Annotated in this window: 54 protein-coding genes and 2 pseudogenes (1 of these 56 only partly in view); 36 read left to right on the plus strand and 20 right to left on the minus strand. The window is 60.5% G+C overall.

The annotated features are described in order from the left end of the window. Window positions 1–180 precede the first annotated feature (180 nt). From ABLV52_RS17580 to ABLV52_RS17590, 3 genes are read left to right on the plus strand one after another with little or no spacing between them, the layout of a single operon-like run. A complete protein-coding gene (locus ABLV52_RS17580) occupies window positions 181–1275 on the plus strand; it encodes an LLM class flavin-dependent oxidoreductase (protein WP_014907086.1) in 1095 nt (364 codons plus the stop codon). Window positions 1276–1295: 20 nt separating this feature from the next. Next, the gene (locus tag ABLV52_RS17585) at window positions 1296–1919 is read left to right on the plus strand and encodes an NADPH-dependent FMN reductase (protein ID WP_048298064.1); all 624 of its coding nucleotides are present in this window, start codon (window positions 1296–1298) and stop codon (window positions 1917–1919) included. Beyond that, entirely contained in the window at window positions 1894–4338 is a 2445-nt protein-coding gene (locus tag ABLV52_RS17590) for a glycoside hydrolase family 3 C-terminal domain-containing protein (RefSeq protein WP_348890682.1), read from the plus strand. Before ABLV52_RS17585 ends, ABLV52_RS17590 begins: the two co-directional genes overlap by 26 nt. A gap of 136 nt (window positions 4339–4474) precedes the next feature. Here the strand turns inward: ABLV52_RS17590 and ABLV52_RS17595 are convergent, their stop codons facing one another. The 8 genes from ABLV52_RS17595 to ABLV52_RS17630 form a co-directional block, all read right to left on the minus strand. Next, a complete protein-coding gene (locus tag ABLV52_RS17595; protein ID WP_043521376.1) occupies window positions 4475–5785 on the minus strand; it encodes a carbohydrate porin in 1311 nt (436 codons plus the stop codon). A 197-nt stretch (window positions 5786–5982) separates the two neighbouring features. Beyond that, window positions 5983–7185, minus strand: coding sequence for an MFS transporter (locus tag ABLV52_RS17600; protein ID WP_348890683.1), 1203 nt, complete (start codon window positions 7183–7185; stop codon window positions 5983–5985). A 229-nt stretch (window positions 7186–7414) separates the two neighbouring features. Continuing rightward, window positions 7415–8206 (minus strand): cyclase family protein, encoded by a 792-nt coding sequence (locus ABLV52_RS17605; RefSeq protein WP_049013842.1) that lies wholly within the window; start codon window positions 8204–8206, stop codon window positions 7415–7417. A gap of 3 nt (window positions 8207–8209) precedes the next feature. Continuing rightward, complete coding sequence (locus ABLV52_RS17610) at window positions 8210–9193, minus strand: fumarylacetoacetate hydrolase family protein (RefSeq protein ID WP_348890684.1); 984 nt, start codon at window positions 9191–9193, stop codon at window positions 8210–8212. Beyond that, complete coding sequence (locus ABLV52_RS17615) at window positions 9171–9530, minus strand: Rieske 2Fe-2S domain-containing protein (protein WP_023290717.1); 360 nt, start codon at window positions 9528–9530, stop codon at window positions 9171–9173. The genes ABLV52_RS17610 and ABLV52_RS17615 overlap by 23 nt, the downstream gene beginning before the upstream one ends. Continuing rightward, on the minus strand, window positions 9530–10450 hold the full coding sequence (locus tag ABLV52_RS17620; protein WP_348890686.1) for a VOC family protein: 921 nt from the start codon (window positions 10448–10450) through the stop codon (window positions 9530–9532). The genes ABLV52_RS17615 and ABLV52_RS17620 overlap by 1 nt, the downstream gene beginning before the upstream one ends. Window positions 10451–10472: 22 nt before the next feature. Continuing rightward, the gene (locus ABLV52_RS17625) at window positions 10473–11630 is read right to left on the minus strand and encodes a prolyl oligopeptidase family serine peptidase (protein ID WP_023290719.1); all 1158 of its coding nucleotides are present in this window, start codon (window positions 11628–11630) and stop codon (window positions 10473–10475) included. 120 nt (window positions 11631–11750) lie between these two features. Further along, window positions 11751–12650: a LysR family transcriptional regulator gene (locus tag ABLV52_RS17630; RefSeq protein ID WP_023290720.1), complete on the minus strand. Its 900-nt coding sequence runs from the start codon at window positions 12648–12650 to the stop codon at window positions 11751–11753. Between the two features lie 185 nt (window positions 12651–12835). On the opposite strand from ABLV52_RS17630, the gene ABLV52_RS17635 reads away from it, so the two are divergent. Beyond that, on the plus strand, window positions 12836–13957 hold the full coding sequence (locus ABLV52_RS17635) for an FAD-dependent oxidoreductase (RefSeq protein ID WP_243817326.1): 1122 nt from the start codon (window positions 12836–12838) through the stop codon (window positions 13955–13957). Window positions 13958–14160: 203 nt separating this feature from the next. Next, window positions 14161–14784, plus strand: a complete 624-nt coding sequence (locus ABLV52_RS17640; RefSeq protein ID WP_023290722.1) for a hypothetical protein — start codon at window positions 14161–14163, stop codon at window positions 14782–14784. 194 nt (window positions 14785–14978) lie between these two features. Here ABLV52_RS17640 and ABLV52_RS17645 read toward each other — a convergent pair whose 3' ends face one another. Next, window positions 14979–15890: a LysR family transcriptional regulator gene (locus ABLV52_RS17645; RefSeq protein ID WP_002914199.1), complete on the minus strand. Its 912-nt coding sequence runs from the start codon at window positions 15888–15890 to the stop codon at window positions 14979–14981. A gap of 115 nt (window positions 15891–16005) precedes the next feature. Here ABLV52_RS17645 and speB point away from each other — a divergent pair, with 115 nt between their 5' ends. The 9 genes from speB (at window position 16006) to ABLV52_RS17690 (ending at window position 24567) form a co-directional block, all read left to right on the plus strand. Continuing rightward, window positions 16006–16956: an agmatinase gene (gene speB, locus ABLV52_RS17650; RefSeq protein WP_004145693.1), complete on the plus strand. Its 951-nt coding sequence runs from the start codon at window positions 16006–16008 to the stop codon at window positions 16954–16956. A 10-nt stretch (window positions 16957–16966) separates the two neighbouring features. Beyond that, window positions 16967–17830: a TIM barrel protein gene (locus ABLV52_RS17655; RefSeq protein ID WP_049013838.1), complete on the plus strand. Its 864-nt coding sequence runs from the start codon at window positions 16967–16969 to the stop codon at window positions 17828–17830. After that, window positions 17827–18894, plus strand: a complete 1068-nt coding sequence (locus ABLV52_RS17660) for a 2-oxoglutarate and iron-dependent oxygenase domain-containing protein (RefSeq protein WP_023290725.1) — start codon at window positions 17827–17829, stop codon at window positions 18892–18894. The genes ABLV52_RS17655 and ABLV52_RS17660 overlap by 4 nt, the downstream gene beginning before the upstream one ends. Window positions 18895–18913: 19 nt before the next feature. After that, window positions 18914–19717 (plus strand): ABC transporter substrate-binding protein, encoded by an 804-nt coding sequence (locus ABLV52_RS17665; protein ID WP_023290726.1) that lies wholly within the window; start codon window positions 18914–18916, stop codon window positions 19715–19717. Window positions 19718–19747: 30 nt separating this feature from the next. Then, complete coding sequence (locus tag ABLV52_RS17670) at window positions 19748–21268, plus strand: amino acid ABC transporter permease/ATP-binding protein (protein WP_072422365.1); 1521 nt, start codon at window positions 19748–19750, stop codon at window positions 21266–21268. Then, window positions 21269–21997 (plus strand): class II aldolase/adducin family protein, encoded by a 729-nt coding sequence (locus ABLV52_RS17675; protein ID WP_348890688.1) that lies wholly within the window; start codon window positions 21269–21271, stop codon window positions 21995–21997. A gap of 5 nt (window positions 21998–22002) precedes the next feature. Continuing rightward, window positions 22003–22935, plus strand: a complete 933-nt coding sequence (locus ABLV52_RS17680) for a glyoxylate/hydroxypyruvate reductase A (RefSeq protein WP_044524446.1) — start codon at window positions 22003–22005, stop codon at window positions 22933–22935. 60 nt (window positions 22936–22995) lie between these two features. Then, window positions 22996–23790, plus strand: a complete 795-nt coding sequence (locus tag ABLV52_RS17685; protein ID WP_048335058.1) for an SDR family NAD(P)-dependent oxidoreductase — start codon at window positions 22996–22998, stop codon at window positions 23788–23790. Between the two features lie 156 nt (window positions 23791–23946). Further along, entirely contained in the window at window positions 23947–24567 is a 621-nt protein-coding gene (locus ABLV52_RS17690; RefSeq protein WP_023290731.1) for a hypothetical protein, read from the plus strand. Between the two features lie 55 nt (window positions 24568–24622). Here ABLV52_RS17690 and ABLV52_RS17695 read toward each other — a convergent pair. Next, window positions 24623–25475: pseudogene (locus tag ABLV52_RS17695) on the minus strand (transporter substrate-binding domain-containing protein). A 464-nt stretch (window positions 25476–25939) separates the two neighbouring features. On the opposite strand from ABLV52_RS17695, the gene ABLV52_RS17700 reads away from it, so the two are divergent. Both ABLV52_RS17700 and ABLV52_RS17705 read left to right on the plus strand, forming a co-directional pair. Further along, window positions 25940–26491, plus strand: coding sequence for a fimbrial protein (locus ABLV52_RS17700; RefSeq protein ID WP_348890690.1), 552 nt, complete (start codon window positions 25940–25942; stop codon window positions 26489–26491). Between the two features lie 36 nt (window positions 26492–26527). Continuing rightward, the gene (locus tag ABLV52_RS17705; protein ID WP_023290734.1) at window positions 26528–27217 is read left to right on the plus strand and encodes a molecular chaperone; all 690 of its coding nucleotides are present in this window, start codon (window positions 26528–26530) and stop codon (window positions 27215–27217) included. Here the strand turns inward: ABLV52_RS17705 and ABLV52_RS17710 are convergent. The 5 genes from ABLV52_RS17710 to ABLV52_RS17730 form a co-directional block, all read right to left on the minus strand. Then, entirely contained in the window at window positions 27214–28308 is a 1095-nt protein-coding gene (locus ABLV52_RS17710; RefSeq protein WP_348890691.1) for a fimbrial protein, read from the minus strand. The genes ABLV52_RS17705 and ABLV52_RS17710 overlap by 4 nt on opposite strands. Before the next feature lie 7 nt (window positions 28309–28315). Then, window positions 28316–30871, minus strand: coding sequence for a fimbria/pilus outer membrane usher protein (locus tag ABLV52_RS17715; RefSeq protein ID WP_064155080.1), 2556 nt, complete (start codon window positions 30869–30871; stop codon window positions 28316–28318). 36 nt (window positions 30872–30907) lie between these two features. Further along, window positions 30908–31570: a molecular chaperone gene (locus ABLV52_RS17720; RefSeq protein ID WP_023290737.1), complete on the minus strand. Its 663-nt coding sequence runs from the start codon at window positions 31568–31570 to the stop codon at window positions 30908–30910. A gap of 194 nt (window positions 31571–31764) precedes the next feature. Continuing rightward, on the minus strand, window positions 31765–32346 hold the full coding sequence (locus tag ABLV52_RS17725; protein ID WP_023290738.1) for a fimbrial protein: 582 nt from the start codon (window positions 32344–32346) through the stop codon (window positions 31765–31767). A gap of 699 nt (window positions 32347–33045) precedes the next feature. Further along, entirely contained in the window at window positions 33046–34566 is a 1521-nt protein-coding gene (locus ABLV52_RS17730; protein WP_062913729.1) for an aldehyde dehydrogenase family protein, read from the minus strand. A 263-nt stretch (window positions 34567–34829) separates the two neighbouring features. On the opposite strand from ABLV52_RS17730, the gene ABLV52_RS17735 reads away from it, so the two are divergent. Continuing rightward, window positions 34830–36617, plus strand: coding sequence for a sigma-54-dependent Fis family transcriptional regulator (locus tag ABLV52_RS17735; RefSeq protein WP_348890692.1), 1788 nt, complete (start codon window positions 34830–34832; stop codon window positions 36615–36617). Window positions 36618–36649: 32 nt separating this feature from the next. On the opposite strand, the gene ABLV52_RS17740 is transcribed toward ABLV52_RS17735, so the two are convergent. Then, the gene (locus tag ABLV52_RS17740) at window positions 36650–37546 is read right to left on the minus strand and encodes a LysR substrate-binding domain-containing protein (protein ID WP_348890693.1); all 897 of its coding nucleotides are present in this window, start codon (window positions 37544–37546) and stop codon (window positions 36650–36652) included. A 103-nt stretch (window positions 37547–37649) separates the two neighbouring features. On the opposite strand from ABLV52_RS17740, the gene ABLV52_RS17745 reads away from it, so the two are divergent. The 3 genes and pseudogenes from ABLV52_RS17745 (at window position 37650) to ABLV52_RS17755 (ending at window position 39185) form a co-directional block, all read left to right on the plus strand. Then, window positions 37650–38255, plus strand: a complete 606-nt coding sequence (locus tag ABLV52_RS17745; RefSeq protein ID WP_348890694.1) for an NAD(P)H-dependent oxidoreductase — start codon at window positions 37650–37652, stop codon at window positions 38253–38255. A 76-nt stretch (window positions 38256–38331) separates the two neighbouring features. Beyond that, the gene (locus ABLV52_RS17750) at window positions 38332–38631 is read left to right on the plus strand and encodes a metalloregulator ArsR/SmtB family transcription factor (RefSeq protein WP_348890695.1); all 300 of its coding nucleotides are present in this window, start codon (window positions 38332–38334) and stop codon (window positions 38629–38631) included. Between the two features lie 7 nt (window positions 38632–38638). Continuing rightward, window positions 38639–39185: pseudogene (locus ABLV52_RS17755) on the plus strand (rhodanese family protein). Here ABLV52_RS17755 and lpxO read toward each other — a convergent pair. Next, the gene (gene lpxO / locus ABLV52_RS17760) at window positions 39166–40068 is read right to left on the minus strand and encodes a lipid A hydroxylase LpxO (RefSeq protein ID WP_348890696.1); all 903 of its coding nucleotides are present in this window, start codon (window positions 40066–40068) and stop codon (window positions 39166–39168) included. The pseudogene ABLV52_RS17755 and the gene lpxO sit on opposite strands and share 20 nt — an antisense overlap. A 204-nt stretch (window positions 40069–40272) precedes the next feature. Here lpxO and ABLV52_RS17765 point away from each other — a divergent pair, with 204 nt between their 5' ends. Then, window positions 40273–40452, plus strand: a complete 180-nt coding sequence (locus ABLV52_RS17765; protein ID WP_023290745.1) for a hypothetical protein — start codon at window positions 40273–40275, stop codon at window positions 40450–40452. A gap of 75 nt (window positions 40453–40527) precedes the next feature. On the opposite strand, the gene stpA is transcribed toward ABLV52_RS17765, so the two are convergent. Then, window positions 40528–40929 carry a DNA-binding protein StpA gene (gene stpA, locus ABLV52_RS17770; RefSeq protein WP_023290746.1) on the minus strand — a complete coding sequence of 134 codons (402 nt, stop codon included), beginning with the start codon at window positions 40927–40929 and terminating at the stop codon, window positions 40528–40530. A 727-nt stretch (window positions 40930–41656) separates the two neighbouring features. Between stpA and alaE the strand changes: the two genes are divergently transcribed. Then, window positions 41657–42106 carry an L-alanine exporter AlaE gene (alaE, locus tag ABLV52_RS17775; protein WP_004205719.1) on the plus strand — a complete coding sequence of 150 codons (450 nt, stop codon included), beginning with the start codon at window positions 41657–41659 and terminating at the stop codon, window positions 42104–42106. Between the two features lie 78 nt (window positions 42107–42184). Here the strand turns inward: alaE and ABLV52_RS17780 are convergent, their stop codons facing one another. After that, the gene (locus ABLV52_RS17780) at window positions 42185–42547 is read right to left on the minus strand and encodes a DUF2002 family protein (protein WP_002914291.1); all 363 of its coding nucleotides are present in this window, start codon (window positions 42545–42547) and stop codon (window positions 42185–42187) included. Between the two features lie 149 nt (window positions 42548–42696). Between ABLV52_RS17780 and ABLV52_RS17785 the strand changes: the two genes are divergently transcribed. Next, window positions 42697–43044 carry a DUF883 family protein gene (locus ABLV52_RS17785; protein WP_032432206.1) on the plus strand — a complete coding sequence of 116 codons (348 nt, stop codon included), beginning with the start codon at window positions 42697–42699 and terminating at the stop codon, window positions 43042–43044. Window positions 43045–43163: 119 nt separating this feature from the next. Here ABLV52_RS17785 and ABLV52_RS17790 read toward each other — a convergent pair whose 3' ends face one another. After that, on the minus strand, window positions 43164–44534 hold the full coding sequence (locus ABLV52_RS17790) for a PLP-dependent aminotransferase family protein (RefSeq protein ID WP_348890697.1): 1371 nt from the start codon (window positions 44532–44534) through the stop codon (window positions 43164–43166). Between the two features lie 88 nt (window positions 44535–44622). On the opposite strand from ABLV52_RS17790, the gene ABLV52_RS17795 reads away from it, so the two are divergent. The 13 genes from ABLV52_RS17795 to emrB all read left to right on the plus strand — a co-directional run. Next, window positions 44623–45054, plus strand: coding sequence for a carboxymuconolactone decarboxylase family protein (locus ABLV52_RS17795; RefSeq protein WP_023290749.1), 432 nt, complete (start codon window positions 44623–44625; stop codon window positions 45052–45054). 183 nt (window positions 45055–45237) lie between these two features. Further along, window positions 45238–45483, plus strand: coding sequence for a glutaredoxin-like protein NrdH (gene nrdH / locus ABLV52_RS17800; protein WP_048298086.1), 246 nt, complete (start codon window positions 45238–45240; stop codon window positions 45481–45483). After that, on the plus strand, window positions 45480–45890 hold the full coding sequence (nrdI, locus tag ABLV52_RS17805) for a class Ib ribonucleoside-diphosphate reductase assembly flavoprotein NrdI (protein ID WP_023290751.1): 411 nt from the start codon (window positions 45480–45482) through the stop codon (window positions 45888–45890). Before nrdH ends, nrdI begins: the two co-directional genes overlap by 4 nt. Beyond that, a complete protein-coding gene (gene nrdE, locus ABLV52_RS17810; protein ID WP_049013828.1) occupies window positions 45863–48004 on the plus strand; it encodes a class 1b ribonucleoside-diphosphate reductase subunit alpha in 2142 nt (713 codons plus the stop codon). Before nrdI ends, nrdE begins: the two co-directional genes overlap by 28 nt. A gap of 10 nt (window positions 48005–48014) precedes the next feature. After that, entirely contained in the window at window positions 48015–48977 is a 963-nt protein-coding gene (gene nrdF, locus ABLV52_RS17815; protein WP_048298088.1) for a class 1b ribonucleoside-diphosphate reductase subunit beta, read from the plus strand. Between the two features lie 356 nt (window positions 48978–49333). Then, complete coding sequence (proV, locus tag ABLV52_RS17820) at window positions 49334–50536, plus strand: glycine betaine/L-proline ABC transporter ATP-binding protein ProV (protein WP_002914328.1); 1203 nt, start codon at window positions 49334–49336, stop codon at window positions 50534–50536. After that, window positions 50529–51596: a glycine betaine/L-proline ABC transporter permease ProW gene (gene proW, locus ABLV52_RS17825; RefSeq protein ID WP_348890699.1), complete on the plus strand. Its 1068-nt coding sequence runs from the start codon at window positions 50529–50531 to the stop codon at window positions 51594–51596. Before proV ends, proW begins: the two co-directional genes overlap by 8 nt. A gap of 78 nt (window positions 51597–51674) precedes the next feature. Beyond that, window positions 51675–52673 carry a glycine betaine/L-proline ABC transporter substrate-binding protein ProX gene (gene proX / locus ABLV52_RS17830; RefSeq protein WP_348890700.1) on the plus strand — a complete coding sequence of 333 codons (999 nt, stop codon included), beginning with the start codon at window positions 51675–51677 and terminating at the stop codon, window positions 52671–52673. A 180-nt stretch (window positions 52674–52853) separates the two neighbouring features. Then, window positions 52854–53600, plus strand: a complete 747-nt coding sequence (locus ABLV52_RS17835; protein WP_348890701.1) for an AzlC family ABC transporter permease — start codon at window positions 52854–52856, stop codon at window positions 53598–53600. Then, entirely contained in the window at window positions 53590–53925 is a 336-nt protein-coding gene (ygaH, locus tag ABLV52_RS17840; protein ID WP_004205699.1) for an L-valine transporter subunit YgaH, read from the plus strand. The genes ABLV52_RS17835 and ygaH overlap by 11 nt, the downstream gene beginning before the upstream one ends. Before the next feature lie 90 nt (window positions 53926–54015). After that, window positions 54016–54546: a transcriptional repressor MprA gene (mprA, locus tag ABLV52_RS17845; RefSeq protein WP_002914337.1), complete on the plus strand. Its 531-nt coding sequence runs from the start codon at window positions 54016–54018 to the stop codon at window positions 54544–54546. Window positions 54547–54671: 125 nt separating this feature from the next. Next, window positions 54672–55844, plus strand: a complete 1173-nt coding sequence (gene emrA / locus ABLV52_RS17850) for a multidrug efflux MFS transporter periplasmic adaptor subunit EmrA (protein WP_004205697.1) — start codon at window positions 54672–54674, stop codon at window positions 55842–55844. A 15-nt stretch (window positions 55845–55859) separates the two neighbouring features. Further along, window positions 55860–56568 carry the beginning of a multidrug efflux MFS transporter permease subunit EmrB gene (gene emrB / locus ABLV52_RS17855; RefSeq protein ID WP_002914342.1) on the plus strand. It continues 830 nt past the right edge of the window, so 709 of the gene's 1539 nt are visible here — the first part of the coding sequence; the start codon lies at window positions 55860–55862; the stop codon falls past the right edge of the window.

Raw genomic sequence — 56568 nt, forward strand, 5'->3', positions numbered from 1 at the left:
ATAGAAAACCCCCGCAGTGTATTGCAGTTAGCGACCACGCTGCAAATTGCCCACCCGACTCCCCCGTCGGCGATGTGGCAAAAGTGTGATGGCGGTCATTTTCATTCTTTGATAAACAACTAGAATCATAATTCTAGTTCTATTTAATAATAACAACCACCACACAACCCAGGAGTTGCTATGCGTTTCTCTGTTTTCCTCGTCGGCCGTTCCACCGCCCCCGAGCAGGATCGTTTTGTCATGCAGTCGCTGATCGATCATGCGCGCCAGGCCGAAGATCGCGGCTTCGATGCGGTCTTTATGCCAGACCATCACTTCACCGGCTATGCGCCGATGTCCAGCGATCCGTTTGTCTTCGCCGCTTACCTGGCCGGCCAGCTGAAAAAGATCCACTTCGGCATGTCGGTGACCACCGTCCCGCTGCACCACCCGGTGCGCTTCGCCGAGCGCGTTAACCTGCTGGATCAACTCACCGAAGGCCGCCTGCTGGTGGGCATCGGCAGCGGCACCACGCCGGAAGAGATGATCGGCTTTGGCGTGAACTACAAGGACGCCTCCAGCCTGCTGCAGGAGAACCTCGATCTGGTCCAGCGGCTGTGGGAGAAAAATATTGAAGACGATCCGATCATTTTCGAAACCGGCCACTATAAGGGCGCGGTAGTCCAGCGCATCGTTCCTGCCCCCTGGCAAAAACCGTTCAACCGCATTATGCCGGTGGCGCTGCGTGAAACCAGTATGCAGCGCGCCGCCGATAACGGCTGGCCGGCCTTTATTCCCGCGTTTACTCCGCCGATCCCGGCCAGCAACGATCCGTTTGGCCAGCTGACCCACTATTTCACCCGCTACCGCGATGCCCTGCTCAACGCCGGCCATAGCGACGAGGTGGTGAACCACTGCCTCTCGTGGACCACCCACACCTGGCAGTGCGTCCATATCGCCCCCACCGACGAGCAGGCCCGCGAAGAGATGCTGCAGATCATGGGCTGGTACCAGCAGGCCATCGACCGGGAATATGAGTACAACAAGCGGGCGGAAGAGTTCAGCGGCGTTACGCTGCACCGCCATCCGGACTGTTTCAGCGAAGAGTGGATCAAAACCTGGTGCCTGTACGGCAGCCCGGAGACCGTCGCCGAGGAGCTGGAACGCCATCAGCAGCTGGGCATCGGCAACGTGCTGCTCGGCTTCACCAACGGCCCGCTGACCGAGGAGCGCCTGCGCCTGAGCCAGCAGTCGATCTCGTTGTTTGCGGACCAGATCCTGCCGCGCTTTCGCTAATCCCACCGGGAGATCCTGCTATGAATAAACCTGCTTTCTCACGCCCGCCGCTGCTGATCGGCATCGGCGGCACCACCCGCCCGGGCTCCAGCACCGAGCGCGCCCTCGCCGCCGCGCTGGCCCACGCCCGCACGCTCGGCGCGCAGACCCAACTGTTCGGCGGCGCTGAACTGGCGGCCCTGCCGCCGTTTAACCCGGAAGTCACCACCCGCACGCCGCAGGAAACGGCGTTTGTCGACGCCGTGCGCCAGGCCGACGGCATTCTGCTGGCCTCGCCGGGCTACCACGGCGGGGTGTCTGGTCTCGTGAAGAACGCCATCGACCTGCTGGAAGATTTGCGCGGCGACAGCCGGGTCTATCTTGATGGCCGGGCGGTGGGCTGCATCGTCACCGCCGCCGGCTGGCAGGGTTGCAACACTACCCTCGGCGCCATGCGCGGGATCGTTCACGCCCTGCGCGGCTGGCCGACTCCGCTGGGGGTGACCCTCAACACCGCCGGCGTGTCGCTGTTCGACAGCGAGGGACGCTGCACCGACGACGCGGTCCAGCGCGCGCTGGCCACCGTAGCCGAACAGGCGCTGGCCTTCGCCCCCGCCGCCCCCTTACGGAGACATGCCGATGCCTGCGCTCAGTCTGTCGCTTAGCGTTGCCGAAAAAGCGCGGCTCACCGCCGGGATGGGGATGTGGTCCACCCACCCTATCCCCCACTCCACGCTGGGTTCAGTCACCCTGTCCGACGGCCCGATGGGGATCACCGGCGGCCGGGTTGACGAGCGGGATATTGCCCTGCTCAGCCCCTGCGGACTGGCGCTTGGCGCCAGCTGGGACCGCCAGCTGGTCAGCCGGGTTGGCGGCGTCATCGGCGAGGAGGCGCTGCGCACCGGAACGCAGGCGCTGCTGGCGCCTAACCTGAACCTGTTGCGCAGCCCCCTTGCCGGCCGCGCGTTTGAGCTTTTCGGCGAAGACCCGCGGCATATCGCCGAGCTCGGCGCGGCGTGGATCGACGGCGTCCAGCGTCAGGGGGTGGGCTGCATCGTCAAGCATATGGTCTGCAATGATTCGGAAACCGATCGGCGGACCATGAACGTGGTTGTCGATGAAGCCACCCTGCGCGAAGTCTATTTCTGGCCGTTCGAAGTGGCGGCCAGCCGCGGCGTCTGGGGCATGCTGACCGCCTATAACCGGGTGAACGGGATCTATTGCGCCGAGCAGCATCAGGCCATCAGCCAGTGGCTGAAGCGCGATCTCGGCTGGGACGGTCTGGTGATGTCCGACTGGTTCGGCACCCAGAACGGCCCGGCCAGCTTCCGCGCCGGGCTGGATCTGGAGATGCCGGGCCCGGCCCGCCATATGGGCGAGCGCCTGCTGCCCGCGCTGATGGACACCGACAGCGACGCCCGGCGACTGGACGATGCCGCCGTCCGGCTGGCGCGGCTGGCCGAACGGGTCAGCCATCCCCTGCCCTGGGATGGCTCTGCCGCCGCCGAGGCGCAGCGGCGTCACACCCTCGAAGAGGCGGCGGCGGCAGGGTTTGTCCTGCTGCACAATCGCCAGCGGCTGCTGCCCCTCGCCGCGCAGGCGGGACAGCGGCTGGCGGTGATTGGCCCCAACGCCACGACGCCCTGCTTCCAGGGCGGGACCTTTGCCAGAGTGGCGCTGATGCCGGGGCTGATCTCTCCTCTGGAGGCCATTCGCCAGCGCTTTTCCGCCGCCGGGGTCGAAATAAGCTATGCCCAGGGGGTGGAGAGCGATTACCGCATCCCGCCTCTGCATCATCTGCCGCTGCGCACCGCCGCCGGCGAGCGCGGCCTGGACGTTGCCTACGCCACCGCCGACGGGGGCGTGGTTCATCAGGAGGTGCGCGACGCCTCCTCGCTGATCTGGTTCCGCGATATGCCGGGCGTCGGCGACATGCTGCGCCTGACCGAACGCGCCACCGTGACGGTAAGCTGCCAGTTCACCGCGCCGGTGAGCGGCCGCTACGGCTTCTGGATCGGCGGCACCGGGGAGATCGCCCTGCAGCTGAACGGCGAGCGTATGGCGACCTTTAACGGCGAGGCGCTGGAGGGGGATATCATGGGCAAGCTGATGCAAGCCCCACATACCCGTCTCGACTTCCCGCTGCAGGCGGGGGAAACCCTGACCTTCCGGGCCGAGATGGCGCTGGGCAGCAGTATCGCCCACGGCATCTGGTTCGGCTGCCAGCCCCCGCAAACCATCGATCTGCTGCAGCAGGCGGTCGACCATGCCCGGGCGGCCGACAGCGTGGTGCTGGTGATCGGCGAAACGGCCGATGCCGGTCTGGAGAGCATCGACCGGGACGCTACCGCGCTGCCGGCGCATCAGGTCGCCCTGATCCGCGCCGTCTGCGCGGCGAATCCGCGGACGGTGGTGGTGCTGAACGTCGCCCATCCGGTGGATACCGGGTGTCTCGCCGACGCGGCGGCGGTCATGGTCGTCTGGTATCCGGGCCAGGAGTTTGGCCCGGCGCTGGCCTCGGTGCTGGCCGGGGATCGTGAGCCTGGCGGTCGCCTGCCGGTGACCTTCGCCCAGCGTCTGGACGACTATCCGGTGCGCAGCCTGACGCCGGACGCCGCAGGGGACCTCTGGTACCACGAGCGCCAGCAGGTGGGCTATCGCTGGTTTAACGCCCGCGAACGCCCCGCCGCCTGGGCCTTTGGTCACGGTCTGGGGTATGCCGATATCACCCTGAGCGCCGCCGCGCTGACAGGCGACGAGGTGGACGCTCTGCAGCTGCGCTGCCGGTTGGAAAACCGCGCCGCCCGCGCCGGGAAAGCAGTGGTCCAGCTCTACCTGCGGGGGCCGGAGACGGCCTGGTCGGCGCTGGCGGAGTTTGCGGCAGTCAGCGTCCCGGCGCACGACGAGGCCGCCCTGACCCTTGTCCTGCCGCGTCACGCGCTGCAGCGCTGGCAGGTGCCTGCCCAGGAATGGCACCTGGCCAGCGGCCCCTGGCAGCTGGCGGTGGGTTTCGCCAGCGACGATATCCGGGCAACCTTTGACTTCGTGCTAACTCCCGACGGGAAAATCAGCCACCGGGGCTAAGCCCGGACCGATGGCAAAGAGGGTCGGCAACGTGCCGGCCCTCTTTTTTTGTTCCTGCGCCAGCCGGTTCGCGATAAAAAAACCGCCCGGCGGCAGCGTACCGACGGGCGGGATTAAAATCCTCGGGCGGTCTGTGTCAGAAGTTCCAGTACATCGAGGACTGCCAGAGGACCGCCGACTCATGCTTCGGCACCAGCGTCGGGTTATCCTGCCAGGTGATACCGTTGATCCAGTAAATACCTTTCGTCACGCGCAGGGCGTGCGACAGGGAGATGGCGTTGATGCTCTGCGGCGCCTCCATTCCCGCCTCGCCGACATAATCGCGGAACTTCTTACTGATAAAGGAGCGGGTGTAGCCCAGCGAGGTCATATCCTGCTCTCGGCCGGGAAACAGGCCGATATCAAAGAAGGTCACCTGGAAGTCGCTGGTGTAAGCATTGCGATCGTCCGGGGCATAGTCCGCTTTCACATCGAGATACAGCCCCAGCGGAAGCCCCTTTTTCGGCTGGGTCAGCTGCATGGTGTTGGCGACGTAGAACGCATAGTTACTGCTGCTGTCGCCGGGCTGGTCAAAATACTGGTAGTGCGAGGTGTTATAGATAGCCCCGGCGCGGAACCACAGCGAGCGCTGCGACTCGCCCGCCGCCTGCTTAAAGCCAAACTCGTTTACCAGGATCGGGTTGGCGCCATCGACGTGCCATTTCAGCCCCGAGGGGTTCTGCTCCACGTCGTCGAGGTGTCCGGCAGGCGACATACTGCGGCTGACGGCAAAGTTGTTATAGAATTTCTTATCGCTGTCGCGGACGATGGCGGTGAAGGTCGGCGTCGGTGCATTGAGGCTGATCCCCACCTGCACCGGTATCACACTGGTCGGCCCCAGCGCGGCTGAGGAGGAGTTGCCCCCCAGCACCATGCCGTAAAACTGACGAATTAACGGATAAAAACCATACTGCAGCTCCAGCTGGCCGTTTAATAAGGGCTGGTTCACCGCCAGCACCGCAATATTATGCAGTTCCGGATAGCTATCATGATAATTCGAGGTCGCCCACTGGGGAGAAAAGGTAAATTGCGCGTCTTTGCTAAAACCAATTCGACTTAAATCATAGGTGACGTTCAGCGACATATTTTGTGACCAGGTAAAATTCTGCCCGGCATATTGTTGCGGGTCGGCGGACTGGCCTTTCAGATCGTACATCACCATCGGGTTCCAGCTTAACTGGACACCCCAGCCACGGTCGGCCAGCGCGCTGCGAAAGCCACCAATATCGCCGATGAGCGATTCGCAGGTCGACGGAGGGCTGACGACCTGCGCTGAGCGGGTATTCAGTTTATCCAGTTGCTCACAGGTCCAGGTATCGGCCAGCGCGGTGCTGGAGAATATCGCCAGCGTCAGCGCCGAAAGTGGAAAAACTATTTTCTTACTTACGTCGGTACAGCAGAGACTCATAATAAACCCTCATTTTTATTTTTTGCAGGTAAGATGCGCCATATCGTGAAAAATAAATTGGTCACAATATGTTTATTAACAGGGATTAATTAGGCTGAAAGTTAACGCTAAATAAGGTGTACGCTTTTTCTAAATAATGGCCTCCCCTTCCCGCCGGGAGACCGGCGGGCGTGTGGTAATTATGTTGTCAGGTGAAATTAACGAGCCAGCGCGCGGCGGCCCCCCATCCGGGCGCTGGCGATACCCGCCGCGCCGGCGATAGCCAGCGTCAGCAGCGCAAACAGCAGCAGGCTGTCCTGCATGCTGCCGGTCATGCCGTTCAGCAAGGTCATCAGAACCGGGCTGATGAACATGCCGAGGAAAAAGAAGGTGTGCCAGATGCCGATCCCCGTCGCCCGGTGCGGCGCCGGCAGGGCTTCCAACATCCAGGCCAGCATCAGAGGGATCAGCATTCCGTTACCAACCTGCGCGACGAATGCTGCCGCCACGCCGGCCAGCGGATTGTGGGCCACGGCGATAAACAGCAGACCGAGGCCAAAAATGGCGTAAAAAAGGAAAAACTGCCTGTCGACACGCTGCCTGGCGCTGCGGCCATACAGCCAGGCGCCCAGCGGCACGCCAATGCCCGCAACGGCGGTGGCGATGCCGATCTGGCTGCTGGAGGTCAGCCCGAGCTGACTGAACACCTGGCTTATCTGCAGCGGCTCGAGAAAGTAGAGGATCGCGCTGGCGAGGGTAATCAGGCCGATCGTCGCCATTTTGCGCCGTGGAAAAGCGACAGGCTCCTCGTCAGCGACGCTGTCCGCGCGACGGCGGGTCGCCGGCTCAGCGGTGAACAGGCACAGGCCGATAAAGACCGGGATCGCCAGCGCATACAGGTAGATCGGGCCATACCAGCCCAGGGTGCCCAGCAGGCCAGCGCCCAGCACGATCAGCGTCGACAGTATCGAACCGATGCCGCTCTGCACCGCCAGCCATTTGCTGCGCGCCTCGCCGGCAAAGTAGTCGCCAATCAGCGCATTGGCGGTGGTAAGAATAAAGGCGTCGGCGATGCCCATCACCAGCCGCGCCAGCAGAATGGCATACAGATCGTCGAGCATCACCGGCAGCAGGCCAAACCCCGCGTACAGAGCGGTGGCGGCAATCAGCAGGCGACGACGGCTCAGGCGATCGCCCATCCTCCCCGCCAGCGGAGCCAGCAGCGCCATGCTCACCGCCGGAATGGTGATGATCATCGGCACCAGCAGCTGGGCGTGCGGCTGCGCGGCAAAATGGCCGAACAGGAGCGGCATCACCGGCAGCATGGTCAAGGTCCCCATGATCGGCAACAGGGCCGCCAACATCAGTAAAATCGCCTGTACGGCCCCCGCCTCGCGCGGGGTTGCTGAAACCTTGTGCATCACCATCTTCCGCTCTCCGTCACTGCTTTTTATTTAGAATGTGAATTACAGTTCTATTTTTTATCGATAAAGAAAGGCGCTCTGTCGCCCCGGTATCCTGGCTGAACACGCCGCAGCGAACTCAGCACACATACCGTTCTACCCTACCGGATGCAGGTGGCATGGACTGCGATTGCTATCACAATTAATACAATGCATTCACATTAAATTAACATAACCATCGACTCCCTCAGGCGTCGACAATCGCCACCGCGCGGATAAAACCGGCCGAGCCGCGGCGGATCTTGTAGGGAAAACAGCTCACCCAGAAGCCGTGGTCGGGAAGCTGTTCCAGGTTGCTCAACTTCTCCATTTGCCCATAGGCGATCTCCCTGCCGGCTTTATGCCCTTCCCAGATCAGCCCGGCGTCGCCGCTGGCCTGAAAGCGTTCGCGGGTAAAGTGGAAGGGCGCATCCCAGCTCCAGGCATCGGTGCCGACCACCCGTACCCCCTGCTCCAGCAGCCACAGCGTTGCCGCCCGGCCAATGCCGCAGCCGCGCTGCAGATAATCCGGCTGGCCGTAGCGGGCGCCGGCGGCGGTATTGATTAACACGATATCCAGCGGCGACAGGCGATAATCGATCCGCGCCAGCTCGCGCTGCAGATCCTCCGGCTGCAGGATCGCCCCGTCGGCGACATGGCGAAAATCCAGCCGGACGCCGGGGCGCAGGCACCACTCCAGCGGCAGCTCATCGATGCCAAACGCCGGTTCGCCGCCGTTGGTGGTTGAGCTATAGTGCCATGGAGCATCCATATGGGTGCCATTGTGCGGCGTCACGGTCAGGCGCTCCGAGGCCCAGGCCTCCTCTCCCGGCATCTGCGCTTTTTCCAGTCCCGGAAACATCGCCGCCATTTCCGGCCATCCCTGCTGATGATCCTGATATTCAATATTCGGCAGCAGCGGCGGCGGGTCGGTCCAGGGATTGTTATCCAGGGTGACGGAGAGGTCGATCAGCCGACGCCCCTGTAAAAGATTGATCATGGTTTACTCCGTTAACATCACAACGTGTTGATCCAGCACGCCAAACAGCGGCCGGCCATCGGGGGCGTGGGCTTCCATCGTCACCCGCTCCCCCGGGGACAAAAACGGCGTGCGCGGCTCGCCGAAGGCCAGCATCTCTATGGCCCGCACCTCGGCGATACAGCTGGCGCCGCGGCTGGCGTCCGGCCCGGACACCGTACCGGAACCCACCACCGTCCCGGCGCGCAGGCGGCGGGTCTGCGCCGCATGGGCAATCAGTTCGCCAAAATGGAAATGCATCTCGCTGCCCGACTGGCAGCCAAACGGCTCGCCATTGCGGGTCACCTGCAGCGTCAGCGCCGCCCGCCCGTGCTGCCAGGCCTCTCCCAGTTCATCCGGGGTAAGGGCCACCGGCGCAAAGGCCGAGGCGGGTTTGGCGTGAATAAAACCAAACCCGGTCTGCATCTCGCGCGGCGCCAGCGCCCGCAGACTGATATCGTTGAGCAAGACGATCAGGCGGATACAGCTCAGCGCCTGCTGCGGCGAGCACCCCTGGGGTACCTCGTCCACCACCACCGCGAACTCGCCCTCAAAGTCGAGACCGTCCTCGACCCGGCGGCAGACTATCCCGGCGTGGGGAGCAAGAAAGTCGTCCCCGCTGCCCTGATACATCAGCGGCGTCTGGTCGGCGCCGGCAATCGGCGGCAGATGAAAGGCCCGCTGCATGCGCTCGCCATGGCTGAGGAAGGCCGAACCGTCCAGCCACTGCCAGGCGCGGGGCAGCGGCGCCAGCAGGCGCCGGGGATCATAGGGCTGCGCCGCCGGGTAGCGGCGCGCATTGAGCGCCTGATAGCGCGCCTGCAGCGCAGGCCAGACCCGCGCGGCCTGCTCCAGCGCCTGCTGAAGCGTCGGAGCGATATCCGCCGCATCGGCCATCAGCTTCAAATCGCCCGAGACCACCACCAGGCAGCCGTCGCGTTCACCGTTATCTCGTGTTGCCAGTTTCATGACCTGCCTCCTCCAGCAGACAGAGCCAGCCGTCGGCGTCCACCTCGCCAGCCAGCGGACTCAGACGTTGGCCTACGCAGGCGCCCTGCACGCAGAGGCCGCTGTCCGGCATAAAAATCGCCCCGTGGGCGAAGCAGACCAGCCGGTCGCCCCGGGCGTTGAAAAAAGCGTCCTGCCGCCAGTTCATCGGGGTATCCAGATGTGGACAGCGGTTACGCCACAGATAGAGCGTTCCCTGATAGCGGCAGGCAATCACCGTCGCCTGCCCGCTGCCCGTAGGGTCAAATCCCCGCGCCTGGCCCTCGGCCAGGCTGTCGGCACGGCACAGGCGAACCATCAGCGGGCGTTATCCGGACCGGGGGCCCACTTCTCGCGATACCCCAGCAGGAAATATTGCGAGTTATCGGCTCCCGGCAGCGCTTCGCGCGGCTGCCAGTGGTCATCGTGCTGATCCATATCGGCGTCGTATTCGATGTGACACCCGAGCGGGCTGTTGAAGTACCAGAACCAGTTCGATCCCAGCTGATGGCGCCCCGGCCCCCAGAAGGTCTGATATCCCTTCTGCTGAAAGCGGCTGCCGGCCATCATCAGCTCGGTGGGGCCGCCGAGATGAAAGGTAAAGTGTTCAATACCGGTCATAAACGGCGGGGCCTGGATCAGAAACAGGGTATGGTGATCCTGGGTGCCGGCGGGCCGCAGGAAGGGGCCGACGTGGGTGAAGCGATCGGTACAGACAAAGCCCAGCCGTTGATAGAAGGCTTCCGCGCGCGCGGCGTCCGGCACAAAATAGACCACATGGGAGAGCGAGCGCGGCTCTGCCGCCATGTCAGCGCTGGCCCCGGTCTGGTTGACCGGCCGCCCGACGCGATCCCCCGGGGCGTTGATTTTCTCCCCTTCCCGCTGCAGCGGCTGGCGCTGGCTGACGCGAAACCCGAGGGCAAAGCCGGCATCATCGACGCAGCGCAGCACGCCGTCGGCGCCGAGCTTCACCTCGCGATCGCGGCGCAGCGTCTCGGCGATCGCCTCAAGGGTGGCGCTATCCGCCACGCCATAGACGGTTTCCCGCAGCTGGCTGCCGCTGGGCAGCGCCGCGGGCAGCGACGGATCGTCACGCTCCCGCAGCAGCACCCCGGTGCCATCCAGCGCGCTAAAGAAACCGTTCTCCTGCTCGCGTAAACCGTAGTCGAGAAGAAACTGTCGGCAGCCCGCCAGGTCATCGACGCCAAATACCAGATAATCCGGACCAAGAATATTCATCGCGGTTGTTCCTTATGCGTGTTCAGGCCACCCGGCCGCCGAGGGCTTCCGCCACCCAGTCAGCGATGTAGTGCCCGGCGTTAATCGAGTTGTCGAAACTGGAGTGCTGCACACCGCCCTCGCGGTCAGTAAAAATTTTCAGCTCGCGGCGCGGACTGTTCACCAGCTGGTCGTAGGTGCGCTGCGCCCATTTCACCGGGATCTGCGAGTCCTTTTCACCATGGGTGACGAGGAAAGGCACCCTTATGCGGTCGAGAATGCCGTCGAGATGGACGTTCTCCGCGATGCGCATAAAAGCGTCGATATCCTCGCCCCCCCACACCCAGCGCACATGCTGCCAGTAGTGCGGTACCGGAAAATCGCCTTCGCGTTCGCGGCGGCGCTGCTGTACCTCCCGCCAGTCGTGATTGGCGCCCCACACCACGCCGCAGGCGAAGCGCGGCTCAAACGCCACCGCCCGCGGGCAGTAATAGCCGCCCAGCGAGACCCCTTCCATGCCGATGCGCCCGGCATCCACCTCCGGGTGCTGTTCCAGCCAGTCAACGATCCGGCTGGCCCAGTGCTCGCTGTCATAGCGGGCCTGCATACCGTGAAGACGCAGCGCTTCGCCGGTTCCCGGCTGGTCGACCACCAGCGAGGAGACCCCGCGCCGCGCCAGCCACTGCGGCAGCCCCACCAGATATTTCATCTCTTTGGTGGAGTCGAGACCGTTGACCTGCACCAGCAGCGGCGCGCGGCCGGTCGCCCCTTCGGCGCGGACGTAAAGCGCCGACAGGGTTTTGCCCTCGTAGGGGATAGTCACCCGCTGACAGTTGGCATGGGTATGGTGCAGCCCGGCGGCAAAGACATCGAGAAAGCGGCGGTACAGCGCATCGCGGTCCGGCGCGCCATGCGCCTGCAGGCGCTCGCAGGTCAGGTAATAGTTGGCCGCCCGAAGATATTTCTCTCCTGCCGACAGCCGCCGCCCCCGCGCCTCATCTTCGCCGGCCAGCGCGCATAATTTATCGGCCATGCGGGACCAGGTTTCCCGGAACGCGCGGGTGCCTTCGGCGTCGGGATGCTCGGACGCGGCCAATAGCGGCGCGCACATCTCTTCGATCTCACCGATGCGGGCGCCCATCTCGATGGAGAGATCCACCGACAGGTTCCAGACATAGTTTTTAGGGAAATAGCGAAACATAGGGTCATCCTTCAACATTCAGTCGCAATCGCTGTAGCGCAGGCACTGTCACATAAAGCACCTGCGGGCGACCAATCATGTCTCAGGATGTCAGGTATCGACGGGAGCAATACCAGTGGGTTAGCGTGCGCTGGCGACGATTTTCGCTTTCAGCCAGCCGAAGATAGGATCGTTATCCAGCGAGCGGTGCCAGCCGATAAATTCGCGCATGACCGGCAGCGTCACCGGGACCGGGAAAAGACGCAGCGGCAGCATCGCCGCGTACTGCTCCGCCAGCCGCCGGTGCAGCGTGGCGATCCGCGAGGTGCCGATCAGCAGCTGCGGAACGCAGTGGTAGCTGTGGGTCACCACCTCGATACGGCGGCTCAGCCCCGACTCGGCAAACAGATTGCCCTCCAGCCCCGGCTGCCGCTCGCGGCCAAAGACCACCGACACGTGCCCCAGCTGTTGCCAGGCTTCAAGGGTCAGCGCCTCGCCGGTGTGGGGATTGTCCGCCCAGGCCAGGCAGACAAACTCTTCGTCAAACAGCGCTTCGGCGGGATGGTCGGCGGCCATAAAACGCTCCGGCGCCACGATGATATCCAGCTCGCCGCGGTTGAGCATGCCGGTGGACTGGGCGTCCGGCGAGAAAAACTCAAAGGTCATATTCGGCGCCTGCAGGTGTACCGCCTGCAGCGCATCCTTCAGCATCACGTTGATAACGTAATCCGAGGCCATAATGCGGAAATGGCGCTTACTGGTTGCCGGCTCATCCACCGGCCGGCGGGCAATGGAGGTCTGAATTTTCATCAGCACGTCGCGGACCGGCTCCCGCAGCTCTTCCGCCAGCGGCGTGGGCCGCATCTTTCTGCCCACCTGGGTGAGCAGATCGTCCTCAAAGTAGGTGCGTAGCCGGTTGAGCACCCCGCTGGTGGCAGACTGGGTCATATGCAACCGGCCCGCGGCGCGGGTGATGTTCTGTTCATCGAGTAACACATCCAGTGCCACCAGTAAGTTCAGATCAAGATGTTGGTAACGCATGGGTCCCCCGGCGAGAAATGGCGTGCTTATCCTGTGGCTTAATTTAACTTTTCTGCAACTTTTTGTTTTCAATTTCCACGGCGATATCGTTTTTTGCGATAGCGATCATTCTTTATCGCGATTAGTCAGCGCGCCGCTGGCCTGGTTAACGTCCTCTACTCTGTACCCTGGAGAAAACAGCTACGATGAACATCCATAACGTATTAATCGTTGGCGGCGGCATCGGCGGTCTGTGCACCGCCATCGCCCTCCGCCAGGCCGGCGTCGCCGTCGACGTGGTGGAGATCCAGCCGCAGTGGCGGGTCTACGGCGTCGGTATCATTCAGCAGAACAATGTCGTGCGGGAAATGCAGCGGCTTGGGGTGCTGGAACGCTATCTGGACGCCGCCTGGCCGTTTGACAGCGTCTCAGTGCACACCCTGAGCGGCCACCAGCTGGCCAGCTTTCCCGGCCAGCGGCTGGCGGGTGAACAGTTCCCGGCCAACGTCGGCATCTCCCGCCTGGCTCTGCACAACGTCCTCTGTTCCACTGCCCGGGAGCTGGGGGTCCGACTGACCACCGGCGAGAGTATTGACGCCTTTCGTCAGGTTGACGATGCCGTGGAGGTGAGCTTCAGCCGCGGCGGCCAGGGGCGCTACGATCTGCTGGTCGGCGCCGACGGGATCTACTCCCGGGTGCGCGGCATGCTGTATGGCGAGCGCTATCGTCCCCGCTTTACCGGTCAGGGCGTTTGGCGCTACAACTTTCCGCGTCCGCCGGAGGTGGACCATCTGATGTGCTTTATGGGCGAGAGCTGCAACTGCGGGCTGGTGCCGCTGGGGGAAGATCTGATGTATCTGTTTATCACCTCCCACGAAGCGGATAACCCCCGCTACGCCCGCGACCAGCTGGCGGCGGAGATGCGCCGCCGTCTGCCGCCCGGCGCGGGGTTACCGGGGAGCCTGCGCGAGCATATCGTTAACAACGACGAGGTCGTCTATAAGCCGCTGGAGGAGCTGTTCGTCGACGATCCCTGGTATCAGGGACGTGTCGTACTGGTGGGCGACGCGGTTCACGCTACCACCCCGCATCTCGGTCAGGGGGCGGGCATGGCGATTGAGGATGCCATCGTGCTGCGCGAAGCGCTGCAGCAGACCGACAGCGTCGCAGCCGCGCTGGCGCACTTTGACGCCCGCCGCCGGCCGCGCTGTCAGCAGATCTGGGCCGCCTCGCTGCAGGTGGGCGAGAGCGAGATCCACCGCGATCGCCATTTTGACCGCCAGCGGGCGATCGGCGATATGATGACCCTGACGGCGAGACCGATATAAACGCCGCCCCCTCCGCCGGCCAGGCCGGCGGAGTATTCTCTTGTTCATTCGTCGACACGACCGCCCTCTCCCCTCTTTCACCAGACGCTCACCTTTCGCCATGGAAAATATACCGGCGTGCCTCGTGATATTTGACACCCCTCCATCATGATAGCTAAGGTATATTTCAGCCCGCCTTTATCATGGATAAGGAAAATACGGAGATGAATATTATTCCGACTGAGATCTTAAAATATGCTATCGCTATTATCCCGCTGATTATTCAAATTTTTGCCGTGCGTTCTGGCTGGGTATTCCCTAAAGATAAAATATTCACCTCGCGCAAAAACATCAGTGAGTTCGCCGCTGCGCTGCATAAAAACAGCGACGACCCCGATCTGCAACGGATCGCGTACGAATATGGTATCGCCGCGCTGACCAAAGATAAAAACCTGACCATGGAACAACGAAAAATACTGTTGAAATGCAAAAATCCGGTCAGCGATATTGATAATTACAGCAAGTGCCAGCATTTAATTTCCGTCAATAATGAAAAGCGGATATTCAAATGGAAAAAGCGGGGCTATCGCTTCTGGCTCTATCGCAAATGCGTCGAAGTCATCAGTCTGGCGCTCTATTTTATTGGCGGCTTCTTAACGGCTCTGCCTTTCCTGTATGAAGGCCTCGCCAGCCCGGCGGTGATTGAGCGGATTAATCATTTATCCCGTCTGCAAAAATTCTGTATGGCAAGTTATCTGTTCGCCTGCGGGGTTTGTCTGGCGCTGATCTGCCTGCATAAACTCTCCACCCTCTCGATCGCGGAAAAAACCATCAAAGCGAATCGCTAACCCGCCCACCGCCCGGCGACCTGTCCACATCAGCGGCCCCTAACCCTGTGGATAACCTGGAGGCAGTTGCCCGGCAGCCCCAGCACAAGCGGGCTACCGGCCACCGTTCGTTTTTTGAACAGGAAAACACCCCCGCCGGACCGCGCGCTGAGCGCGAACCCCGCCACCACGGCGGAGGGAAGCGTCCGCCCCGCTTAATAATTCCACTTCGGCCGCGCCACCGTGTTTTTCTTCAGCAGATCGCGGAACGCTTTCAGATAGGGTTCATTACTGCGCCCGCGCTTACAGATGGCCGAGAACGGCGACTGAAAGCCAAACTCGTTGGGCAACAGCACCCGCAGGCGGTTCTCTTTGATCCACGGCCAGGCGTAATGCTCCGGCAGATAGCCAATATATTTCCCCGAAAGAATCAGCAGCAGCTGGGCGTCGACGGTCTCAACGGTGGCGCTGCCTTTGCTGAAGCCCCGGCGGCGGAGATCGCTGGTGTTCCAGTAGCTGCGGGTCACCAGCGGACACTGGCTGATCTGCTCTTTATCGAGCTGGCGGCTGAAGAACATCGGGTGCAGATCGCTGCAATAGAGCCAGTGCTGCTCGCGATACAGCGGCTCGCTGATGATGTTATGCACCTGCGAGTTGTAGCTGCCGATGGCCAGGTCGATATGGTTGTTCAGCACCCCGTTCAGTTGCTCCGCCGGGGTGCGAATAATCAGTTTGATATGCACATGGGGAAATTTGTCGCTGAAGCTGCGCAAGACCACCGGCAGCGAGAGCGCCGTTTCGGTCTCGATGGAGTCGAGCGTCGAAATGCACAGGGTGCCGCTGTGCTCCCCTTTGAGCAGGGCCGACTGCCGCTCCAGCTCATTGAGTTCGCTCAGCACGCGGATCGCCTGCTGTAAAAACTGCTGTCCTTTTTCCGTTAAGGAAAAGCCGCCGCGCCCGCGCTGACAGAGGGTGAAGCCGAGCTGCCCCTCCAGTTGCGACATCGCATTGCTGATGGCGGAGACCGAAATGCCCAGCTCCTGCTGGGCCCGGCTGTAGCTCTCCAGGCGGGCCACCGCCTCGAAAACCTGCAGCTGGCGAATATTGAGGCTGGCGTCGTGATGCATCGTATTTAGTTCACCAATAAATGAACTGAGTATTTACGCCAGACGATGTAAAGTCCAGCGCAGCTTGCGCACTATCTCTCCTGTTACGTTTCATCCGTCAGATTCAGGAGCAGACATGGATAACCTCTTTCACCAACCGCAGGGTGGCAATGAGATGCCACGCTTCGCCGGCCGCGCCACGATGATGCGCCTGCCGTTTATCGAAGATTTACAGGGACTTGATGCGGCATTTGTCGGCATTCCGCTGGATATCGGCACCTCGCAGCGCTCAGGCACGCGCTACGGACCGCGCTATATTCGCGCCGAATCGGTGATGATCCGTCCGTACAATATGGCGACCGGCGCCGCGCCGTTCGACTCGCTGTCGGTAGCCGACATCGGCGATGTGCCGATCAATACCTACAGTTTGCTCAAATCGGTGCAAATTATTGAAGATTACTACACCGGTTTGAATAGTTATCCGTTGATCCCCCTCACCCTCGGCGGGGACCACACCATTACCCTGCCCATCCTGCGGGCGCTGACCAAAAAACATGGGCCGGTGGGGCTCATCCACGTCGACGCCCATACCGACACCAATGATGAGATGTTCGGTGAGAAAATCGCCCACGGCACCACCTTCCGCCGCGCCGTTGAGGAGGGACTACTCGACCTCAAGCGGGTGGTGCAGATTGGCCAGCGCGCCCAGGGCTATGCCGCCGGGGACTTCCAGTGGGGCGTCGACCAGGGCTTTCGCCTGGTGCAGGCGGAGCAGTGCTGGCATACCTCGCTGGCGCCGCTGATGGCCGAAGTCCGCCAGCAGATGGGCGACGGGCCGGTGTATCTCAGCTTTGATATCGACAGCCTCGATCCTATCTGGGCCCCGGGAACCGGGACGCCGGAAGTCGGCGGCCTGACCTCCATTCAGGCGCTGGAGATCGTCCGCGGCTGCCGCGGCCTGAACCTGATTGGCGCCGATCTGGTTGAAGTCTCGCCCCCCTATGACGTGAGCGGTAATACCTCCCAGCTGGCGGCCAACCTGCTGTACGAGATGCTCTGCGTCCTGCCCGGCGTGAAGTACGCCTGAGGAAGCCGCCATGGAGCTGAAATGCTTTCGCACCCTCTGGGGAGTGACGACCCCCTGGCCGCAAACGCTGGATGAACTGCAGCGCGTCGGCTGCTGCGGTATCGAAGCCCGCGTCCCGTTAACGGCGGAGGAGCGGCGGCAGCTCGCCGACCGCCTGCAGGCGTCGGGGCTGGAGTATATCGCCATTCTCTTCAGCGGCGGCGGGGTGCTCCCCGCTCAGCATGAAACGCCGGAGCAGCATCTGGCGCGCCTGCGGATCCGCTTCGCCGAGGCCAGCGGCCTCAACCCGCGCTTTGTCAATCTGCTGGCGGGCAACGATCGCTGGCCGCTGGCGCAGCAGGTCGATTTTCTCGGCAAGGCGCACGAGCTGGCCGCCGGGTTTGGGTTGACCTGCAGCTTTGAAACCCATCGCGCCACCTCGCTGTACAGCCCGTGGCTCACCCTGGAGATCATTCAGCAGCTCCCCCAGCTGCGCTTTACCGCCGACATCAGCCACTGGGTGGTGGTCAGCGAGCGCCTGCTGGATGACCCCTGCGATGACTTCAGCGCCTTTATCGACCGCGTGCATCACGTGCAGGCCCGGGTGGGCTACGACCAGGGGCCGCAGGTGCCGCACCCGGCGGCGCCGGAGTATCAGCCGGCGCTGGCCTTTGCCGAGCGCTTCTGGGAGCAAATCTGGCATTCGCAGCGCCGGCGCGGCTACCCGCAGACCACCCTGACGCCGGAGTTTGGCGCCGACGGCTATCTGCACCATCTGCCGTTCACCAACGTTCCGGTGGCCGACCTCTGGTCGCTCAACGCCTGGATGGCCGCGCGCCAGCAGGCCCACTTTCAGCAGTTTTTAACGCTCACTGAACAGGAACCGCAGCCATGACCGCCGTGAAGCACGCTTTTACTGAACTCCCGACCATCGATATCCGCGATCTGGCCGGCGACGATCTCGCCAGGCGCCAGGCGGTGGCCGACGCCATCGGCCGCGCGGCACGCGAGGTGGGCTTTTTCTACATCACCGGCCACGGCATCGACCCGGCGCTGATCGCCGGCGTCCGCGAGGCGGCGAAGCAGATCTTCGCCCTGCCGATGGCGGAGAAGATGAACTATTACATCGGCCGCTCCAAAAGCCATAAGGGCTACGTCCCGGAAGGAGAAGAGATCTACGGCGCCGGCAAGCCGGACCATAAAGAGGCCTTCGATATTGGCTTCCAGGCGGCGGACGACCATCCGCTGGTGCTCGCCGGTACGCCGCTGATCGGCGCCAACGAGTGGCCCGACCTGCCGGATTTCCGCGCGCGGGTGCTGGCCTACTACGACGCGGTCTTCGCCCTCGGCCACCGCCTGTTCGACGCTTTCGCCCTCGCGCTCGGTCTGCCGGAAGGGTATTTCAAACCGATGGTGACCTGCCCGCCGGCCAAGCTGCGGCTCATCCATTACCCGTTCGACGCCAGCGTCGAAGATGTTCCCGGAATTGGTGCACACACCGACTATGAGTGCTTCACCCTGCTGCTCGCCGACCAGCCCGGGCTTGAAGTCCTCAATGAAGAAAGCGTGTGGATCGACGCGCCTCCCGTCACGAACGCCGCCGGAGAAGAGGCGTTCGTGATCAATATCGGCGACATGCTGGAAGTGCTCAGCGCTGGCACATTTGTTGCTACAGCCCACCGGGTGCGCAAAGTGCCGCAGGAGCGGTACTCCTTTCCGCTGTTTTTCGCCTGCGATTACCACACGCTGATCCGCCCGCTGCCGACCTTTCTCGCCGCCGGCGAAGCCAGCGAATATCAGGAGCTGAGCATCGGCGAGCATATGTGGAGCCAGGCGCTGCAAACCTATCGCTATCTGCGCGAGAAGGTCAATCGCGGCGAGCTCCAGCTGCCGGCGCGCGCGCGCGGCACCCATACCTTTGGCCATCTGAAAAAACAGGCACAGCAAAAAAAACCCTAACCACCCGTGAGGATCCATGATGACTAGCACCCTGAAAAAAATCTCGCGCCGCGTCGCGCTTACCCTCGCCGTCAGCGCCTGTTTCTCCTCTGTCACCCAGGCGGCGGAACTGCTGACCGAGGGCGTCTTTAAGGTGGGGATGGAGGTCACCTACCCGCCGTTTGAGTCCTATGACAGCAATAACAATATCGTCGGTCTCGACCCGGAGTTCGCGACGCTGATTGCCGAGCATCTGCAGGCCAAACCGCAGCTGATCGACACCAAGTTCACCAGCCTGATCCTCGGCATCGGCAAGAAATATGATGCAGTGATCTCCGGGATGTACGTGACGCCGGAGCGCCAGAAGCAGGCCGACGCCATCCCTTACGCCCTCTCCGGCGCGTCGATCATTGCCCTGAAGGGCGGCGCGGCGCAGCCGAAAACCGAAGATGAGCTGTGCGGTGTGAAGGTCGGCCTGCAGGCAGGCACCACCTGGGTGACCAGCCTGAAAAAACACTCCGATGAGTGGTGCCTGAAAAACGGCAAACCGGCTATCACTATTCAGGAGTTCCCGACGGCGCCGGAAGCCTCCCAGGCGCTGCTGTCGAAGAACATCGACGCCCAGCTTGAGATAGCCCCGGCGGCGCAGATTATCGTCGATAAGAGCCGCGGTCGCCTGGGGATAAGCTCGACGCGCCTCGTCTACCCGCTGCCGCTGGGGATCTATGTCGCCAAAGGCAACACCGAGCTGGCGGAGGCGATCAAGGCCACCCTCGCCACGCTCAAAGCCAACGGCAAATATGCCGCGCTGATCAAAAAATACAACTTAGAAAGCATCGATTAAGACAATAAGCACTGCGCAACAGGAGTCAGTATGGCGTTCGATTGGGGATACTTTTTTTCATTATTTAGCATTGGGGCATTCTGGCAGGCGTGCGTGACGGTTATCGTAATCAGCACCTTGTCCTGGGGGATCGGTCTGGTGGTCGGTTTTCTGCTAGCCTGCGCGAAGCTCTCGGCGCCGCGCTGGATCAAGATCCCCGTCGAACTCTATATCTGGTTTTTCCGCAGCGTGCCGCTGATGGTGCTGCTGGTGTTTGTCTACAACCTGCCGCAGCTGTTTCCGCTGACCCAGCCGCTGCTCGGGGTACCGTTTATCGCCGGGCTGGTGTCGATGACCGTCACCGAAGCGGCCTATATGGCGGAGATCCACCGCGGCGGGCTGTTGTCGGTGGCCAAAGGGCAAAGCGAGGCGGGCCATGCGCTGAGCTTCAGCTTCATTGGCATCCAGCGGCTGATTGTTATTCCTCAGGCGTTTCGCATCTCGTTGCCGACGCTGATCAATGAATACATCACCATCATTAAGCTGAGCTCGATTTTATCGGTAGTCTCCTTACCCGAGCTGCTGCTCACCGGCCAGCGCTTGTATGCGCAAAATTTCCTCGTGATGGAGACGCTGCTGGCGGTGGCGGTGTACTACGTCATGGTGGTTACCGTCTTCACCTGGCTGTTCCGGGCGCTGGAGAATAGCCTCGATATTCAGCGCAAGCGTCCGCAAACGCTCAGCGAGGCGGAATGCCAGGCGCTGCGCCAGAGCCTGCCGGCGATGACGGAAGCGATCAAAACCCCGGCCGTCAACGGCGCGCCGCCGGCGCTGGATCTGCGGGGCATCCGCAAATCCTGGGGCCAGCATGAGGTGCTGAAAGGCATCGACCTGCAGGTAGATAACGGGGAGGTGATCAGCATCATCGGCCCGTCCGGCTCCGGTAAAACAACCCTGATCCGCACCATCAACGCCCTCGAAAGCATTGATGGCGGGGAGATCATTCTCTACGGCGAGGACTATCTGAAAGGCGGAGCCATCGTCGATAAGCGCCAGATGCGCGCCGGGGTGCGGCGCATCGGCATGGTCTTCCAGAGCTTCAACCTGTTCCCCCACCGCACGGTGCTCGACAACGTGATGCTGGCCCCGCGCTACCACCAGCTGCTGGATCAGCCGGTCGCCCGCGAGCAGGCCCTGGCGCTGCTCGACCGCGTCGGTCTGCTGGCCCATGCCCACAAGTACCCCGGACAGCTCTCCGGCGGCCAGCAGCAGCGCGTGGCGATCGCCCGGGCGCTGGCGCTGAAGCCGGACATCATGCTGTTTGACGAACCGACCTCGGCGCTGGATCCCGAGCTGGTGGGCGAGGTGCTGAAGGTTATTCAGTCGCTGGCCCGCGAAGGTATGACCATGCTGATTGTCACCCACGAGATGGACTTCGCCCTGTCGATTTCCGACCGCGTGGTGCTGATGGAGAACGGCGTGGTGCAGGCCGACATCGCCCCGCAGGTGATCCGCAGCCCGCTGGAGGCCCCTTCTCTGCAACGAATCCGTGAATTTATGGGAGTGCACTAAATGGCAACTGAGCAACACCTGCGCCAGCAGCTGGCCGCCGCCTACCGTCTGGCGGCGCTGTTCGGCTGGGAGGATACCCTCTACACCCACTTCTCCGTGCGCCTGCCCGGCGACGGCGAGCCGCGCTTTTTAATTAATCCCTTCGGCATGATGTTTGATGAGGTCACCGCCAGCAATCTGATCGTGGTGGATATGCAAGGCAAGGTCGTAGAGGGCGAGGCGCCGGCTAACTCGGCGGGCTTCACCATCCATAGCGCGGTGCATATGGCCCGGGAAGACGCCCACTGCGTGATCCACACCCACACCCTGCCGGGGATGGCGGTGGCCGCCTGCGAGGACGGATTGCTGCAGCTCAACCAGATCAGCACCGAGTTTTACCAGCGCGTCGGCTACCACCCCTATGAAGGGGTGGCCTTTGACCTCGACGAACGGGCGCGCATTCAGCGCTCGCTGGGGAAGAACATCGCCATGATCCTGCAGAGCCACGGCCTGCTGTCGGTGGGCCGTACCGTGGCTGACGCCTTTTACATCATGTTCTACCTCAATCGTGCCTGCGAGATCCAGATGGCCGCCGCCCAGCTGGCGGCCCTCAGCCCGATCCACACCATCGCCCCGCACCTCAGCCAGCACGCCTGCGAGCAGTTGATGGGCGTGGAGCATGAACGTCAACAGGTCTGGCAGGCGTGGTTGCGCCGTCTTGACCGTCTCGATACTTCTTACAAAGACTAACGCCTATGTCCGATATCACTATCGTGGTGGATTGTAACGACGCGGATTTCGCCCGCGATATCTGCGCCGCCCTGCAGCAGTTTCCCGACGTCACCGCGCTCCTGCCCCATCACCAGGCGGCGCGCGACGCGCAGTACGCCAGCTGCTGGTTCCCTAGCCCGCAGCTGTTGACCCGCTCGCCAGGGCTGAAGCTGATCCAGGCCGCGTCCGCCGGGGTCGATCATCTGCCGCCCGCGCTGTTCGCCAGCGATATCCCGCTGTGCCGGGTGATCGATGAGGACTTTCGTCACGGCATGTTCGAATATGCCCTGTGGGGCGTGCTGTGGTTCCAGCGTTATTTTGACCGGGCGCTGGCCCACCAGCGGACCCAAACCTGGAAGCTCTATCCCCAGCGCGCCGCCGCCGACTTCCATATCGGCATTATGGGCCTCGGCGAAATTGGCGGCTATATCGCCGACCAGCTGGCCCGCCTTGGCTATCGGGTCTCCGGCTGGTCGCGCAGTGAGAAGCAGCTGGCTGGCGTCACCTGCTACCGCGGCGAGGAGGCGCTCGACAGCTTCCTCGGGTCGCTTGACGGGCTGATTAATCTCCTGCCGCTCACCGCGCAGACCCGGGGTATTCTCGCCGCGCCGCTCTTCAGCCGGCTTCCCGCCGGGGCGGTGTTAATCAACTGCGGGCGTGGAGAGCATATGGTCAATGAGGATGTGCTGGCGGCGCTGGAGAGCGGCCAGCTCGCCGGAGCGGTGCTCGACGTCTTCCCGCAGGAGCCATTGCCGGCGGACGATCCGCTGTGGCGCCATCCGCAGGTGGTGATCACCCCGCATATGGCCTCTGCGGCCCCCGCCGAGGTGATCGCCCGCCAGCTGCTGGAGAACATTCAGCGCCAGCGTCGCGGGCTGCCGCTCAAAAACCTGGTCAATAAGCACGCCGGTTACTGATCCCCACCGATACCGCCGCTGCTACGCTTAATGGGAGATCCACAACCAGAAGGCAGGAACATGAAGATTGATTTATCGGGGAAAGTCGCGCTGGTCACCGCCTCCACGGCGGGTATTGGCTTTGCTATCGCCAAAGGCCTGGCGGAGAGCGGCGCAGAGATCATCCTTAACGGGCGCAGCGAGCAGAGTGTGAACGCCGCGATCGCCCGGTTGCAAAATGAGGTGCCGGGGGCGAAAGCGCGCCCCGCCGTCGCCGACCTCAGCGGCGCCGACGGCGCGGCACAGCTGCTGCAGGCCGTGACCGGCGTCGATATTCTGGTCAATAACGCCGGGATCTACGGTCCGCAGGATTTTTACGCCACCGATGACGCGACCTGGGAAAACTACTGGCAGACCAACGTCATGTCCGGCGTGCGCCTGTCGCGGGGGCTGCTGCCGGCGATGGTCAGTAAAGGCTGGGGGCGGGTGGTGTTTATCTCCTCGGAATCGGCGCGCAATATCCCGGCGGATATGATCCACTATGGCGTCACCAAGACCGCCCAGCTGTCGCTGGCCCGCGGCCTGGCGAAATATGTCGCCGGCAGCGGAGTGACCGTTAACAGCGTGCTGCCGGGGCCGACGATTTCCGACGGCTTTGCCGAAATGCTGAAAGACGAAGTGGCGAAAACCGGCCAGTCGCTGGAGGAACTGGCGAAAGCGTTTGTCATGACCCATCGTCCGAGTTCGGTGATCCAGCGGGCGGCCTCGGTGGAAGAGGTCGCCAATATGGTGGTATACGTCTGCTCGCCGCAGGCGTCGGCCACCTCCGGCGCCGCGCTGCGCGTTGACGGCGGCGTGGTGGATGATATTCTCTGACGTACTCTCATTCAGGGGAGTCCCCCTCCCCTGTCGTCTTTCCCGGCGCTAAAAAGCGCAAGACGTTAAAAAACCGCCGCAAAGTCGCACAAAGTGAACAGGAACATGTATTCCCAAAACTTATGATATTTGTTTTAAATATAAGTTGTGGTGTTAATGTCTCTGTTACGAAGCTTGCTTTTCTTTCTCGGCGCGGCGGTCGCGGCCGCCATCGCGGTACTCTGCCTGTGGGTGGATATTCGGGTATTTGGCAACGACATCCCGGAGGTGTCGCTCACCGAAGTGGTTCAGGAGAGCGTGCTGGCCGTCATCGTGCTGGTTCATCTTCTGCTGGCGCGCAAATATGCCCACCTGCGCTATAGCAATATCCTCATCGGCGGCTTCTTCCTCGCCATGCTGATCCGCGAACTGGATGGCCTGTTTGATTTACTCTCCCATGGCAGCTGGGTGTGGTTTGCCCTGCTGGCTACCGCAGGGTCCTTGCTGATGCCGCTGCGCCATTTGCGCCAGACCCTGTCGCAGCTGGCGGATTATACCCGCACCCCGTATTACGGAATGATGATCAGCGGCCTGCTGGCGATTCTGGTCTTCTCGCGGCTGTTCGGTATGCACGGCCTGTGGTACGCCGTGCTGGATGAGAACTACGCTCGGGTGGTGAAAAATACGGTGGAGGAAGGCAGCGAGTCGTTTGGCTATATGCTGTGCCTGACCGCCACCCTCGGCTACGCCTGCTACTTCCGCGACCTGGCGCGACAGACGCTGTCGCCGCAGCGCTGACCGCAGCCGACAACCACCGCCGGACGCGCCCGTCGGCGGTGGGGCGCCTCAGCGCTTAACCGCGAATTTTCCACTTCCGTTTGAGAACCTCTTTATCCTGGCTATCCAGCCACTGGTTCACTTTCTCCAGCAGCGCCGGATTATCTTTACTCATCATATACACCTTGTCGCTGGCGGTGCCGGCGAACGGCGTCTCGTTGGCGACGCAGAACACGCCGGGCTCTTTGCTCTGGTAATAGTCGCCTTCGATCAGATCGGTCACCATCATATCGGCCGTTTTCTGCCGCAGCGCCTCCAGGTTATCGACGTTGTTCTTCACGCGAATGATCTGCGCCTGCTTAATATGCTCATCGACAAAGCTCTGGTTGGTGCCGCCAGGGTTGACGACCACCTTCACCTCCGGACGGTCTATCTTCGCCAGCGATCCAAGTCGGGGGGCGGCCTGACAGTTGGCTAAGGCGATTTTACCGTTCGCCACCACCGGGTGGCTGAGGGCGAACTCCTTCGCCCGCGCCGGGGTCTGCGTCACGCCGCCCATCGCAATATCAAACTTGTCCGCCTGCAGATCGGCGGCGAGCGCCGGCCAGCTGGTGTAGACGAAGCTCACCTTCAGCCCCAGCGTGCGCCCGAGATCGCGGGCCATGTCCACGTCATAGCCCTGCAGCTCGCCGGCGGCATTGCGAAACGCCAGCGGGGCGTAGTCGCCCGGCACGCCGACCTTCAGTTCACCACTGCGCTCGATGGTTTGCATATCGCGCGCCTGGGCGCCACAGGTCATTATCGCCAGCGTCAGCGCCAGCCCCACCGTCAGTTTCATCTCGCCATCCTTTTTGTTATCGGGTTTTCGCGCCGGGGTGGCCGGCCGCTTCTCAGTCAACACCATCCGCAGCGCGTAACAGGGAATTCATCCTATTTTTAAACATCGGGACATACAACCCGACGATCGGGTTGCCGATCGCAAATCTGAAAACGAAACAGGGCTATCGCCCGGTGAATGATTTCTCATCCGCCGGGCGTAGCTTTACGCCAGCGATCGTATTTTCCAGACTGAAACCGTGCCGAATTAAGCACAAAAAACAGCAGCAAGAGAGAAGCAACCAATTGAATAAATTAATAATTTATTTAAATGCACGATATTTCGCGTTCAGACACCGATAACTACCGTCTTATTTACTCCAGCATTCCTCCACAGTACTATCCCGGAAAACGCAGGTAATAAATAACAAGCATATATTAATTCCAGGCGACAATATATTTGCCAAATAAATGAATTAATAAAAAACATGCCCGATTAAAGTCATTTTGTGCCGTATCTGACCCGCAAAATAATGACCCTGGCGCCAGGTTTACCGGCACGACAGGAGGAATGAAAATGAAAATAACCACCCTGGGTCTGGCGATGCTCTTCGTCGGACTGGCCGCCGGCCCGGTTTACGCGGCCGACGGCACGCTAAATTTCATCGGCAGGGTCGTGAACGGCGCCTGCAAACTCGAAGGGGCGGGCAATAACGGGGTCATCGATATCAGCATGGGCGATATTCCGCTGTCGAGACTGAAAAACAGCCAGTCGGGTACCGGGCCAGCGGTCGGCGTCGATATTCGCGTCAAAGATTGCGAGAAAGGCACCTACTACATTGTGGTGGATGGCCCCTCTCCCACCGCCACGTCTGAAAATTATGTGCTGGCCCTCAACGATAGCGGTAAGCCGGCCGGCAGCGTGGGCATTCTGCTCACCGACCGTACGGGGACGCCGCTCGGCCTCGATGCACACCTCGATCCGCAGCACGATCCCCGCATCGAGATCCCGGTGGACGGCGGCTCCGGCACCTTCAGTCTGAAAGCCTTCTATTACACCTGGGATAAAGCCCACGTACTCCCCGGCGACGGCAACGCAACGGCCCGGTTTACCATTATGCAGGAATAGCTTCCCGGTCAGGGATGAGACGTAAAGGGAGCGAAGATGAAAATACAGCTGGCTGTTCTGTTGAGCGCCATGACCTTTCAGGCCTGCGCCGGGATCACCATCGATGCCACGCGGGTGGTCTACTCAGGAAAAGACAAAGCCGCCACCCTGAACATTCATAACCGCAGCCGCACACCTTATAAAGTGCAGATCTGGCTGGACGCCGGGCTCAACAGATCGCGCGTCGGCCTGCCGATGGTGGCGACCCCGCCGCTGGTCTATTTATCCCCCCAGCAAACCGCCCAGCTGCGCTTTATCTATCTCGGCGGCGGGCTCCCCGCCGATCGGGAAAGCCTGTACTGGGTCAATATTCAGGAGAATCCGCCGCCGTCAGACGGTAACCATACGCTGCAGTTTATCGTCCGCACCCGCCTGAAGCTCTTTTATCGTCCTCCCGCCATCGCCACCACCCTCGCCAGAGAGGTGCGAAAGCTGCAGTGGCAGCAGAGCGGCAATAACCTGCGCTTAACTAACTCAGGCCCACTGCATATCACCCTGGTCAACGGGGCGCTGATCGATAATAAAGGCCACATTTCGCCGATGAGAAACGTGATGCTCCGGCCGTACAGCAGCTATACCGTGTCAACGACCGACAGCGCTCGCCTGTACAAGCTGAACTATATCGACGATGACGGCGCGGTGGTGGCGATCCCCCTTCAGGCGGCCTATGCTCCGGCCCCACGCTAGTTATACTCGAGGGCGAAGGTCACCATGCTGTCGGCTGTGCCCGCCGTCACCGTGGCGTCAGTTTGCACATACTGGGCGTTAAAATTGATGGCCTCAGCCGTGCCGGCGTTATTGCCGGTTACCCTTTTCAGGATCGGCAAGTTGCTGGCCTCATTGATTTTAACGCTGGCGCCATCGGACACTGCCGCGCCGGGGTTATTGCCGTAGGTCAGCTTCACGCCGACGCCGCTGGCGCTGTTGCTGGCCTTGCTTAGCGCCAGGGTATCACTCTCCACGCTGACGCCGAAAAAGCCGATGCGCACATCGGTCGGCGTCGGACAGAACACCGGGATCGAAAAGCGCTTCGCCTGGCCGCCGGTGCTCCCTTTACCGTGAAACTCCGCCCGGTTTACCGTGCCCAGACTGACCTGGATCGTTGAGGTCGCCACCTGGCAGCTGCCGCTGCTGCCAATGTCCACGTTCAGGGCGGCGATATCAATGCTGACCGGCGCGCTGGCGACAAAGCCGGCGTTTCCGTTGGCCTGCTGTTCAATGGTCACCTCCCCTACCTGCGGCAGCGGCGACGAGTTGGTATGCGTCCCGTCCGCCAGCTGTACCGTACCGGTCTTATAGAAGGTTACCGCGATCCTGACCGTCGTCTGCTGCTGCGTCATGAGCGCCGGGAGCATCGTGCTGTCGCAGACCACCACCGACTCGCCGCCAGCGGAGTGGCTGCCGTCGATAGCGCGCATCGGGCCGCCGGCGCACTGGAAGCTAAGCGCGTAGCCGATGCCGTCGATGGCGCTGGGGTAGACGTGCTGTCCGTTAATCACCACCGGCGAGCCGCCGGTTTTCAGCTGTTTGTAGACAATGCGTTTGGCGCTCGCCGTCGGCAGCTGCAGGTCGCAGGAAAAGGGGATCCCGCTGCCGTTATCCGCCATCGCGCTGGTCATCTGGGTATTGACCGGCAGCGTGGGCAAATACTTGATATTGGGAATATTGACGGTGGTCTGGCCGATATTCGCGCGGCAGTTTTCAGCCCGCGCGCCGGGAAGATAGCCGCTCAACGCCAGCAAAAAGAGAAAAGGAAGTAGACGAAAAACAGATTTCATAGCCGCCTCAGCGTGACTGGCACAGCCCGGAGACGGTTTTCACCGTATTCAGACTCTGCTGTGGGTTATCCGCAAGATGAAAATGCATCGTGCAACTCTGCGACTGGTTATTGACGACCCAGCTCACCGCCAGGGTTCCCTCCTGCGGCACGCCGCTGAGGTACACCTGACCGCCGTCGGCTACCATGCCGCCCGGCGCATTGCCGCTCTCCTCCGTCCCGACCAACCGTGCGCTGGCGCCAAAGGGTAACGGCCCCTGCGCGTTGCGCAGGGTAAATAGCACCCGGTTGCCTATGCGGGTCCGGTAGTTGGCCATCACCACCGCGCCGCCACCGGGGATCACCGTCTGACCCTGCTGGTCGACGTCGGTATCATCCGCCATCGACTCCGTGTCGAGGGTAATGACATTTTTCCGGTAGGTGGTCAGAGACGGCACCACGGCATAGCCGCGCCAGTCGGTGTGCACATTGTTGCCGTTTTGCACCGCCACGCCGGCAGCCCCCGGCGCGCGGACGATGGCGAAGCTCTCGCCCACCGTCTGACCGAAGGTCACGCCGTGCGGATGCGCGACCACCGAGCCGGCGCCTCCCCAGGTCAGCTGATTACTGGCGGCGTCATGGCGATAGCCGAGCTGCGCGTTGCCGAAGCCGCCGTGGTAGTCCAGGGCGACGCTGCTGTTGGTGCCCCGCCCCTGGTTGCCGTAGCCCTGCTGAACCGAGTAGAACAGATTCGGCCGCGTCGGCACCGCGCCATACAGCGACACCTGCTGCGAGGTATAGCCATTGCTGTCCGAGGTGGTGTTGTAGCTCACCGCGCTGTCGGACAGCGGACCGCCCAGCGGAATATTGATATTGAAAGACCAGGAGCGGTCATTTTTTTGCTGGCCGCTGGCGCGGGTGTAGTAATAGCCCACGCCCCAGGAGATCCCTTTCCAGGCGCTGTAGAATCCAAGATGCACCGTCTCATCCCGACTCTGCCGGTGCCAGTATTCCTGCGACCAGGCGGAAACCGCCAGACTGCCCAGACCGCCGAGGCTTTGTGACACCGACACTTCCTCCCTGCGGCGCCGGTTGTCCACCTGCCCCTGCGCGCTTTCGAGGGCGCTGGCTTCGGCAAAATCGTAATAGCCGCTGGAGGAGTAGCGATAGCTGGCGAGGCTGAACGTGGTGCCCGAGCTGACGAAATCTTTCTGATACTGAGCGCGCAGCGAATGGCCCGCATAGCGCTTGCCCGACGGGGTACGGGTGACGGCCTGGGTGACGTCGCCTCCCAGCGAACCGAACTCGCCAAAGCCGCGGCCCAGGCCCAGCGCCCACGACTGATAGTCCTGGGCCAGCTGCGTGCCGCCGTAGAGGGTAAATCCCGCCGACAGACCATAGAACAGGGTGCCCTGCAGGAATTCCGGCGAGCGCACCGAATCCGCCCCGGAGTGGTAGCGACCGGCGCTGAGGCTGAATTTGCCGCGCCCTTCGCGCAGCATATACGGCACGGCGGAATAGGGCTGGGTAAAGGTGCGCACCGAACCATTGCTCTCGGTCACCTTCACCTCCAGATCGCCGCTCTGCGAGGTGGGATAAAGATCGCTGATGGCGAACGCCCCCGGCGACACGAAGGTTTCGTAGATCACATACCCGTGCTGGGAGACGGTCACTTTGGCATTGCTGTGCGCCACGCCGCGGATGGTAGGGGCAAAGCCGCGCTGGCTGTCCGGGAGCATCTCATCGTCAGACATCAGCTGGACGCCGCGAAACGGGATGCTGTCAAACACATCGCCGGTGGTGTAAGTATCGCCGATCCGCAGCAGACTCTTCAGCGAGCGGACGTCGCGCTGCAGCCAGGTGCTCTGTGAATCCCAGTGCCGGCGCTGCTGGTCGTACTGCATTGAGGAGATATTGCGCAGCCGCCAGGCGCCCAGGTTCACGCCGCTGCGTAAATTGAGATAGTTTGAGCGGCTGCTCTCCCCTTCATCGGCATTCTTTATCTGCGCGCCGGAAAAATAGTAATCGACAAACGCGGCCGGCACGCCATCGTCCCAGCGCGAGGGATCGACATAGCCGCGGCTTTGCACGTTCATCGCCGCCTGGGGAATGCTCAGCGTCAGGCGCTGGTTAGCGAAGGTGAAGCGGCTGCTGGCGTCGGGAATAAACTTCTCGATCCGGGTGAAGGTCTCACCTTCATGCAGCGTTTGAAAAGCCGGAAACGCGCTGACGTTGACCCCATAATCCGCCAGCTGCCCGGGCGTCAGCACCGGCTGCAACTGCCCGCCATCGTCAACAAAGGTGATATTGGCCTGGCCCAGCTCCTGGTCGTTAACCACCACGGTGACAGGATAAGTCCCCGGCTGCTGCCCGCCGGGTTTGGCGAAGTAGTGCAGATCGGAGGTTTGCTGCTGCGGGTCGGCAAACTCCAGCGCCGCCGGATCAAAATAGTCGTCGGCCAGCGCCCGGCTCAGCGGGCTGAGACAGCACATCATCGTCGGCAGCGTCGCCAGCGCCAGCGCCCGTCCGGCGGTGACGGGCAACGCGGCATACTCCCGCACCCTGGCTGTTGTTATTCTTTTCATGCTGGCGCCGTCCGGTAAGCTCATCACAAAGGGGAATTACTGCTGGGCGTAATCGCTGACGCCGCCGTAGTCGTTGATCGCCCGCCATTTGACGGTGCCGTGCCCGCTCACCGGCCACGTTTTCTCGCCAAAGGGGGCCACCATGCCAGGCTCGTCGATTGCCTGCCCGCCCACCTCGACGGCGTAAAAAGAGACAAAATAGGGAGTGGGGTTTGCCACCGTCAGATGACCGCCGGACTGGCTAAACTTCAGCTGCTGCCAGGCTTTAGCCGGGTCGCCCGCCAGGCCGTTGGGGCGATAAAAGATTTTGAATTTCGACTTAATATTGACCTGCAGCTTGTTCACCTCGCCCTTGGGCGTCGGGGCGATACTTTTGACGTTCAGCCAGTAGACCGATTCACGGTCGCTGGGCAGCGAGGCGCCAATAAAGTTAATGCGCAGGACGTTATTTTGCTCCGGATCGAGACGGAATAAGGGCGGCGTAACAATAAAGGGCACCTTGGCCTTATCGTTTTCCGCATAATTTTCCACCCACGACTGCACCAGATAGGGCGTATGGGTATCGGCATTAGTGACTGAAATAGCGGCTTCACGCTTCCCTTCCTGATAAATCACACGGGTTCCACCCATGACAATACCGGCCTGCGCTGCCGTGGAGCACAGCAGAAAGGCCGCAACGGCAATTATTTTCTTCATCATGACTTACCATCAGGTAAAGGTTGAACAAACAGTAAAATAAAGCAGGGAATATCAGAGCCAGTACCCGTCGGGATAATTAGCAAAAACAACTATACCGTCACGAATATATTTCGTGACTTTATGACAATTATCACTTTAGCTATCTGCAATTAATCAGGACGCAGTGGACTGACTCTGAATAGCGCGCAATATGATTAGTTATAAATCATATTGAAATTAGCCGTACCGTTGGCATCGCCAGCCGTCACCGCACCGGTGGAGATATAGTCGGCGAAAAACTCGAGGTCGGCAGTGCCGGTGCCGGCAGTCGCGCCCGCAACGACATTTTTGGCTTTCGACACTTTGCCGAGGCTGACCGCCGTAGACTTGTCATCTTCATACAGCTTGATCGCCACGCCAGCGGCGCCGCCGGTGGTCGCCAACAGCGTGTTATCGGACTGATCGCGCGCGCCGTCAAACAGCACCGCGACATTTGTCACGCTGGCAGGGCAATCTTTTACTTTGATATGGAAAGGCGTTTTGGTGGTTTCAAAACCTGTGCTGGTAAAATAGGTGCTGGCCCATTTGCCCAGATCCACCGTCTGGCTGGTGGATGCGCTGTCGATATTGCAGGAGCTGTCGGTGATTGATCCATTGAAGATAACCTGTCCGCCGGTACCCTGGGTACCCGCGTTGGAGCCTGGGTTAACGTTAATGGTTGGCGTAGTAACAGAAATTGCAGCGCCAGAAACCAGCGCTCCCATGAGAATTGCCATAATACGAAGTTGCGTTTTCATTATTTATCTCATCGTTAACGAATATATTTTCCCGTCATCGACAATAGCCCCATGGCTATCGCGAAACGGCTCGTCCGTTCCTCCCTGTAAATGTTCATTGCGTTCCTTCCGCAGGATAATCGGCACACGTCCTTTAACTCCGCTTTATTTCGCCGAAAGGTGGCCATGAATAACAAGCAGAAGAAAAAGAGTTATTTTGATGTGCGAAATAAATATATTACCCGATGTAAAAAAAGGCAACCTGATGAAATGTTACATACAGGTTAACGACTATACTCGGCATAAAGTTATTTTTTGAAATGGCATTTCAATGTTAATTTACATATCTATACAAAAGAAAATTAAATACCTCTCAACAACAACGCGTCCATTTTATTAACAAATTTAAAGGTAATTGCTCAAAAAAGCGTCTTGTTTTATTGTGCTCAAACCCGGTGCCACTAAAAAATTAGGAATTTTCCTGGTATTAATCTTCATCATTTCTACACAAATTAAGGCAAAGCGCTCCTGACCCGCGCTGTAATTTCTTGTTCTGGAAGTGTTTTTGTTTTCAAATGAAAGCCATTACTTCATTAACCCAAATGTATTGCCGTTATCCGCCACCGTAACCACTCCCTTTCACAGGGTTATTTTGACGCAAAAAAAATCCGCAACCCGAACGGATTGCGGAGTGAGGATCAATCAGTAATGAGATGGGCTTCAGAACAGGCCCAGCGGCGCGGTGCCGTAGCTCACCAGCAGGTTTTTGGTTTGCTGATAGGCATCCAGCGCCATCTTATGCGTTTCCCGCCCGACGCCGGACTGTTTATAGCCGCCGAACGCCGCATGTGCCGGGTAGACATGATAACAGTTGGTCCATACGCGACCGGCCTGAATACCGCGCCCCATGCGATAGGCGAGATTGGTATCGCGCGTCCACACCCCAGCGCCGAGGCCAAACTGGGTCTCATTGGCGATAGCCAGCGCTTCCGCTTCGTCCTTAAAGGTGGTCACCCCGATCACCGGCCCAAAGATCTCCTCCTGGAAGGAGCGCATATCGTTGCGACCTTTAATCAGCGTGGGCTGAATATAAAAACCATTATCCAGCGCCGGCGCGATCGCCGCCCGCTCGCCGCCGGTGAGGATTTGTCCGCCCTCTTCCCGGGCAATCTGAATATAGGAGAGGATCTTGTCGAACTGCTGGCGGGAAGCCTGGGCGCCGATCATGGTGTCGGTATCTAACGGATCGCCGCGACGGATCTGCGCCACCTTCTCCATGACCCGCGCCATAAAGGGCTCATAGATGGATTCATGGATCAGCGCCCGCGACGGGCAAGTACAGACCTCACCCTGGTTGAAGAAACCGAGCACCAGCCCCTCCACCGCCTTCTCAATAAACTCCTCTTCACCCTCCATCACGTCGGCGAAGTAAATATTGGGCGATTTGCCCCCCAGCTCGACGGTGCAGGGGATAATATTCTCCGCCGCGCAGGCGAGAATATGTCGCCCGACCGGCGTGGAGCCGGTAAACGCCAGCTTGGCGATACGCTTGCTGGTGGCCAGCGCCTCGCCCGCCTCTTTGCCGAAGCCCTGCACCACGTTCAGCACCCCCGCCGGGAACAGATCGCCGATCAGCTCCAGCAGCAGGGTAATACTCAGCGGCGTCTGTTCCGCCGGCTTGAGCACCACGCAGTTCCCCGCCGCCAGGGCCGGGGCCAGCTTCCACGCGGCCATCAGCAGCGGGAAGTTCCACGGGATAATCTGACCGACCACCCCCAGCGGTTCATGGAAATGGTAAGCCACCGTGGTTTCGTCAATTTCGGCAGTGCTTCCCTCCTGGGCGCGCAGGCAGCCGGCGAAGTAGCGAAAGTGATCCGCCGCCAGCGGCAGGTCGGCATTCAGCGTTTCGCGGATCGGTTTGCCGTTGTCCCAGCTCTCCGCCACCGCCAGATATTCCAGATGCTGTTCAATACGGTCGGCGACCTGCAGCAGCAGCCTGGAGCGCTGTTGCACTGAGGTTTTGCCCCACGCCGGCGCCGCACGGTGGGCGGCGTCGAGGGCGAAGTCAATGTCTCTGGCGTCCGACCGGGGAAACTGCGCAATGTTGCTGCCGTCTACCGGGGAGGTATTCATAAAGAATTCACCGCTCAGCGGCTCGACAAATTTACCGTCAATAAAGTTGCCGTAAGCGGATTTCAATGAAACCAGGGCGCCGGGCTGGCCAGGGTGTGCATAACGCATCGCAAATCTCCTTCTGTAGGGTTGAGACGCAGCGGCATATTGATTTTTTAAACTTGCCGCCGAACGCATCTCACTTTGCAGGGGTTATGCCAGTTTTTCATTTTCTCTAAATAGGTTTATTTATTAACAGGTTGCATTTACTAACTGGGCAGATGGTCAGCCACTGTCGCACGGGTTTCCAGTTATGTGTTGCAAATCGCAACACCAAATAAACCAAATAGCTACAATATTGCAACACAGCAACATCGACCCAGAGGTGCCCTGTGCCAGGTAATCCCTTTCTTCTCGCCCCAGAGGTTAACGCCAATCCCCTGCTGAGCGATTCATGGTCTCGCTGCCAGCGCTACGGCCTGGATCCCGCCACCGAGTATTTTCCCCGCCTCGACGCCGGCGAGCTGGCGGACCGGCTCGCCAGCCACCGCAGCCTGCAGCAGCTGGCGCAGCCGGTGGTGGAAGCCCTGTCGCGCCAGGTGGCGGACCTGCAGTCGGTGGTGATCCTCTCCGACCCCGGCGGTCTGGTGCTCCATACCGTCGGCGATACCCAGGCGATGCAGAAGGCTCAGCGCGTCGCGCTGGCGCCGGGCAATCTGTGGAGCGAAAGCGGACGCGGGACCAACGCCATCGGCACCGCGCTGGCGATTGACGACGGCTGCGAAATCGATGGGCGTCAGCACTTTCTCACCCGCAACCAGAATTTGTACTGCGCGGCGATGCCGCTCCAGCGGCCGGACGGAAGCATCGCCGGCGTGCTGGATATCTCCGGCCCGGCGGATTTTCCCCACCAGCACACCTTTGGCTGGGTGAAAGCGGCGGCAAAGCAGATTGAGTATCTGTGGGTGAAGCAGAGCCTGCATCCTGAGCAGTGGCTGATGAGCCTCCACCGGCAGGTGGACAAACTCGACAGCGTGGAGGAACTGCTGCTGGTCTTTTCCGACAACGTCCTTACCGCCGGCAACCGGCTGGCGATGCGCGAGTTCGGCCTGAGCGCGGCGCAGTTTGGCCAGCTCACCTTTGCGTCGCTTTTTCCGACGCTGACGCAAACGGCGGTCAGCGTTCCCCTGCCCCTGACCACCCCGCAGGGTCGCTATCACTATCGCCTGCGCGAGCCCACCCGCCGCCGGGTGGCGGTGAGCGCCCCGCCGGCCATGCAGCTCCCCTTCACCAGCCCGCGGGAAGGCGAAAAGCTGCTCCGGCTGCTTAACGCCGGCATCGCGCTCTGTATTGAGGGGGAAACCGGCAGCGGCAAAGAGTATGTCAGCCGCACGCTGCACCAGCACAGCCGCTGGCGCAGCGGTAAATTCGTCGCCATTAACTGCGCCGCCATCCCGGAATCGCTGATCGAGTCCGAGCTTTTCGGCTACCAGCCAGGGGCGTTTACCGGCGCCAGCAAAAACGGCTATATCGGCAAAATCCGCGAGGCCGAGGGCGGGGTGCTGTTTCTTGATGAGATCGGCGATATGCCGCTGGCGCTGCAGACCCGCCTTCTGCGAGTACTGCAGGAGAAAGAGGTCGCCCCGCTCGGCGCCAGCCGCAGCGTGCCGGTGAACTTCGCCCTGATCTGCGCCACGCACCGCAACCTGACCCAGCGGGTCAGCGCCGGCGAATTCCGCGAAGATCTGCTGTGGCGCCTGCGGGAGTACGCCCTGGCGCTGCCTCCGCTACGCGAGTGGCCGGCGCTGGAAACCTTTATCGCCACCCTGTGGCGCGACCTGGGCGGCGCTTCGCGCCGGGTGACGCTGTCCACCGCGCTACTGACCCACCTCAGCCAGCTGCCGTGGCCGGGAAACGTGCGCCAGCTGCAGAGCGTCCTGAAGGTGATGCTGGCTCTGGCCGATGAGGGCGACACGCTGACGCCCGATGCGCTGCCGGACGCATACCGCGCTGCGCCTGCGCCGCTGCCGCGCGGGGGGTTACAGGCCCATGACGAGCAGTTGATTGTCGATACCCTCGCCAGGGTCAACGGCAACGTCAGCCGGGCGGCGCAGATGCTGGGTATCGCCCGCAGCACGCTATACCGCCGCGCCGCCCGTGCCGGACGGCCACGCCGCTGAGGCGATGGCGTAAAGCGCGCCGGCCGCGGACGCTACGCCAGACCCAGCCCCGCCCGCAGGGCATCGATCGTCACCCGCGTTTTTTGCGGCAGCCACGGCCCTTCCGGCCACACCGCGTGGATGGCGAAACGCACACGGTCGCTGGACGCCAGAACCTGCTGCAGCGTCCCGTCGGCGAGCGCCTGCGCCACCAGCCAGTCCGGCAGCCAGGCGATGCCCATTCCCTGCTGCGCCGCCGCGGCGATGGCGGCAAAGTCATCCTGCACCAGCCACGCCTCCGGGGTGAAGCGCACTTCGCCCTGCTGCGGGTCGTAAAGTTGCCATTTTTGCAGCTGACCGTTATGCAGATAGCCGAGGGTGCGGTGCTCGCTCAGCCCGGCGATGGTCTGCGGCGCCGGCTGGCGACGCAGGTACTCCGCCGCCGCGCACAGCACCATGCCATGCTCCCCCAGCGCCCGCGCCCGTAGCGACCCGGTATCGGCCAGGCTCCCGATACGCACCGCGAGATCAAACCCCTCTTCCAGCAGATTGACCTGCCGGTCGCTGTAGTGGAGCTCGAGCTTCAGCAATGGATAGCGCTGGCTCAGGCGGAACAGCAGCGGCGCCACGCAGCGCTGGCCAAACAGCACCGGCAGCGAAATCCGCAGCCGTCCCTGCACCTCGCCTTTGCCGCGCTGCAGCGCTTCTTCGGCCTCGCGAATGCGTCCCAGCGCCTCCCGACACTGGTGATAAAATTGCTCTCCCTCTTCCGTCAGCAGTTGCCTGCGGGTGGTGCGCTGGAATAACGCCACGCCGAGACGCGCTTCCAGCCGGGCAATGGTTTTTCCCACCGCCGAACGCGTCACGTGGAGGATGGTCGCCGCGCTGGCAAAGTTACCGCTCTCGACCACAGTGACAAACACCGGGATCGCGTTCAGATCGTCGCGCACAGATTGGTTCCTTACGGGATACAATAGAGGAAAATAATGTCACTCCAGAGAGAAAAAAGACAGTGTTAGTCTCTGCTTCTATCCTTCACTTGAGGCACCCATCATGGCTAACGTTCTGGTATTAAAGTCCAGCATTAATGGCGAAACTTCCCTGACCAATCAGCTGATTAACGAATTTATCGCGGCGCGCCGGGCGGCGGGCCGCCAGGATCGGATCCGCGAACACGATCTCAGCGCTATGGGGCTGCCGACGCTGGATGGCGCGCTGTTTGCCGCCCTGCGCGGGGCGGCGGATCCGCGGCCGGCCATCCGCGCGGCGGTAGCGCTCTCCGACCAGTTTATCGCCGAGTTAAAAGCCAGCGACCTGCTGGTGATCGGCGCCCCGATGTATAACCTCAACGTCCCGACCGATCTGAAGAAATGGTTCGACCTCGTGGCGCGGGCGCGGGAAACCTTTCGCTACACCGACAGCTGGCCGCAGGGGCTGGTCGAGGGCGTCCGGGCGGTGGTCGTCAGCAGCCGCGGCGGTGTTCACCAGGGAGAAACCACCGACGCCGTCACCCCCTATCTGCGCGCGGTGCTGGGGCTGATGGGGATCCATGAGGTGGAATTTATCTATGCCGAAGGGCTGGATAACCGCCCGCACGGCCGCGACGCCGGGATCGCCAGCGCCCGGGCGCAGATAGCCGATCTCGCCGTTCCGGCCTGAGTCGCGGGGAAAAAGGGGCTGGCGCTGGCGGCTTTTTTATTTTAGAGTTATCTAAATTTAGAAAAAGCTAAAATACATGACCACACCCGAAGACCTGCAGGCCCGCGCCGGCGAAGCCGCCGCGCTGATGAAAGCGATGAGCAACCCTCACCGCTTGCTGATCCTGTGCATGCTATGCGACGCGCCGCGGGCCAGCGCCGGTGAACTGGCCCGCGCTACCGGCCTGAGCCCTTCCGCCACCTCGCAGCACCTCGCGCGGATGCGTGACGAGGGGCTGATCGACAGCGAACGCGACGCTCAGCGCATCCACTATTTCATCACCCATCCTGCGATACAGCAGGTGATCAACACGCTGAAAACGCTCTATTGCCCGTGAGGATCCTATGACCATCGCCACCTTAACCCCTGCCGAAGCCCGGGTGCAGATTGCCCAGGGCGCCAGACTGATAGATATCCGCGATGCGGATGAATACGCGCGCGAACATATTCCCGATGCCGAGCTGGTGCCGCTCGCCACCCTGAACGGCGGCGCGACCCTAAACGCCCGGGCCGGCGAGCGCGTGATCTTCCACTGCCAGGCCGGCTCCCGGACGCAGAATAACGCCATTCGTCTGGCAGCCGCTGCCGCGCCGGCGCAGGTCAGCCTGCTGGCGGGGGGGATTCAGGCATGGAAAGCCGCGGGGCTCCCGGTTGAGGAAGATAAATCGCAACCGCTGCCGCTGATGCGCCAGGTGCAAATCGCCGCTGGCGTTCTGATCTTACTGGGGGTGCTGCTGGGCTATACCGTGAACGGCGGCTTTTTCCTGCTCAGCGGCGCGGTCGGCGCCGGGCTCACTTTCGCCGGGATAACCGGCTTTTGCGGCATGGCGCGCCTGCTGGCGATCATGCCGTGGAACCGGCGCCAGGGGAGTTAAAACGCACTCCAGATAAGCCAGGCAATGCCGCCGAAAAGCAGCCATTTGACGACGTAATAGACCGTCTTATTCCATTTTTTCAGCCGCTTGCCGACAATGCGGATCTGGTAGATATAGCGAAACGCCCGGTTAATTCCTCCAGTGCGATCGCTGGCGTCGTTGGGCGCCGAGGCGGCGCTCATCAGATTGCGCCCCAGCCAGTGGTTGACCTTCTGCGCCCAGCGGTAGCGCATCGGCCGTTCAATATCACAGAACAGAATCAGCCGATTCTCACCGCTGGTATTTTCCGCATAGTGGATATAGGTCTCGTCAAACAGCACGCCTTCCCCGTCGCGCCAGCTGTAGCGCTGACCATCCACCTCGATAAAGCAGCGGTCATCGTTCGGCGTCGCCAGGCCAAGATGAAAGCGCAGGGAACCGGCGTAGGGGTCGCGATGGCGCGGCAGACGGCTGCCGTCCGGCAGGGTGGCGAACATGGCCGCTTTCACCGACGGAATATCCCGCAGCAGCGCGGTAGTTTGTGGGCAAAGCTGGCTGGCGGAGGGATGGGCATCCTCATACCATTTCAGATAAAAGCGTTTCCAGCCAGTTTTAAAAAATGAGTTAAATCCGGCATCGTTATATTTATCGGCCGCTTTAATCTGCTTCAGCTGCTGGAGGCGGATGCCTTCTTCGCGAATAACCAGCCAGTTTTGTTGCAATATCGCCAGCTCGGGAAACATCTCCGGGCGCAGATAAGGCGTATTCGGCACGCGGGAAAATAAATACATAAATCCATTCAACGGCGCGGTAAATGTGGAATGGTCGGAGAGCTGTCGCCAGAAACGATAGCGCACCCGTCCGCGGTAATGGACATACAGCACAGCAATAACAATGATCAACAGAATGATATACTTCATGGTGTCTTTCCTGACCTGATTGATGGTAACCCTACCCTCGCCGTCCCCCTTGTCAGCAGCGGTATGGCGCCAGCAAAACATTAACAACATTAATACATATACCTCCAAATTGTTTTAACAAAAAAGAGCACACCCGGTGTTCAGTGCGCGGGCGTTGAGCTATGGTTTAGGTTCATCCGTGGTATTAACAGTGAGGAGTGAATGATGTTTTCTGTCGGCGATCTGGTACAACCGCGTGCGGGCGGGCCAAAACTGAAAGTGGTCGAAGTGCAGGGCGAGGATCTGGTGGTGGTTCAGGCCGCGCAGGAGCAGGGAGAACGCTATACGCTGAAGTCAGACGAGGTGACGTCCTATCAGGAAGAGGGGGACTTCGGCGTCTGCTGAAGCCCCTCGCTGCAGATCATAAGGCCAGGCCGGGCGGTGGGTCTTTCCGCCGTCGCGGCGCTGGCCGCATCGGTTTTAAATTAAAAAGCTGTCCAGCGATTTCCCCTCGGCGACCGCCTGGGCAATCGGCTTCGGCATTCTTCCCTGGCCGGTCCAGGTTTTCTCGGCGCCGGTATGATCGGTATAACGATATTTCGCCGGGCGCGGTTTCCGCTTTTTACCACCCGCCATCGGCGGCTGAATATCGGCCACCAGCTCGTCAGGAGAAATACCGTCGGCGCGCATCAGCTCAAGCCAGGTATTCACTTTTTCCTGATATTCCGCCTGCTGCTGCGCCGCCAGCTGCTGTTGCGTACGTATTTCTTCAGTGACGATCCTGAGCTTTTCCAGCATCTCTTCAAGCACGTCAATGGAGAATTCACGGGACAGCGCGCGCAGTGAACGGATATTATTCAGTTTGTGTAACATTGAAGACATAAAATTAAAAATTTCCAAATAGCAAATTAAAAGACACAACGCGGCAAGTGTAATAGAAACGTTTATTTATTTCCAGCCTTCGGTTATCCAGATAAATATATTATGCAGAGAGTAAACCTTTTCCAACTACCTTATATCGGGAAATGCCCGGTTCTTTTTCGCCAGCGCAGGCCAATAAGACCCTGAATAAATAAAAACGGCGGATGGTGAGATAGGGAAATATATCAAGAAGGCGATATTACCTTTATGGTCAGCGGGTTATCCTCTTATCATCGGTGAATGCGCAGGCCCTCGCCGCGCGGCCAAATGAATAGTTACTCAGCCATTAAGAATAAAACGCCACATATCGTTTTAGAATTTTTCACCACAAAAACTGGCATAATGGCATAAAAACATCTAAACATGACCCTCATCACAGGCTAACGCGATTTTGCGCCACAGCGGGCGGTCAGATACCGCCCCCCTGGTCAGATATCATGGCGCAAAACAACACAACCATTTGAAATTAAAAGAATTTAATAAAACCAGCAATAAAAGTAGCGTAACGGGCAAAAAACCGACCTTCGCAGAGTATTTTATCGACAAAAAGGCAATAAATAAAAATTTATAGCTAGTTGCCACTTTTAATGCAGAGATATACTCTACGCACATCAAAACAGGCAGCCAAAAAACGCTATACCAACGCGCATTTTCGGCGTTATTGACTTCATTTTCGAGGAGCACTCCGATGTTCTCTGCGCACTCCCGCTTGCGGCATGCGGTTGCAGACACCTTTGCGATGGTGGTTTACTGCACCGTCGTCAACATGATGATCGAAATTTTTCTCTCTGGTATGACGTTTGAGCAGTCGTTATCGTCGCGCCTGGTGGCGATCCCGGTCAACATTATTATTGCTGTTCCTTACGGGATATATCGCGACTTCGCGATGCGTCAGGCCCGGCGCATCACTCCGGCCGGCTGGATGAAAAATATGGCCGACGTGCTGGCCTACGTGACCTTTCAGTCGCCGGTTTATGTCGCCATTCTGTGGAGCGTGGGTGCGGACTGGCACCAGATTGTCGCTGCGGTGAGCTCGAACCTGGCGGTTTCAATGATGATGGGCGCCGCTTACGGCTACTTCCTCGACTATTGCCGCCGCCTGTTCCGCGTGGCGCCCTACCAGCAGGCAAAAGCCTAACCGACACGTTAACAGCGACTGGCTCTGCCAGTCGCTTCCTCCCGCCAGCCAGCTTCTCCCGGGTCTTTATCCAGCGAATTAATTCGTCGACATGGCCGGCTGGGCTTCGCCAAACAGACCATTAAGAAAACGCTCAAGCGCCATGCGTGAGCTAAAGCCGTGCGGAATACCATAATGCTGCTGCGCATCCCCGGCTAAATACAGCGGAAACTGTTCATAATGGTCGCAGGTTTTGATATCTGAAGCCGGTTCAGCCAGCATATTGCTGCGCTCTTTTAACGCTGGATGAATAACTAACGCTGTTCGCCCCATGCGCGCTTCGCGGTTCACATAAACATAATTATCGCCGCGGCGATAGCCGTACGCTTTTTGCGTCACAACATCCATGGTGAAGCCGGCTTTTTCAAGAACACGCGCCACCTCATCGGGTCTTAAATACATACTGATTCCTCGTTATCTTTTACCGCACATTGACCTTACCTTATTCATTAAGGGCAGTGCTTTCGGAATATTCCAGAAACCACAGCAGTAAGCATAATTCAAAATCTTGTCCTACACTTACTCACTCGATGGAATTAAGGGAGATAACGATGGCTAACCATGTGAACCGCAACAATTTTGACGAGAACGCCGAAGATATTCATAACGATGTCAGCCAATTAGCGGACACGCTGGAAGAGGTGCTGAAATCGTGGGGCAGTGACGCGAAAGAGGAAGCGGAAGCGGCGCGTGCCAAAGCGCAGTCGCTGTTAAAAGAGACCCGCGCCCGCCTTAATGGCCACAACCGGGTGCAGCAGGCGGCGCTGGATGCGCGCCAGGCAGCGTGCGATGCGCTGGGCTGCGCCGACACCTACGTGCGCAATAAACCGTGGCACAGCGTGGGCGCCGCCGCCGCCGTCGGGGTATTTATTGGCGTATTGCTCAATTTACGTCGATAATAGCTATAGCGTTTGCTGCCGCTGCGCGATAAGCGCGCGGAAGCCCGCCAGCTTCACGGAAAGCAATGAAGATAACAAATACGCGTCAGCCCCTGCGCGCCTCTGGCCGCAGGGGTTTTTTATGCGCCAGCGGGCGTGACGCCGCCGATCGCCTCCCTCAGTCGCCGGGCCAGCGCGCCAGCCATTGCCGGCGAGCGAATATTGGTAAAACTCATCAGTAATCCCCCCTCGCCGGTATGGCGCATCCGCCAGTCGCTCAACGCCTGTACCGCCAGCCCGGCCGCCACCGCCCGTTGGGCCAGCAGGCGATCGTCGCCGCTGACGGGCATGACCAACTGAATCCCCCCCTGCTGCGGCGTGACCTGAAAGCCCTGCGCCTGCAGAGCCGACTCCAGCCACTCCCTGCGCTGGCTGTAGCTGGCGCGCATTTTTTTCAAATGACGCCAGAAATGGCCCTGCTGGATAAAATCCGCCAGCGTCTGCTGCCACAGGGTGGGAACGGTGCAGGGCTGGCGCTCCACGGTCTGGTGAAAGCGCGCCGCCAGCGCGGTCGGCACCACCAGCCAGGCGGTGCGCAGCGCCGGAAACATCGACTTACTGAAGGTGCCCGCGTAGATGACCCGCTGTGGCGCATCAAGGCTTTTCAGCGGCGGCAGCGGTTTGCCGCGATAGCGAAACTCGCTATCGTAATCATCCTCAATGATCCAGGCGTCACGCTCCGCGGCCCATGCCAACAGCTGGCGACGCCGGGGCAGCGAGAGCGCCACTCCCAGCGGACTCTGATGCGCCGGGGTGAGCAGGGCAAACCGCGCCTGCGGGTGATGGCGCTGGCCCCAGGCGATATCCATCCCTTCGTCGTCCACCGGGATCGCATCCACCACCAGCTGCCCGGCCTCGACCACCGGGCGGATAAAGGGATATCCCGGATCCTCCATCCACATATGCTGCCCCGGCTGCGCCAGGGTACGCAGGATCAGGTTCATGGCGGTGGCATAGTTGCCGGCGATCAGGACCTGCTCCGGCTGGCAGTCGATACTGCGCGACAGGCGCAGATAGTCGACGATCGCCTGACGCAGAAGCGGGTCGCCGCCGGGATCGCCGGGCGCCAGATCGAACCGCGACTGCGTCCGCAGCCGGCGCCCCATCACCCGCGCCCACAGCCCGCGCGGAAAGAGATCCAGCGCCGGGAGCCCCATCTGAAACGGCAACGGCTCCGCCGGCGCGGCAGGTTGCGCGGGCGGCGCAGGCGCCAGCTGGCGCGGACTGAGCCGCTCGCTGACAAAGGTTCCCGCCTGCCCGCGTCGCTCGAGCCAGCCCTGGGCGACCAGTTCGCCCCAGGCGTTTTCGATGGTCGCCCGGGACACGCCCTGCTCCTGGGCAAACACCCGGCTGGCGGGCAGACGGCTGCCCGGAGCCAGTTCGCCACGTTCAATGGCGGATTTCAGCTGGCGGGCGATGCGTTGATAGAGAGGGAGGTGGCTGGCTTCCATTATGGTCTGCTTTTTTCATCACAATATGGCTATCTTTTGCAGTCCATTATAGTGCTATTTTGGCTGCCGTCTTAGAGAGGAGAACACCATGAGCCAATTACGTCAGCCATTCAGTGAACTGAGCCCGGAAGTCTATAAAGGGCTGGTGCAGGCCAGCCTCGCGCTGGAGAAAAGCGAGCTGGGCAGCGCCCTGGTGGAGCTGGTCTATTTACGCGTGTCGCAGATCAACGGCTGCGCCTTCTGCCTTGAGAAGCACAGCCAGGCGCTGCGCAAAGGCGGCATGGCGCAGAGCAAGCTGGATGCCCTGGCCGGCTGGCGGGTGAGCGACCATTTTACCCCTGGCGAACGCGCGGCGCTTGCCTGGGCCGAGTCGGTCACCGACATCGCCGCCAGCCATGCGGAAGATGAGGTTTACCTGCCGCTGCGCGAACATTTTACCCCACGTCAGATAAGCGATCTCACCTTCGCCATCAGCTTGATGAACGCCTTTAACCGCCTCGCCGTCGCCATGCGTCTGTAGTTTCGCGCAGCCTTCCCCCTCCTCCGCCTGGCCACCCCGGCGGGGGAACGCTTTGCTAAAAACGCTATATATTGAGTGGTTGAAGTTTTAAATAACTACATCTAGTATTTCCTTATCGAATGGCCCACAACGTTCGACGCTACGTTTAGCGCCGTACTGTTATCTTAAATGGAAATACGAATCATGCGCATTACTATTTACACTCGAAATGACTGCGTGCAGTGCCATGCCACCCGACGAGCCATGGAGAGCCGGGGGCTGGCCTTTGAAATGGTCAACGTCGACCAGCAACCGGATGCCGCCGACACCCTGCGCGAGCAGGGGTTTCGCCAGCTGCCGGTGGTGATCGCCGGCGACCTGCGCTGGAGCGGCTTCCGCCCGGATATGATCAATCGCCTGCGCCCCTCCGTCGCGGCGGCCAGCGCATGAGCCTCATCGTCTACTTCTCCAGCCGTTCGGAGAACACCCATCGCTTTGTGCAGCGCCTGGGGCTGCCGGCGGTGCGCATCCCGCTGAACGAGCGTGAACCTCTGCAGGTAGACGAGCCCTATATTCTCATCGTTCCCAGCTATGGCGGCGGCGGTACCGCCGGCGCCGTGCCGCGTCAGGCGATCCGCTTTTTAAACGACGTACATAACCGTCGGCTGATCCGCGGGGTGATTGCCGCCGGCAATCGCAACTTTGGCGACGCCTGGGGACGCGCCGGGGATGTCATCGCGCAGAAATGCGCCGTGCCCTATCTCTACCGCTTCGAGCTGATGGGAACCCCCGACGATATCGATAACGTGCGTAAAGGAGTCAGCGAATTTTGGCAACGACAACCGCAGAACGTATAAACGCCGCCGTGGATTTTCACGCCCTCAATGCGATGCTGAATTTGTACGACAGCGAGGGCCGCATCCCGTTTGAGAAAGATCGCCAGGCGGTTGAGGCTTTTATGGCGACCCAGGTTCAGCCCAACACCCTCGCCTTTGCCAGCCAGGAGGATAAACTCAGCTGGCTCGTCCGCGAGGGCTATTACGATCCCCAGCTGCTGGCCGGCTATGATCGCGGGTTTGTGCTGGCGCTGTTCGCCCATGCCCGGCGCGCCGCGTTTCGCTTCCAGACCTTCCTCGGCGCCTGGAAGTTCTATACCAGCTACGCGCTAAAGAGCTTTGACGGCAAGCACTACCTCGAGGATTTCGCGGAACGCAGCGTAATGGTGGCCCTGACGCTGGCCCGGGGCGATGAACAGCAGGCGCGGCAGCTGACGGAGGAGATACTCAGCGGCCGCTTCCAGCCGGCTACGCCCACCTTCCTTAACGCCGGCAAACAGCAGCGCGGGGAGCTGATCTCCTGCTTCCTGCTGCGCATTGAAGATAATATGGAGTCCATCGGCCGGGCGGTGAACTCGGCGCTGCAGCTGTCGAAGCGCGGCGGCGGCGTGGCCTTTTTACTCTCCAATCTGCGCGAGGCTGGGGCGCCGATCAAGCGCATCGAAAATCAGTCCTCCGGCGTGGTGCCGGTGATGAAGATGCTGGAGGACGCCTTCTCCTATGCCAACCAGCTCGGCGCCCGCCAGGGGGCGGGGGCGGTCTGGCTGCACGCTCACCATCCCGATATTTTGCGCTTCCTTGATACCCGGCGTGAAAATGCCGATGAGAAAATCCGCATCAAAACCCTGTCGCTGGGGGTGGTGATCCCTGACATCACCTTCCAGCTGGCGAAAGAAGACGCGCAGATGGCGCTCTTCTCGCCGTATGATGTCGAACGGCTGTACGGCAAACCCTTCGCCGACTGCGCCATCGGCGATCTCTATCCACAGCTGGTAGCCGACGATCGGGTTCGCAAACGCTGGATCCGCGCCCGCGACCTGTTCCAGCGCCTGGCGGAGATCCAGTTTGAATCCGGCTACCCGTACATCATGTTTGAAGACACGGTGAACCGCGCCAGTCCGGTGGCCGGGCGGGTCACCATGAGCAATCTGTGTTCCGAGATCCTGCAGGTCAGTACGCCGTCCGCCTATAATGAAGATCTCAGCTATGCCCATATCGGGGAAGATATTTCCTGCAACCTCGGCTCGCTGAACATCGCCCACACCATGGACTCGCCGGATTTCGGCCTCACTATCGCCACCGCGGTGCGCGCCCTGACCGCCGTGTCCGACATGAGCCACATTCAGTCGGTCCCCTCCGTGGCGGCCGGCAACGCCGCCTCCCACGCCATCGGCCTGGGGCAGATGAATCTTCACGGCTACCTGGCGCGGGAAGGCATTGCCTACGGCAGCCCGGAGGGGCTGGACTTCACCAATATCTACTTCTACACCGTGACCTGGCACGCGCTGCACACCTCGATGCTGTTGGCCCGCGAGCGCGGCCAGCGCTTCGCCGGCTTCGGGCAGTCGCGCTACGCCAGCGGGGAATACTTCGACAAATATCTGCAGGAGTCGTGGCAGCCGAAAACCGAACGGGTACGCGCGCTGTTCGCCCGCGCCGGCATCTCCCTGCCCGACCGGGAAAGCTGGCGCCAGCTGCGCGACGACGTCATGCGCTATGGCATTTACAACCGCTATCTGCAGGCGGTGCCGCCCACCGGCTCGATCTCGTACATCAACCATGCTACCTCCAGCATTCACCCGATCGTCTCGAAGATTGAGATCCGCAAAGAGGGGAAAACCGGACGGGTGTACTACCCCGCGCCGTTTATGAATAACGATAATCTGGCCCTCTACCAGGATGCGTACGAAATAGGCCCCCGGAAGATCATCGACACCTACGCCGAGGCGACGCGCCACGTCGATCAGGGGCTGTCGCTGACCCTGTTCTTCCCGGATACCGCAACCACCCGCGATATCAACAAGGCGCAAATCTACGCCTGGAAGAAAGGCATTAAGACGCTGTACTACATCCGACTGCGCCAGCTGGCGCTGGAAGGCACTGAAATTGAAGGCTGCGTGTCCTGCGCGCTGTAAGGAGAACAGGATGACCCATTTAACGCGCGTCAGCGCGATCAACTGGAACCGCATCGATGACGATAAAGATCTGGAGGTGTGGAATCGTCTCACCAGCAACTTCTGGCTGCCGGAGAAAGTGCCGCTGTCGAACGACATTCCCGCCTGGCAAACCCTCAGCGCGGCGGAGCAGCAGTTGACCATTCGCGTTTTTACCGGGCTGACCCTGCTCGATACCATTCAGAACACCATCGGCGCGCCGGCGCTGATGGCGGACGCTCTGACCCCGCATGAGGAGGCGGTGCTGTCGAATATCAGCTTTATGGAAGCGGTTCATGCCCGCTCTTACAGCTCCATCTTTTCCACGCTGTGCCACAGCAAAGAGGTGGATGCCGCCTTCGCCTGGAGCGAAAGCTGCGAACCCCTGCAGCGCAAAGCGCAGCTGATGCTGAGCTACTATCAGGCCGACGAGCCGCTGAAGAAAAAAATCGCCAGCGTGTTCCTCGAATCCTTTCTCTTCTATTCCGGCTTCTGGCTGCCGATGCACTTCTCCAGTCGGGGAAAACTGACCAATACCGCGGATCTGATCCGCCTGATTATTCGCGATGAAGCGGTGCATGGCTATTACATCGGCTACAAGTATCAGAAAGGACTGGAGATCGTCAGCCCCGGTAAGCGCGAAGAATTGAAAAACTTCGCCCTCGATCTGCTGATGGATCTGTACGACAACGAGCTGGCCTACAGCCGGGAACTGTACGGCGAGAGCGGCTGGTTCGACGACGTCAGCGCATTCCTGTGCTACAACGCCAACAAAGCGCTGATGAACCTCGGCTACGAGGCGCTGTTCCCGGCGGAGATGGCGGCGGTTAACCCGGCGATCCTCGCGGCGCTGTCACCCAACGCCGATGAAAACCACGACTTTTTCTCCGGCTCCGGCTCCTCCTACGTGATAGGAAAAATGGAAGAGACCGCCGACGACGACTGGGACTTTTAACCGTACTTTCACCAGGAATATCGCCCGCATATTCCTGGTGATCAATTTCACAGAATCGCGATTAATCCACCAAATATTCTCTCCATGGTCTAACCGTCATCACTTCGTCATATTTAGCAGAAAACCGGTCCATTTCAGTCTAATTATCCAAAGATAATCAAAAAATATTACCCACAACAAATTACCGCTCAGCCCTTATATCACGGGGGCTGTGCCGCCATGTCCCTCCCTCCATTTTGCCGAGAGTTTGCCATTGAGGGTTGTCACAGAATCTGAGTATGTTAGGGTGTAAAAAGATCATTATCACCATTGGGTACCATATCGCAATAAACAAATAACAGGAACTTCTCTATTGCATGGCAATTAAATTAGAAATCAAAAATCTTTATAAGATATTTGGCGAGCACCCTCATCGTGCTTTCAAATATATTGAGAAAGGACTCAACAAAGCGCAAATACTGGAAAAAACGGGGCTGTCGCTTGGCGTCAAAGACGCCAGTCTGGCCATTGAAGAAGGCGAGATATTCGTCATCATGGGGCTCTCCGGCTCGGGGAAATCCACCATGGTTCGCCTTCTCAATCGCCTGATTGAACCCACCCGCGGCCAGGTGCTGATTGACGGGGTCGATATCGCCAAAATGTCGGACGCCGAGCTGCGCGAGGTGCGTCGTAAAAAAATTGCGATGGTTTTTCAGTCCTTTGCGCTGATGCCGCACATGAGCGTGCTCGACAATACGGCGTTTGGCATGGCGCTTGCCGGCGTCCCGGCCGCTGAGCGAGAGCAAAAAGCGCGGGAAGCGCTGCGTCAGGTGGGGCTGGAGAATTATGCCCACGCCTGGCCGGATGAACTCTCCGGCGGGATGCGTCAGCGCGTCGGTTTAGCCCGCGCCCTGGCGATTAATCCCGATATTCTGTTAATGGATGAAGCCTTCTCCGCGCTCGATCCGCTCATTCGCACAGAAATGCAGGATGAGCTAATCAAATTACAGGCTAAGCATCAGCGTACCATTGTCTTTATTTCCCATGACCTTGATGAAGCCATGCGAATTGGCGATCGTATCGCCATTATGCAAAATGGCGAAGTGGTTCAGGTCGGCACTCCGGATGAAATATTGAATAATCCGGCCAATGATTATGTCCGCACCTTCTTCCGCGGCGTTGATATTAGCCAGGTCTTCAGCGCGAAAGATATTGCCCGTCGTAGCCCGGTCGGCCTGATTCGTAAAACGCCAGGTTTTGGCCCCCGCTCTGCGCTGAAATTATTACAGGATGAAGACCGGGAATATGGTTATGTCATTGAGCGCGGTAATCGCTTTGTCGGGATTGTCTCGATCGATTCTCTGAAAACCGCACTCAGCGCTGGCCAGGGGATCGAGGCGGCGCTGATTGACGCCCCGCTGGCGGTGGAGGCGCAAACGCCGCTCAGCGATCTGCTCTCCCACGTCGGCCACGCCCCGTGCGCCGTCCCGGTGGTGGATGAAGAACAACAATATATTGGCATCATTTCCAAACGAATGTTGCTCCAGGCTTTAGATCGCGAGGGGGTGAATCATGGCTGATCAAACCAATCCGTGGGACAGCGCCCCGGCAACCGACAGCGCCGCTCAGGCTGCAGACGCCTGGGGTGGCGCCTCAACTGCCGCGCCGACTAATGGCGGCGGCGCCGACTGGCTGCACAGCGCCCCGGCGCCGCAGCCGGAACAGTTCAATATCATGGATCCGTTCCATAAGACCCTGATCCCGCTCGACAGTTGGGTGACCCACGCCATCGACTGGATCGTGCTGCACTTCCGCCCGCTGTTCCAGGGGATCCGCGTGCCGATCGACTACATCCTCAGCGCCTTCCAGCAGCTGCTGTTGGGGATGCCGGCGCCGGTGGCGATTATCGTCTTCGGGCTGATCGCCTGGCAGATCTCCAGCCTCGGCATGGGGGTCGCCACCCTGGTCTCGCTGATTGCCATCGGCGCCATCGGCGCGTGGTCGCAGGCGATGGTCACCCTGGCGCTGGTCCTCACCGCCCTGCTGTTCTGCATGATCATCGGCCTGCCGCTGGGGATCTGGCTGGCGCGCAGTCCGCGAGCGGCGAAAATTATCCGCCCGCTGCTGGATGCCATGCAGACCACGCCGGCCTTCGTCTACCTGGTGCCGATCGTGATGCTGTTCGGCATCGGCAACGTGCCCGGCGTGGTGGTGACGATTATCTTCGCCCTGCCGCCGATCGTCCGTCTGACCATCCTCGGGATAAACCAGGTGCCTGCGGATCTGATCGAAGCGTCGCGCTCGTTTGGCGCCAGCCCGCGCCAGCTGCTGTTTAAAGTTCAGCTGCCGCTGGCGATGCCCACCATTATGGCCGGGGTTAACCAGACGCTGATGCTGGCCCTGTCGATGGTGGTGATCGCCTCGATGATCGCCGTCGGCGGTCTTGGCCAGATGGTGCTGCGCGGCATTGGCCGCCTGGATATGGGCCTGGCCACCGTCGGCGGCGTGGGGATCGTGATCCTGGCGATTATTCTTGACCGCCTCACCCAGGCCGTCGGCCGCGACGCCCGCAGTCGCGGCAACCGCCGCTGGTACACCACCGGCCCGCTGGGGCTTCTCACTCGCCCTTTCTGTCGATAAGTCGATAACAGCGCCGCTCCCTGACACCAGCCGATGCCGGGGGGCCGCCCTTCCCGTTAAACAATAAGAGGAACCACCATGCGACATAGCACGATGATGGCCACCGCCGCCTTTGCCACCCTGATCGCCAGCAGCGCCTTCGCCGCCGACCTGCCGGGCAAAGGAATTACCGTCAAGCCGGCCCAGAGCACTATCTCCGAAGAGAGCTTCCAGACCCTGCTGGTCAGCCGCGCGCTGGAGAAGCTTGGCTACACCGTCGAAAAACCGAGCGAAGTGGACTATAACGTCGCCTATACCTCGATTGCCGCCGGGGATACTACCTTTATCGCCACCAACTGGCAGCCGCTGCACGATGACATGTACGCCGCGGCGGGCGGTGATAACAAATTTTACCGCAAGGGGGTGTACGTCTCAGGCGCCGCCCAGGGCTATCTGATCGACAAAAAAACCGCCGAGCAGTACCACATCACCTCTATCGATCAGCTCAAAGATCCGCAGATCGCCAAACTGTTTGATACTAACAACGACGGTAAAGCGGACCTCACCGGCTGCACCCCGGGCTGGGGCTGCGAAGCGGTGATTAACCACCAGATTGACGCCTATGGCCTGAGCAAAACCGTCACCCATAACCAGGGCAACTACGCGGCGATGATGGCCGACACCATCGCCCGCTATAAAGAGGGTAAACCGGTGCTCTACTACACCTGGACGCCGTACTGGGTTAGCGACGTGCTGAAGCCTGGCAAAGACGTCGTCTGGCTGCAGGTGCCGTTCTCCTCCCTGCCGGGCGAGCAGAAAAACATCGATACCAAACTGGCCAACGGCGCCAACTATGGCTTCCCGGTCAACACCATGCACATTGTCGCCAACAAAGCCTGGGCGGAGAAAAATCCGGCCGCCGCCACTCTGTTTAGCGTCATGAAGCTGCCGATCGCCGACATCAACGCCGAGAATGCGATGATGCACGAAGGCCATGCTTCCGAAGCCGACATTAACGGTCATGTTGATGGTTGGATCAAAGCCCACCAGCCGCTGTTCGACAGCTGGGTGAAAGCCGCGCTCGCCGCGCAGCAGTAACCCGCCCCCGGATAAGGCCCGGCGCCTTATCCGGGCCCCTTCCCCGCCTTTCATCCCGTCAGGGTCATGGAAAAGCGGATTGCGGGCATTTTCATAGTGTTAAGGCGCGTCGCGCTCTGTTAAGGTGGGGACATCGGTCAATTTGCCACCTTCACATGGATCCAGCGATAAGTTATTCATATGGAAAACCCCGCGCCCTTAATCTGTGCCTTATCTGAACGTGTCGCTACCGTCGGCGAAGGCATTAAAGACAGTCTCCCCATCGTCATCAGCTACCTTCCGGTGGCATTCGCCTTCGGACTGAACGCCACCCGGCTGGGTTTCACCCCGCTGGAAAGCCTGTTTTTCTCCTGCATTATTTACGCCGGCGCCAGCCAGTTTGTGATCACCGCCATGCTGGCCGCCGGCAGTTCGCTGTGGGTCGCCGCCCTGACGGTGATGGCGATGGACGTCCGCCACGTGCTATATGGCCCCTCGCTGCGCAGCCGCATTCATACCGCGCTGGACAAAAAGAAGACCGCCCTCTGGGCCTTCGGCCTGACCGATGAGGTTTTCGCCGCCGCCACCGCCAGGCTGGTTCGCGACAACCGACGCTGGAGCGAAAACTGGATGCTCGGTCTCGCGTTTACCTCGTGGGCATCGTGGGTGTGCGGCACGCTGGCCGGCGCCTGGTCCGGCAACGGCCTGCTGGTGGATTATCCGGCGGTGGAAGCCGCGCTCGGCTTTATGCTGCCGGCGCTGTTTATGAGCTTCCTGCTGGCCTCTTTCCAGCGCCAGCAATCGCTGTGCGTCACGGCGGCGCTGGCGGGCGCGCTGGGCGGCATTCTGTTATTTTCCATTCCGGCGGCGATCCTCGCCGGGATTGTCTGCGGGTGTCTGACGGCGCTGGTCCAGGCCATGCTGAAGGGGATGCCGGATGAACAGTGAGGTCCTTCTGCTCGGAGTGATTGTCGGCGGCGTGAACTATCTGTTTCGTTATCTTCCCCTGCGTCTGCGCGCGGGTCATGCCCGGCCTGCCCGTCGTGGCCCGGTCAGCGTGCTGCTGGATACCATCGGCATCGCCTCGATTTGCGCGCTGCTGGTGGTCTCCAGCGTGCCGGAGATCCTCGCCGATGCCCATCGCCTGGCGCCGACGCTGATCGGCTTCCTGGTGCTGGGGGGCGCCTTCTGGAAAACCCGCAGCATTATTATCCCGACCCTGCTGTCGGCGTTGGCCTACGGTCTGGCCTGGAAAATCGCCAGCGGGCTCTAAGCTTTGCGTATCAATTTTGGTCAATAATTCATTTGATTTATTTGTCACAATAGTTATTATATCGGCTGTAATTAATGAGGTCATACCCAAATGGATAGTTCGTTTACTCCCATTGAGCAAATGCTCAAGTTCCGCGCCAGCCGCCATGAAGATTTCCCGTTCCAGGAGATTCTGTTAACTCGTCTTTGCATGCATATGCAAGGTAAGCTGCTGGAAAATCGCAATAAAATGCTCAAAGCGCAGGGAATTAACGAGACATTATTTATGGCGCTGATTACGCTGGAGTCGCAGGAAAACCACAGCATTCAGCCGTCCGAGCTGAGCTGTGCGCTGGGCTCGTCGCGTACTAACGCCACCCGTATCGCTGATGAACTGGAAAAACGCGGCTGGATTGAACGCCGCGAGAGCGATAACGATCGTCGCTGTCTGCATCTGCAGCTGACCGAAAAGGGCCATCAGTTTTTGCGTGAAGTCCTGCCGCCGCAGCATAACTGCCTGCACCAGCTGTGGTCTTCACTCAGCACCAGCGAAAAAGATCAGCTCGAACACATTACCCGCAAACTCCTGAGCCGCCTTGACCAGATGGAAGAAGAAGGCGTGCTGGCGGACTCTCTACGCTAAGGGCGGCGTCGCTCAGCCCATTTTTACGTTGCAAGGAAAACAGCCAGGCCAGCAGATCTCTGCTGGCCTTTCTGATAAACAGGTCGGCTCAGCCGATGTGAAATAATAAGATCGTGGAGAATAACATGAGCGCAAATGCGGAGAGCCAAACCCCGCAGCAACCAGGCAGCAAAAAAGGGAAGCGTAAAGGCGCCCTTCTGTTGCTGACATTGCTCTTCATTATTATTGCCGTGGCATATGGGATTTACTGGTTTCTGGTACTGCGTCACTACGAAGAGACCGACGATGCCTACGTGGCAGGGAACCAGGTACAAATTATGGCCCAGGTCTCGGGCAGCGTGACCAAAGTCTGGGCAGACAACACGGACTATGTGCAGAAAGGCGATCCGCTGGTCACTCTCGATCAGACCGATGCCCAACAGGCGTTTGAGAAAGCCAAAACGCAGCTGGCCGCCAGCGTGCGTCAAACCCGTCAGCAGATGATCAACAGCAAGCAGCTGCAGGCGAATATTGACGTCAAAAAGACCGCCCTCGCCCAGGCGCAGGCTGACCTGAACCGCCGCATCCCGCTGGGCGCCGCGAACCTCATCGGCCGCGAAGAGCTGCAGCACGCCCGCGACACCGTCGCCAGCGCGCAGGCCGAGCTTGACGTGGCAATCCAGCAGTACAACGCCAACCAGGCGATCGTGCTGGGTACCAAACTGGAACAGCAGCCGGCGGTGCTGCAGGCGGCGACCGAAGTGCGTAACGCCTGGCTGGCCCTGCAGCGTACGCAGATCGTCAGCCCGATTAGCGGCTACGTTTCCCGCCGCTCGGTACAGCCTGGGGCGCAGATCGGCACCACCACGCCGCTGATGGCGGTGGTTCCGGCGACCAACCTGTGGATCGACGCTAACTTTAAAGAGACCCAGCTGGCGCATATGCGCATCGGCCAGCCGGCCACCGTAATCAGCGACATCTATGGCGATGACGTGAAATACACCGGCAAGGTGGTTGGTCTGGATATGGGTACCGGGAGCGCCTTCTCCCTGCTGCCGGCGCAGAACGCCACCGGCAACTGGATCAAAGTGGTACAGCGCTTGCCGGTCCGCATCGAGCTGGATGAAAAACAGCTGGCGGAACACCCGCTGCGCATCGGCCTCTCGACGCTGGTGGAAGTTAACACCACCGATCGCGATGGCGAAATGCTGGCAAGCCAGGTGCGGAGCTCCCCGGTCTACGAGAGCAATGCCCGCGAAATCGCTCTCGATCCGGTCAATAAACTGATAGACGAGATCATTCAGGCCAACGCCGGATAATTCGGGGTGAGTGTAATGCAACAGCAAAAACCGCTGGAAGGCGCGCAGCTGGTCATCATGACCATTGCGCTGTCGCTCGCGACGTTCATGCAGGTGCTGGATTCCACTATCGCCAACGTGGCGATCCCGACCATCGCCGGTAACCTTGGCTCATCGCTGAGCCAGGGGACCTGGGTCATCACCTCGTTCGGGGTCGCTAACGCCATCTCCATTCCGATCACCGGGTGGCTGGCCAAGCGCGTGGGCGAGGTGAAGCTGTTCCTGTGGTCCACCACCGCTTTCGCCATCGCCTCCTGGGCCTGCGGCGTCTCCAACAGCCTGACGATGCTGATCTTCTTCCGCGTCATTCAGGGGATTGTTGCCGGGCCGCTGATCCCGTTGTCGCAAAGTCTGTTGCTCAGCAACTATCCGCCGGCGAAACGCTCTATCGCCCTGGCGCTGTGGTCGATGACGGTGATCGTCGCCCCCATCTGCGGCCCGATCCTCGGCGGCTATATCAGCGATAACTACCACTGGGGATGGATCTTCTTTATCAACGTGCCCATTGGCGTGGCGGTGGTGCTGATGACCCTGCAGACCCTGCGCAACCGGGAAACCAAAACCGAACAGCGGCGTATCGACGGCGTCGGCCTGGCGCTGCTGATCATCGGTATCGGTAGCCTGCAGGTGATGCTGGACCGGGGTAAAGAGCTGGACTGGTTCTCCTCCAATGAAATTATCATTC

Origin of the sequence: Klebsiella sp. GB_Kp056, assembly GCF_040064755.1 — a bacterium.
Classification (GTDB): domain Bacteria; phylum Pseudomonadota; class Gammaproteobacteria; order Enterobacterales; family Enterobacteriaceae; genus Klebsiella; species Klebsiella quasipneumoniae.

Excerpts from the sequence above, each read along its gene's own strand:
- ABLV52_RS17580 (WP_014907086.1), top strand. The coding sequence starts at position 181 with ATGCGTTTCTCTGTTTTCCTCGTCGGCCGTTCCACCGCCCCCGAGCAG.
- ABLV52_RS17585 (WP_048298064.1), top strand. The coding sequence starts at position 1,296 with ATGAATAAACCTGCTTTCTCACGCCCGCCGCTGCTGATCGGCATCGGC.
- ABLV52_RS17590 (WP_348890682.1), top strand. The coding sequence starts at position 1,894 with ATGCCTGCGCTCAGTCTGTCGCTTAGCGTTGCCGAAAAAGCGCGGCTC.
- ABLV52_RS17595 (WP_043521376.1), bottom strand. The coding sequence starts at position 5,785 with ATGAGTCTCTGCTGTACCGACGTAAGTAAGAAAATAGTTTTTCCACTT.
- ABLV52_RS17600 (WP_348890683.1), bottom strand. The coding sequence starts at position 7,185 with ATGCACAAGGTTTCAGCAACCCCGCGCGAGGCGGGGGCCGTACAGGCG.
- ABLV52_RS17605 (WP_049013842.1), bottom strand. The coding sequence starts at position 8,206 with ATGATCAATCTTTTACAGGGGCGTCGGCTGATCGACCTCTCCGTCACC.
- ABLV52_RS17610 (WP_348890684.1), bottom strand. The coding sequence starts at position 9,193 with ATGAAACTGGCAACACGAGATAACGGTGAACGCGACGGCTGCCTGGTG.
- ABLV52_RS17615 (WP_023290717.1), bottom strand. The coding sequence starts at position 9,530 with ATGGTTCGCCTGTGCCGTGCCGACAGCCTGGCCGAGGGCCAGGCGCGG.
- ABLV52_RS17620 (WP_348890686.1), bottom strand. The coding sequence starts at position 10,450 with ATGAATATTCTTGGTCCGGATTATCTGGTATTTGGCGTCGATGACCTG.
- ABLV52_RS17625 (WP_023290719.1), bottom strand. The coding sequence starts at position 11,630 with ATGTTTCGCTATTTCCCTAAAAACTATGTCTGGAACCTGTCGGTGGAT.
- ABLV52_RS17630 (WP_023290720.1), bottom strand. The coding sequence starts at position 12,650 with ATGCGTTACCAACATCTTGATCTGAACTTACTGGTGGCACTGGATGTG.
- ABLV52_RS17635 (WP_243817326.1), top strand. The coding sequence starts at position 12,836 with ATGAACATCCATAACGTATTAATCGTTGGCGGCGGCATCGGCGGTCTG.
- ABLV52_RS17640 (WP_023290722.1), top strand. The coding sequence starts at position 14,161 with ATGAATATTATTCCGACTGAGATCTTAAAATATGCTATCGCTATTATC.
- ABLV52_RS17645 (WP_002914199.1), bottom strand. The coding sequence starts at position 15,890 with ATGCATCACGACGCCAGCCTCAATATTCGCCAGCTGCAGGTTTTCGAG.
- speB (WP_004145693.1), top strand. The coding sequence starts at position 16,006 with ATGGATAACCTCTTTCACCAACCGCAGGGTGGCAATGAGATGCCACGC.
- ABLV52_RS17655 (WP_049013838.1), top strand. The coding sequence starts at position 16,967 with ATGGAGCTGAAATGCTTTCGCACCCTCTGGGGAGTGACGACCCCCTGG.
- ABLV52_RS17660 (WP_023290725.1), top strand. The coding sequence starts at position 17,827 with ATGACCGCCGTGAAGCACGCTTTTACTGAACTCCCGACCATCGATATC.
- ABLV52_RS17665 (WP_023290726.1), top strand. The coding sequence starts at position 18,914 with ATGACTAGCACCCTGAAAAAAATCTCGCGCCGCGTCGCGCTTACCCTC.
- ABLV52_RS17670 (WP_072422365.1), top strand. The coding sequence starts at position 19,748 with ATGGCGTTCGATTGGGGATACTTTTTTTCATTATTTAGCATTGGGGCA.
- ABLV52_RS17675 (WP_348890688.1), top strand. The coding sequence starts at position 21,269 with ATGGCAACTGAGCAACACCTGCGCCAGCAGCTGGCCGCCGCCTACCGT.
- ABLV52_RS17680 (WP_044524446.1), top strand. The coding sequence starts at position 22,003 with ATGTCCGATATCACTATCGTGGTGGATTGTAACGACGCGGATTTCGCC.
- ABLV52_RS17685 (WP_048335058.1), top strand. The coding sequence starts at position 22,996 with ATGAAGATTGATTTATCGGGGAAAGTCGCGCTGGTCACCGCCTCCACG.
- ABLV52_RS17690 (WP_023290731.1), top strand. The coding sequence starts at position 23,947 with ATGTCTCTGTTACGAAGCTTGCTTTTCTTTCTCGGCGCGGCGGTCGCG.
- ABLV52_RS17700 (WP_348890690.1), top strand. The coding sequence starts at position 25,940 with ATGAAAATAACCACCCTGGGTCTGGCGATGCTCTTCGTCGGACTGGCC.
- ABLV52_RS17705 (WP_023290734.1), top strand. The coding sequence starts at position 26,528 with ATGAAAATACAGCTGGCTGTTCTGTTGAGCGCCATGACCTTTCAGGCC.
- ABLV52_RS17710 (WP_348890691.1), bottom strand. The coding sequence starts at position 28,308 with ATGAAATCTGTTTTTCGTCTACTTCCTTTTCTCTTTTTGCTGGCGTTG.
- ABLV52_RS17715 (WP_064155080.1), bottom strand. The coding sequence starts at position 30,871 with ATGAAAAGAATAACAACAGCCAGGGTGCGGGAGTATGCCGCGTTGCCC.
- ABLV52_RS17720 (WP_023290737.1), bottom strand. The coding sequence starts at position 31,570 with ATGATGAAGAAAATAATTGCCGTTGCGGCCTTTCTGCTGTGCTCCACG.
- ABLV52_RS17725 (WP_023290738.1), bottom strand. The coding sequence starts at position 32,346 with ATGAAAACGCAACTTCGTATTATGGCAATTCTCATGGGAGCGCTGGTT.
- ABLV52_RS17730 (WP_062913729.1), bottom strand. The coding sequence starts at position 34,566 with ATGCGTTATGCACACCCTGGCCAGCCCGGCGCCCTGGTTTCATTGAAA.
- ABLV52_RS17745 (WP_348890694.1), top strand. The coding sequence starts at position 37,650 with ATGGCTAACGTTCTGGTATTAAAGTCCAGCATTAATGGCGAAACTTCC.
- ABLV52_RS17750 (WP_348890695.1), top strand. The coding sequence starts at position 38,332 with ATGACCACACCCGAAGACCTGCAGGCCCGCGCCGGCGAAGCCGCCGCG.
- lpxO (WP_348890696.1), bottom strand. The coding sequence starts at position 40,068 with ATGAAGTATATCATTCTGTTGATCATTGTTATTGCTGTGCTGTATGTC.
- ABLV52_RS17765 (WP_023290745.1), top strand. The coding sequence starts at position 40,273 with ATGTTTTCTGTCGGCGATCTGGTACAACCGCGTGCGGGCGGGCCAAAA.
- stpA (WP_023290746.1), bottom strand. The coding sequence starts at position 40,929 with ATGTCTTCAATGTTACACAAACTGAATAATATCCGTTCACTGCGCGCG.
- alaE (WP_004205719.1), top strand. The coding sequence starts at position 41,657 with ATGTTCTCTGCGCACTCCCGCTTGCGGCATGCGGTTGCAGACACCTTT.
- ABLV52_RS17780 (WP_002914291.1), bottom strand. The coding sequence starts at position 42,547 with ATGTATTTAAGACCCGATGAGGTGGCGCGTGTTCTTGAAAAAGCCGGC.
- ABLV52_RS17785 (WP_032432206.1), top strand. The coding sequence starts at position 42,697 with ATGGCTAACCATGTGAACCGCAACAATTTTGACGAGAACGCCGAAGAT.
- ABLV52_RS17790 (WP_348890697.1), bottom strand. The coding sequence starts at position 44,534 with ATGGAAGCCAGCCACCTCCCTCTCTATCAACGCATCGCCCGCCAGCTG.
- ABLV52_RS17795 (WP_023290749.1), top strand. The coding sequence starts at position 44,623 with ATGAGCCAATTACGTCAGCCATTCAGTGAACTGAGCCCGGAAGTCTAT.
- nrdH (WP_048298086.1), top strand. The coding sequence starts at position 45,238 with ATGCGCATTACTATTTACACTCGAAATGACTGCGTGCAGTGCCATGCC.
- nrdI (WP_023290751.1), top strand. The coding sequence starts at position 45,480 with ATGAGCCTCATCGTCTACTTCTCCAGCCGTTCGGAGAACACCCATCGC.
- nrdF (WP_048298088.1), top strand. The coding sequence starts at position 48,015 with ATGACCCATTTAACGCGCGTCAGCGCGATCAACTGGAACCGCATCGAT.
- proV (WP_002914328.1), top strand. The coding sequence starts at position 49,334 with ATGGCAATTAAATTAGAAATCAAAAATCTTTATAAGATATTTGGCGAG.
- proW (WP_348890699.1), top strand. The coding sequence starts at position 50,529 with ATGGCTGATCAAACCAATCCGTGGGACAGCGCCCCGGCAACCGACAGC.
- proX (WP_348890700.1), top strand. The coding sequence starts at position 51,675 with ATGCGACATAGCACGATGATGGCCACCGCCGCCTTTGCCACCCTGATC.
- ABLV52_RS17835 (WP_348890701.1), top strand. The coding sequence starts at position 52,854 with ATGGAAAACCCCGCGCCCTTAATCTGTGCCTTATCTGAACGTGTCGCT.
- ygaH (WP_004205699.1), top strand. The coding sequence starts at position 53,590 with ATGAACAGTGAGGTCCTTCTGCTCGGAGTGATTGTCGGCGGCGTGAAC.
- mprA (WP_002914337.1), top strand. The coding sequence starts at position 54,016 with ATGGATAGTTCGTTTACTCCCATTGAGCAAATGCTCAAGTTCCGCGCC.
- emrA (WP_004205697.1), top strand. The coding sequence starts at position 54,672 with ATGAGCGCAAATGCGGAGAGCCAAACCCCGCAGCAACCAGGCAGCAAA.